At 65.7% G+C, this 56210-nt stretch carries 49 protein-coding genes (1 of these 49 only partly in view); 28 read left to right on the forward strand and 21 right to left on the reverse strand.

What is annotated here, in order from left to right:
- Positions 1–9082: the 5' portion of a non-ribosomal peptide synthetase gene (locus PSEEN_RS14945; RefSeq protein WP_011534379.1), read on the reverse strand. The gene continues 185 nt to the left of window position 1, outside the view; 9082 of the gene's 9267 nt are visible here — the first part of the coding sequence; it begins with the start codon at positions 9080–9082; its stop codon lies beyond the left edge, outside the window.
- 224 nt (positions 9083–9306) lie between these two features.
- Between PSEEN_RS14945 and PSEEN_RS14950 the strand changes: the two genes are divergently transcribed.
- Genes PSEEN_RS14950 through PSEEN_RS14985 form a run of 8 tightly spaced genes read left to right on the forward strand, consistent with a single transcriptional unit; the run spans position 9307 to position 15346 of the window.
- Positions 9307–10497 (forward strand): PepSY-associated TM helix domain-containing protein, encoded by a 1191-nt coding sequence (locus tag PSEEN_RS14950; RefSeq protein WP_011534380.1) that lies wholly within the window; start codon positions 9307–9309, stop codon positions 10495–10497.
- Positions 10494–11033: a hypothetical protein gene (locus tag PSEEN_RS14955; RefSeq protein WP_011534381.1), complete on the forward strand. Its 540-nt coding sequence runs from the start codon at positions 10494–10496 to the stop codon at positions 11031–11033. Before PSEEN_RS14950 ends, PSEEN_RS14955 begins: the two co-directional genes overlap by 4 nt.
- A complete protein-coding gene (locus PSEEN_RS14960) occupies positions 11030–11347 on the forward strand; it encodes a hypothetical protein (RefSeq protein ID WP_011534382.1) in 318 nt (105 codons plus the stop codon). The genes PSEEN_RS14955 and PSEEN_RS14960 overlap by 4 nt, the downstream gene beginning before the upstream one ends.
- A complete protein-coding gene (locus PSEEN_RS14965) occupies positions 11344–11913 on the forward strand; it encodes a DUF6162 family protein (protein WP_011534383.1) in 570 nt (189 codons plus the stop codon). The genes PSEEN_RS14960 and PSEEN_RS14965 overlap by 4 nt, the downstream gene beginning before the upstream one ends.
- A 16-nt stretch (positions 11914–11929) precedes the next feature.
- Positions 11930–12838 carry a metal ABC transporter substrate-binding protein gene (locus PSEEN_RS14970; protein ID WP_011534384.1) on the forward strand — a complete coding sequence of 303 codons (909 nt, stop codon included), beginning with the start codon at positions 11930–11932 and terminating at the stop codon, positions 12836–12838.
- The gene (locus tag PSEEN_RS14975; protein WP_011534385.1) at positions 12835–13584 is read left to right on the forward strand and encodes a metal ABC transporter ATP-binding protein; all 750 of its coding nucleotides are present in this window, start codon (positions 12835–12837) and stop codon (positions 13582–13584) included. The genes PSEEN_RS14970 and PSEEN_RS14975 overlap by 4 nt, the downstream gene beginning before the upstream one ends.
- Positions 13581–14480, forward strand: coding sequence for a metal ABC transporter permease (locus PSEEN_RS14980; RefSeq protein WP_011534386.1), 900 nt, complete (start codon positions 13581–13583; stop codon positions 14478–14480). Before PSEEN_RS14975 ends, PSEEN_RS14980 begins: the two co-directional genes overlap by 4 nt.
- On the forward strand, positions 14477–15346 hold the full coding sequence (locus PSEEN_RS14985) for a metal ABC transporter substrate-binding protein (protein ID WP_011534387.1): 870 nt from the start codon (positions 14477–14479) through the stop codon (positions 15344–15346). The genes PSEEN_RS14980 and PSEEN_RS14985 overlap by 4 nt, the downstream gene beginning before the upstream one ends.
- Positions 15347–15420: 74 nt before the next feature.
- Here the strand turns inward: PSEEN_RS14985 and PSEEN_RS14990 are convergent, their stop codons facing one another.
- Both PSEEN_RS14990 and PSEEN_RS14995 read right to left on the reverse strand, forming a co-directional pair.
- Positions 15421–16041, reverse strand: coding sequence for a LysE family translocator (locus PSEEN_RS14990; protein ID WP_011534388.1), 621 nt, complete (start codon positions 16039–16041; stop codon positions 15421–15423).
- A 225-nt stretch (positions 16042–16266) separates the two neighbouring features.
- Positions 16267–17184 (reverse strand): LysR family transcriptional regulator, encoded by a 918-nt coding sequence (locus PSEEN_RS14995; RefSeq protein WP_044488823.1) that lies wholly within the window; start codon positions 17182–17184, stop codon positions 16267–16269.
- Between the two features lie 87 nt (positions 17185–17271).
- Here PSEEN_RS14995 and PSEEN_RS15000 point away from each other — a divergent pair, with 87 nt between their 5' ends.
- Both PSEEN_RS15000 and PSEEN_RS15005 read left to right on the forward strand, forming a co-directional pair.
- A complete protein-coding gene (locus PSEEN_RS15000; RefSeq protein ID WP_011534390.1) occupies positions 17272–18051 on the forward strand; it encodes an NAD(P)H-dependent oxidoreductase in 780 nt (259 codons plus the stop codon).
- 35 nt (positions 18052–18086) lie between these two features.
- On the forward strand, positions 18087–18707 hold the full coding sequence (locus tag PSEEN_RS15005; RefSeq protein WP_011534391.1) for a TetR/AcrR family transcriptional regulator: 621 nt from the start codon (positions 18087–18089) through the stop codon (positions 18705–18707).
- Positions 18708–18716: 9 nt separating this feature from the next.
- Here the strand turns inward: PSEEN_RS15005 and PSEEN_RS15010 are convergent, their stop codons facing one another.
- Positions 18717–19619, reverse strand: a complete 903-nt coding sequence (locus PSEEN_RS15010; RefSeq protein WP_011534392.1) for a LysR family transcriptional regulator — start codon at positions 19617–19619, stop codon at positions 18717–18719.
- Positions 19620–19710: 91 nt separating this feature from the next.
- Here PSEEN_RS15010 and PSEEN_RS15015 point away from each other — a divergent pair, with 91 nt between their 5' ends.
- Positions 19711–21057 (forward strand): MFS transporter, encoded by a 1347-nt coding sequence (locus PSEEN_RS15015; RefSeq protein ID WP_011534393.1) that lies wholly within the window; start codon positions 19711–19713, stop codon positions 21055–21057.
- On the forward strand, positions 21047–21451 hold the full coding sequence (locus tag PSEEN_RS15020; protein ID WP_011534394.1) for a DUF4440 domain-containing protein: 405 nt from the start codon (positions 21047–21049) through the stop codon (positions 21449–21451). The genes PSEEN_RS15015 and PSEEN_RS15020 overlap by 11 nt, the downstream gene beginning before the upstream one ends.
- Positions 21452–21569: 118 nt before the next feature.
- On the opposite strand, the gene PSEEN_RS15025 is transcribed toward PSEEN_RS15020, so the two are convergent.
- From PSEEN_RS15025 to hydA, 4 genes are all read right to left on the reverse strand, one after another.
- Entirely contained in the window at positions 21570–21848 is a 279-nt protein-coding gene (locus tag PSEEN_RS15025) for an acyl-CoA-binding protein (RefSeq protein ID WP_011534395.1), read from the reverse strand.
- 154 nt (positions 21849–22002) lie between these two features.
- Entirely contained in the window at positions 22003–23277 is a 1275-nt protein-coding gene (gene preA / locus PSEEN_RS15030) for an NAD-dependent dihydropyrimidine dehydrogenase subunit PreA (RefSeq protein ID WP_011534396.1), read from the reverse strand.
- Entirely contained in the window at positions 23278–24645 is a 1368-nt protein-coding gene (locus tag PSEEN_RS15035) for an NAD(P)-dependent oxidoreductase (RefSeq protein WP_011534397.1), read from the reverse strand. It abuts the gene before it with no gap.
- Positions 24646–24853: 208 nt separating this feature from the next.
- Positions 24854–26293 (reverse strand): dihydropyrimidinase, encoded by a 1440-nt coding sequence (hydA, locus tag PSEEN_RS15040; protein WP_011534398.1) that lies wholly within the window; start codon positions 26291–26293, stop codon positions 24854–24856.
- A gap of 604 nt (positions 26294–26897) precedes the next feature.
- Between hydA and PSEEN_RS15045 the strand changes: the two genes are divergently transcribed.
- Both PSEEN_RS15045 and PSEEN_RS15050 read left to right on the forward strand, forming a co-directional pair.
- Complete coding sequence (locus PSEEN_RS15045) at positions 26898–28391, forward strand: NCS1 family nucleobase:cation symporter-1 (RefSeq protein WP_011534399.1); 1494 nt, start codon at positions 26898–26900, stop codon at positions 28389–28391.
- A gap of 126 nt (positions 28392–28517) precedes the next feature.
- The gene (locus PSEEN_RS15050) at positions 28518–29804 is read left to right on the forward strand and encodes a Zn-dependent hydrolase (RefSeq protein ID WP_011534400.1); all 1287 of its coding nucleotides are present in this window, start codon (positions 28518–28520) and stop codon (positions 29802–29804) included.
- Positions 29805–29921: 117 nt separating this feature from the next.
- Here PSEEN_RS15050 and PSEEN_RS15055 read toward each other — a convergent pair whose 3' ends face one another.
- The gene (locus PSEEN_RS15055; RefSeq protein WP_011534401.1) at positions 29922–30152 is read right to left on the reverse strand and encodes a hypothetical protein; all 231 of its coding nucleotides are present in this window, start codon (positions 30150–30152) and stop codon (positions 29922–29924) included.
- Between the two features lie 635 nt (positions 30153–30787).
- Here PSEEN_RS15055 and PSEEN_RS15060 point away from each other — a divergent pair.
- Positions 30788–35140, forward strand: coding sequence for an NACHT domain-containing protein (locus PSEEN_RS15060; protein ID WP_011534402.1), 4353 nt, complete (start codon positions 30788–30790; stop codon positions 35138–35140).
- Between the two features lie 18 nt (positions 35141–35158).
- Here PSEEN_RS15060 and PSEEN_RS15065 read toward each other — a convergent pair whose 3' ends face one another.
- Positions 35159–35716 carry a P-loop NTPase family protein gene (locus PSEEN_RS15065; protein ID WP_011534403.1) on the reverse strand — a complete coding sequence of 186 codons (558 nt, stop codon included), beginning with the start codon at positions 35714–35716 and terminating at the stop codon, positions 35159–35161.
- Between the two features lie 112 nt (positions 35717–35828).
- Between PSEEN_RS15065 and PSEEN_RS15070 the strand changes: the two genes are divergently transcribed.
- Positions 35829–36302: an isochorismatase family protein gene (locus PSEEN_RS15070; protein WP_011534404.1), complete on the forward strand. Its 474-nt coding sequence runs from the start codon at positions 35829–35831 to the stop codon at positions 36300–36302.
- 7 nt (positions 36303–36309) lie between these two features.
- On the opposite strand, the gene PSEEN_RS15075 is transcribed toward PSEEN_RS15070, so the two are convergent.
- The 3 genes from PSEEN_RS15075 to PSEEN_RS15085 form a co-directional block, all read right to left on the reverse strand.
- Positions 36310–37629, reverse strand: a complete 1320-nt coding sequence (locus tag PSEEN_RS15075) for an MFS transporter (RefSeq protein WP_011534405.1) — start codon at positions 37627–37629, stop codon at positions 36310–36312.
- A 54-nt stretch (positions 37630–37683) separates the two neighbouring features.
- Positions 37684–38754: a C45 family autoproteolytic acyltransferase/hydrolase gene (locus tag PSEEN_RS15080; RefSeq protein WP_011534406.1), complete on the reverse strand. Its 1071-nt coding sequence runs from the start codon at positions 38752–38754 to the stop codon at positions 37684–37686.
- A gap of 99 nt (positions 38755–38853) precedes the next feature.
- Complete coding sequence (locus PSEEN_RS15085; RefSeq protein WP_011534407.1) at positions 38854–39771, reverse strand: LysR family transcriptional regulator; 918 nt, start codon at positions 39769–39771, stop codon at positions 38854–38856.
- 358 nt (positions 39772–40129) lie between these two features.
- Here PSEEN_RS15085 and PSEEN_RS15090 point away from each other — a divergent pair, with 358 nt between their 5' ends.
- Positions 40130–41851, forward strand: a complete 1722-nt coding sequence (locus PSEEN_RS15090; RefSeq protein ID WP_011534408.1) for an amidohydrolase — start codon at positions 40130–40132, stop codon at positions 41849–41851.
- 38 nt (positions 41852–41889) lie between these two features.
- Here PSEEN_RS15090 and PSEEN_RS15095 read toward each other — a convergent pair whose 3' ends face one another.
- The 4 genes from PSEEN_RS15095 to PSEEN_RS15110 form a co-directional block, all read right to left on the reverse strand.
- Entirely contained in the window at positions 41890–42120 is a 231-nt protein-coding gene (locus PSEEN_RS15095) for a hypothetical protein (protein WP_044488206.1), read from the reverse strand.
- Between the two features lie 124 nt (positions 42121–42244).
- Positions 42245–43012, reverse strand: a complete 768-nt coding sequence (locus tag PSEEN_RS15100) for a hypothetical protein (protein WP_048815106.1) — start codon at positions 43010–43012, stop codon at positions 42245–42247.
- Positions 43013–43103: 91 nt separating this feature from the next.
- Entirely contained in the window at positions 43104–43832 is a 729-nt protein-coding gene (locus PSEEN_RS15105; RefSeq protein WP_044488208.1) for a hypothetical protein, read from the reverse strand.
- A 180-nt stretch (positions 43833–44012) separates the two neighbouring features.
- Positions 44013–44681: a hypothetical protein gene (locus PSEEN_RS15110; RefSeq protein WP_231845273.1), complete on the reverse strand. Its 669-nt coding sequence runs from the start codon at positions 44679–44681 to the stop codon at positions 44013–44015.
- A gap of 519 nt (positions 44682–45200) precedes the next feature.
- Here PSEEN_RS15110 and PSEEN_RS15115 point away from each other — a divergent pair.
- A complete protein-coding gene (locus PSEEN_RS15115) occupies positions 45201–46064 on the forward strand; it encodes a sensor domain-containing diguanylate cyclase (protein ID WP_011534413.1) in 864 nt (287 codons plus the stop codon).
- A 10-nt stretch (positions 46065–46074) separates the two neighbouring features.
- On the opposite strand, the gene PSEEN_RS15120 is transcribed toward PSEEN_RS15115, so the two are convergent.
- Both PSEEN_RS15120 and PSEEN_RS15125 read right to left on the reverse strand, forming a co-directional pair.
- Positions 46075–46716: a DUF1109 domain-containing protein gene (locus PSEEN_RS15120; RefSeq protein WP_044488828.1), complete on the reverse strand. Its 642-nt coding sequence runs from the start codon at positions 46714–46716 to the stop codon at positions 46075–46077.
- Positions 46703–47290, reverse strand: coding sequence for a sigma-70 family RNA polymerase sigma factor (locus PSEEN_RS15125; protein ID WP_011534415.1), 588 nt, complete (start codon positions 47288–47290; stop codon positions 46703–46705). Before PSEEN_RS15125 ends, PSEEN_RS15120 begins: the two co-directional genes overlap by 14 nt.
- Positions 47291–47662: 372 nt before the next feature.
- On the opposite strand from PSEEN_RS15125, the gene PSEEN_RS15130 reads away from it, so the two are divergent.
- The 4 genes from PSEEN_RS15130 to PSEEN_RS15145 are packed head-to-tail and all read left to right on the forward strand — an operon-like array spanning position 47663 to position 50027.
- Complete coding sequence (locus PSEEN_RS15130; protein WP_011534416.1) at positions 47663–47947, forward strand: BufA1 family periplasmic bufferin-type metallophore; 285 nt, start codon at positions 47663–47665, stop codon at positions 47945–47947.
- Positions 47948–47963: 16 nt separating this feature from the next.
- Positions 47964–48797: an MNIO family bufferin maturase gene (gene bufB / locus PSEEN_RS15135; protein WP_011534417.1), complete on the forward strand. Its 834-nt coding sequence runs from the start codon at positions 47964–47966 to the stop codon at positions 48795–48797.
- The gene (locus PSEEN_RS15140; RefSeq protein ID WP_011534418.1) at positions 48794–49549 is read left to right on the forward strand and encodes an HvfC/BufC N-terminal domain-containing protein; all 756 of its coding nucleotides are present in this window, start codon (positions 48794–48796) and stop codon (positions 49547–49549) included. The genes bufB and PSEEN_RS15140 overlap by 4 nt, the downstream gene beginning before the upstream one ends.
- A 10-nt stretch (positions 49550–49559) precedes the next feature.
- Positions 49560–50027 carry a DoxX family protein gene (locus PSEEN_RS15145; protein WP_011534419.1) on the forward strand — a complete coding sequence of 156 codons (468 nt, stop codon included), beginning with the start codon at positions 49560–49562 and terminating at the stop codon, positions 50025–50027.
- Positions 50028–50048: 21 nt separating this feature from the next.
- On the opposite strand, the gene PSEEN_RS15150 is transcribed toward PSEEN_RS15145, so the two are convergent.
- Positions 50049–50411: a type II toxin-antitoxin system RelE/ParE family toxin gene (locus PSEEN_RS15150; RefSeq protein ID WP_231845274.1), complete on the reverse strand. Its 363-nt coding sequence runs from the start codon at positions 50409–50411 to the stop codon at positions 50049–50051.
- Positions 50408–50686 (reverse strand): type II toxin-antitoxin system ParD family antitoxin, encoded by a 279-nt coding sequence (locus tag PSEEN_RS15155; protein ID WP_011534421.1) that lies wholly within the window; start codon positions 50684–50686, stop codon positions 50408–50410. The genes PSEEN_RS15150 and PSEEN_RS15155 overlap by 4 nt, the downstream gene beginning before the upstream one ends.
- 264 nt (positions 50687–50950) lie before the next feature.
- Between PSEEN_RS15155 and PSEEN_RS15160 the strand changes: the two genes are divergently transcribed.
- The 6 genes from PSEEN_RS15160 to PSEEN_RS15185 all read left to right on the forward strand — a co-directional run bounded on the left by PSEEN_RS15160 (position 50951) and on the right by PSEEN_RS15185 (position 56044).
- Entirely contained in the window at positions 50951–51727 is a 777-nt protein-coding gene (locus PSEEN_RS15160) for an ABC transporter substrate-binding protein (protein WP_011534422.1), read from the forward strand.
- 24 nt (positions 51728–51751) lie between these two features.
- Positions 51752–52441 carry an ABC transporter permease gene (locus tag PSEEN_RS15165; RefSeq protein WP_011534423.1) on the forward strand — a complete coding sequence of 230 codons (690 nt, stop codon included), beginning with the start codon at positions 51752–51754 and terminating at the stop codon, positions 52439–52441.
- Positions 52442–52454: 13 nt separating this feature from the next.
- Entirely contained in the window at positions 52455–53153 is a 699-nt protein-coding gene (locus PSEEN_RS15170; RefSeq protein ID WP_011534424.1) for an ABC transporter permease, read from the forward strand.
- A gap of 10 nt (positions 53154–53163) precedes the next feature.
- Positions 53164–54276 (forward strand): succinylglutamate desuccinylase/aspartoacylase family protein, encoded by a 1113-nt coding sequence (locus PSEEN_RS15175; RefSeq protein WP_011534425.1) that lies wholly within the window; start codon positions 53164–53166, stop codon positions 54274–54276.
- 19 nt (positions 54277–54295) lie between these two features.
- The gene (locus PSEEN_RS15180) at positions 54296–55060 is read left to right on the forward strand and encodes an ABC transporter ATP-binding protein (protein WP_011534426.1); all 765 of its coding nucleotides are present in this window, start codon (positions 54296–54298) and stop codon (positions 55058–55060) included.
- 78 nt (positions 55061–55138) lie between these two features.
- Positions 55139–56044 (forward strand): MurR/RpiR family transcriptional regulator, encoded by a 906-nt coding sequence (locus tag PSEEN_RS15185; RefSeq protein WP_011534427.1) that lies wholly within the window; start codon positions 55139–55141, stop codon positions 56042–56044.
- Positions 56045–56210: the final 166 nt, after the last annotated feature.

Here is a 56210-nt window from a genome sequence, read left to right on the forward strand (position 1 = left end):
ACAGGTCGGCCATGTCGCTGGCGGCGAACAGGCTGGCATCGCACTTGAAGGCTGCGGTGAGGCGGTCGGCGCCGTTGACGAACTCGGCGATCAGGTCCAGCTCCGTGGCGCCCTGCCCGGCTTCGCGGCTGGTCACCTCCAAGCCTTGCGGCGCCTGCATCGGCAGGCTGCCTTCCTGGTAGATGAACTTGATCGCGAACAACGGCGAACGCCCGGCCTGGCGTGGCAAACGCAGGGCCTCGACCAAACGGTCGAAGGGCAGGTCCTGGTGGTCGGACGCGCCGATCACCACGTCGCGGCAGCGTTCCAGCCACTGCGCGCCACTGGCCTGCTCGTCCAGCTCGAGCTGCAGTACCAGTTGGTTAACGAAGAAGCCGACCATTTCTTCAACCCCGGCGTGGTTGCGGTTGGCCACGTCGGTGCCCAGGCGCAGGCGGCGGCTGTCGCAGCGCTGCGCCAGCACCAGCGAGAAGCCCGCCAGCAACAGCATGTACAGGGTCAGGCCACGGGCCTTGGCGCAGGCGCGCAGGGCCTCGGCCAGGGGCGCGGGGAAGTCGAAGGCGTGCACCTGGCAGGTGCCGCCGGCAACACCAGGCTGAGCCGTGCCCGGCAGGCGCGTGAGGCGATGGTCATCGCCCAGGGTGCGCTGCCAGTAGTCCAGCTGGCGGCGCAGCTGCCCGGCCTCCAGCCATTGCCGCTGCCACACGGCGAAGTCGAGATAAGCCAGGCCCGGCGCCGGCAGGCTTGCCGGCGTGGCGGCAACGGCGGCGTCGTAGAGGGCGACGAACTCGCGCAGCAGGATGCCGAACGACCAGTGGTCGGCGACGATATGGTGCAAGGTCACCAGCAGCAGGTGCTGGCGGTCGGCCTGGCGCAGCAGGGCCACGCGCAGCAGCGGCCCATTGATCAGGTCGAACGGCGCACGCGCCTCATGCTCCAGAGCCTCGGCCACCGCCGCCTCGCGCTTCGCCTCAGGCAATTCACGCAAGTCATGCAGGGTGAACGGCAGCGCCATGTCCGGTTGCACTTGTTGCCAGCTGTCACCGCCGTCCTGGGCGTAGGTGGTACGCAACACCGAGTGGCGCGCCAGCAGGGCCTGGAAGGCCTGGCGTACAGCCTCGACATCCAGCTCGCCATCGAGCTGCAAGGCCCGCGGAATGTTGTACATCGAGCTCTGCGGCTCCAGTTGCCATAGGAACCACAGGCGTTGCTGGGCGAACGACAACGGCTGGCGCTGACGCGGATCGAGCGCTTGCAGCACTGGGGCCGGCGCACCCTGCCCCGGCGCCTCGGCGCGCTCGACGGCGGCGGCGAACTGCGCCAGATCCCGGGCTTCGAACAGTACCCGCAGCGGCAGGTCGAGTCCCAGGGTGTGGCGCACCCGGCTGATCACCTGGGTGGCCAGCAACGAATGGCCGCCCAGGTCAAAGAAGTTGTCCTGCAAGCCGACTTCCGGCAGTTCCAGCACTTCGCACCAGAGGCGCGCCAACAGGCACTCCAGCTCGCTGCGCGGGGCCACGTGGGCCTGTTGCAGCAGGCGCGTGTCGGGCTGCGGCAGGGCCTTGCGGTCGAGCTTGCCGTTGGGCGTCAGCGGCAACGCCGCCAGCACCTGCCAATGGGCCGGCTGCATGTAGTCGGGCAGGTCGTCGGCCAGCGCCGCACGCAGCCCTTCGCACAGCTGGGCCTGGGCCTCACGCTCGGCCAGCGGGCCCTGGCATGGCACCACGTAGGCCACCAGTTGTTGCCCGGATGGCCCCGGCACGGCGACCACCGCCGCCTCGGCGACCTCGTCGCGAGCCAGCAGGCGCGCTTCGATCTCGCCGGTCTCGACCCGGAAACCACGGATCTTGACCTGGTGATCGACCCGGCCGATGTATTCCATCTGGCCGTCAGCCAGGCGCCGCACCAGGTCGCCACTGCGGTAAAGGCGCGCCCCCGGCGTGCTGGCGAACGGATCCGGCACGAAGCGTTCGGCGGTCATCGAGGGTCGAGCGTGGTAGCCACGGGCCAGGGCGCAACCGCCGATATAGAGCTCGCCCACCAGGCCATCGCCTTGCAGCGCCAGGCCTTCGGCCAGCAGGTAGGCGCTGCGCCCGGCCACTGGTCGGCCGATGGGCGCGTAGGCCGAGGTGAAGCGAGTATCGCCTTCGGCCTCCCACAGGAACGGTGTGATCACCGTCTCGGTAGGGCCGTAGCCGTTGACGATGTAGCGCGGCTGCAACACCGCCTGGATTTGCTCGAAACCTTCACGCGGGAAGGCCTCGCCCGCCACGTTGAACGAGCGCACCGACGGCGCCCGCCCCTGGCCTGCGGCCAGCGCGGCCATCTGGCAGGCGTACTGGGTGGGGAAGTAGACCAGGCTGGCCTGCTCGCGCTCGATGACTTCCAGCGCCTGCTCGGTGCTCCACAGCCCCTCGCCGCGCAGGATGCAGCGGGCGCCGCTGATCAGCGGCAACAGCCATTGCTCGGTGCCCCAGTCGAAGTTCAGCGAGGCGAAATGCAGGAAGCGGTCGGCGCTGTCGATGCGGTAGAAGCGCTGCATGGTCAGCAGGTGGCGCAACAGCGCGCCGTGTTCGAGCGCCACGCCCTTGGGCCGCCCGGTCGAACCGGAGGTATACAGCAGGCACAGCAGGTTGTGGCCATCGAGCGCCACTTGCGGCGCGCCTTGGTCATCGCCTGCGAAGGCCAACTGGTCGACCCGCAGCAACCGTGCGTGACGCCCGGCGAGCAGCGCCTCGCCACGGGCATCGCCGAGCACCAGGTCCACGCCGCTGTCGTCGAGCATGTAGCCCAGCCGCTCGGCGGGGTATTCAGGGTCCAGCGGCACATAGGCGCCGCCGGCCTTGAGGATCGCCAGCAGGCCGACGATCAGGTCGGCGCCCCGTGGCAGGGCGATACCGACCAGCACGTCGGGGGCGACGCCTTCGGCCACCAGCCGGTGCGCCAGCTGGTTGGCCCGGCCGTTCAGCCAGGCATAGCTCAGCGACTGCCCGTCGGCGACCAAGGCAATGGCATCCGGCGTGCGCAGGGCCTGCGCCTCGATCAGCTGGTGCAGCCAAAGCGACTGTTCAATACCCAGAACCGCTGGTGGCATCGCCAACAAAGTCTGGCGTGCATCACTCGGCACTGTTTCAAACGCTGCCAGCACCTGCGCGTCGCCTTCGATGAACTGCGCCAGCAGGCATTCGAGCTGGGCCGCCAAGGCTTCCACGGCCTGGCGGGTGAAAGCTGCACGCAGGTAGCTGTAGTGCACCTCCAGGCGCTCGCCCAGGGTCACCGCCAGGGTCAGCGGGTAGTTGGTGCGCTCAAGGTTGCCGACATTGCCGAAGCGCACGCCAGCCTGGGCGGACTCGGCCAGCGCGGCGGACAGCGGGTAGTTCTCGAACACCAGCAGGGTGTCGAACAGTGTATCGCTGCCCTGCCCCGACCAGCGCTGGACCTCGTACAGCGGCGTGTGCTCGTGCTCGCGCAGGGCCAGGTTGATGCCCTGCACCTGCTGCAGCCAGTCGCCCAGGCGCTGGGCCAGGCCAGGCCGGGCGATCACCGGCAGGGTGTTGATGAACAGGCCGATCTGCTGCTCGATGCCCGGCAACTGCGCCGGGCGCCCCGCCACGGTGGCGCCGAACGCCACGCAATCCTGGCCGGTGCAGCGTTGCAACAACAGCAGCCAGGCCGCCTGCACCAGGGTGTTGACCGTGACCTTCTGCTGCCTGGCGAAGGCGCCCAGGCGTTCGCTGAAGGCCGGGGTGAAACGCTGGTAATGGTCGCCATGGCCGGCTTCGGCCTGTGGCGCGGGCAAGGCGTGGGCGAGCCGGGTCGGGGTTTCCAGCGGCGCCAGCTGATCGCGCCAGAACGCCTCGCTGAGCGCCAGGTCCTGGCCTTGCAGCCACTGGATGTAGTCGCGGTAGCGCCCTTGGGCCGGCGCTGGCGTTTGTCCCGCGTAGCGCTGCAGCACCTCGCCCAGCAGGCGCGAATTGCTCCAGCCGTCGAGCAGCAGGTGGTGGCAGGTCTGGATCAGGTGGTGGCGGGCCGGGCCGGTGCGCACCAGGGTCAGGCGCAACAGCGGCGGGCAATGCAGGTCGAAGCCTGCGGCGCGGTCGTCCCGGGCCAGCTGCGCCAGGGCCTGGTCGAGGTCATCGCGGCCACTCCAGTCCAGCTCGCGCCAGGGCAGTTCGGCCTGACGCACCACCATCTGCAATGGGCGCGGCAGCTCGCCCTGCCAGGCGAAACCGGTGCGCAGGATGGCGTGAGCGTCCACCGCCTGTTGCCAGGCCTGGCGCAGGCGCTGTGGTTGCAGGCCGTCGACGTCCACGCGCATCTGGTTGATGTAGTCGCCACCGGTGGACTCGTAGAGCCCGTGGAACAGCATGCCCTGCTGCATCGGCGACAACGGGTAGAGATCTTCCAGCTGGGTGACCGGCAGCGGCAGCCCGGCCAGGCCTGCGCTGTCGAGGCCGGCCAGGGGGAAGTCCGAGGCACTGGCCTGGCCCGGCTCCTGGGCGCAGCAATGCGCTACCAGGGCGCGCAGTTCGGCGCTGAAATCATCGGCCAGGGCCTGGATACGCGCCGGCGCGAACATCTCGCGGCTGAAGCCCCAGCGCAGGGCCAGCTCGCCGCCGTACACCTGCCCTTCGACCGTCATCCAGTTGGCCAGCGGCGCCCGTGGGTCCTGGGCCTGGCCGCCACTGCTGGTGGCAGGGCGCAACAGCGCCTGCGCGTCGAACTGGCGGTCGAACTGGCCCAGGTAGTTGAAGGTGACCCGTGGCTGCGGCAGCGCCGCCAGGGCCTGGCGCGTCGCGGCATCGCCCAGGCGGCGCAGCAGGCCGTGGCCGAGGCCTTTGTCCGGCACCGCGCGCAACTGCTCCTTGACCGCAATGATTGCCGCGCCTGGCTCGTCGCCCGGCACCAGCAGCAAGGGGTGCAGGCTGGTGAACCAACCGATGCTGCGCGACAGGTCGAGGCCATCGAACAGGTCCTCGCGGCCATGGCCCTCCAGCTCGATCAGCGCGCCGGGTGCCGCCGTCCAGCGGCACAGCACCCGGGCCAGGGCGGTCAGCAGCAGGTCGTTGACCTGGGTCCGGTAGGCGGCCGGGGCCACCTGCAGCAGCTCACGGGTGAGCTGTGCGTCGAAACGGCTTTCGATCTTCTGTTCGTAGCGGTTTTCCAGGGCGCCGGCATGGTTGTCGCAGGGCAGCTCGGCCACCGACGCGGCCTGCAACTGCGCCTGCCACCACGGCAGTTGGTCGCTGAAGCGCGGCAACGCGTCGTGCAACTGGCGGGCCCAGGCCTGGTAGCTGCTGCCGCGCAGCGGCAGGCGCGCGGGCTGGCCGGCCAGCAGCTGGCGATAGAGCTGCTGCAGGTCATCGAGCAGCACGCGCCAGGACACCCCATCGACCACTAGGTGGTGCAGCACCAGCAGCAACTGCTGGCGGCCCTCGGGCAGGGTCAGCAGCATCACCCGCAACAACGGGCCGGCAGCAAGATCCAGGCTGCGCTGGGCCGCTTCGCAGTGGGCCAGGGCTTCGGCATCGTCCTGCGCCTGGCGCAACCAGAGCACCTCGCCAGCCTGCTCGGCATAGTGCTGGCGCCAGCCGTCTTCCTGTTCGACAAAGCGCAGGCGCAGGCTGTCATGGTGCTCCAGCAGGTGCGCCAGGGCCTTGCCCAGCAGGTTGGCGTCCAGCGGTGCCTGGGCGTCGAGCAACAGCGATTGGTTCCAATGCCCACGGGCCGGAATCGCCTGGTCGAAGAACCAGTGCTGGATCGGCGTCAACGGCACCTCGCCACTGGCCGGCCCCTGCTCCACCTGCGCCTGGGCCTGGCCGGCGACCTGGGCAAGGCCACGAATGGTCTGGAACTGGAAGATATCCTTGGGGGTCAGCGCCAGGCCCGCCTCGCGGGCGCGGCTGACCACCTGCATGGAGACGATCGAGTCGCCGCCCAGCTCGAAGAAGTTGTCCAGCGCGCCCACTTGCTCCAGCCCCAGCAACGCCTGCCAGATCTGCGCCAGGGCCTGCTCGCGCGCGCCACTGGGCGGCACGTGCTCACGTTGTGCCTGCATAGCGTCCGGCGCTGGCAGGGCCTTGCGGTCGAGCTTGCCGTTGGGGGTCAGCGGCAGTCGCGCGAGGAACAGCATCGCGGCCGGCACCATGTAGTCGGGCAAGTGCTCGCCCAGGGCTGCGCGCAGGGTGCCACGCAGGGCGTCCTGCGCGCCGGCATCCTCGACCAGCTGGGCATCGACCGGCACCACATAGGCCACCAGCTGGCGACCACTGGGCCCATCCGGCGCCAGCACCGCCACCTCATGAACACTTGCCTGCGCCTGCAAGCGCGCCTCGATCTCGCCCAGCTCGATACGGAAACCCCGCACCTTGACCTGGTGGTCGATGCGGCCGATGTACTCCAGCTCGCCGCCCTCGCGGTAGCGCACCAGGTCGCCCGTGCGGTACAGGCGGCCACCGTCGCCGGCGAACGGGTCGGGCACAAAGCGCTCGGCGGTCAGCGCCGGGCGCCCCAGGTAGCCACGGGTGATGCCGGCGCCGGCCAGGTACAGCTCGGCGCCGCAGCCCTGGGGCAGTGGCTGTAGCTGGCTGTCCAGCAGGTAGGCCGCGGTATGCGGCAGTGGCCGGCCGATGCTGGCGCGGCCCCCGGCCTGGCGGCGGGTCCAGGTCGAATAGGTGGTGTCCTCGGAGGGGCCGTACAGGTCGTAGACGTGCTCAAGCCCCGGCAGCGCGTACAGCTCATCGACCAGGCGCTGCTTGAGCGGTTCGCCGGCCAGGTTGACGATGCGCACGCCGGCAGGCAGTTGCCCGCCACGCAGCAGCGCGGCGATTGCCGACGGCACGGTGTTGACCAGCCGCACCAGGTCGCGCGCCGGCAACTCAGGCAGCTCCAGCGCGTTACGCGCCAGGACGATGTAGCCACCCGCCGCCAGGGTGACGAACAGCTCCCACACCGACAGGTCGAAACAGATCGAGGTGGACGCCAGCACGCCCTGGATATCCTCGTCGCGGTACACCTGGCGCGACCAGTGCAGCAGGGCCAGGACGTTGCGGTGGGCGATGGCCACGCCTTTCGGGCGGCCGGTGGAGCCGGAGGTGTAGATCACGTAGGCCAGGTTCTGCGCCGAAGCACGGTTGACCGGTGGCTCGGCCGGCCAGGCTTCGAGGGACTGCTCGTCGCCGTCCACCAACAAGACTTCGCAGCAGGCCTGCAACCCCAGACGCTCGGCGACTTCGCCATCACTGAGCACCAGGCGCGCGGCACTGTCCTCGAGCATGTAGGCGACCCGCTCGGCCGGGTAGTCCGGGTCCAACGGCACATAGGCGCCACCGGCCTTGAACACCGCCAGCAGCGCCACCACCAGTTGCGGTGTGCGCGGCAGCGCCACCCCGACCCGTACCTCCGGCCCCACGCCCGCGGCGACCAGGCGCTGGGCCAGGCGGTTGGCCCAGCGGTCGAGTTCGGCATGGCTGTAGCGGCGCTCGCCGTGCACCAGCGCCAGGGCCTCGGGCCGTGCCTGGGCCTGTTGGACGATGCACTGGTCGATGCGCGACAGGCTGTCGTAGCCATCGCCTGCCGGGTTCCACGCGTGCATCTGACGCTCAAGTTCCGCCTGCCCCAGCATCGGCAGCCGCGAGACGGCCTGGCTCGGGTCGGCGACCATCGCCCGCAGCAGGTTGAGCCAGTGTTCGGCCATGCGCGCGATGGTCTCGGGAGCGAACAGTTCGTCGGCGTAGGTCAACGCCGCATGCAGCCGGCCGCCCTTCTCCCAGGTGTCCAGGCTCAGGTCGAACTGGGTGGTGCGCCCTTCCCACTCGATCACCCCGAAGCGGATGCCGGACTCGGTCTGCAGGGCCGTCAGGTCGGTGACCAGCGGCTGGTGGTTGTACATCACCTGGAACAGCGGGTTGTGCGCCAGGCTGCGCTCAAGCTTCAGCGCCTCGACCAGGCGCTCGAACGGCAGCTCCTGGTGCGCCTGGGCGCCCAGGGCGGTGTCGCGCACCTGGGCAATCAGTTGCGCGACGGTGGTGTCCGCGTCCAGCTGGCAGCGCAGCACCTGGGTGTTGACGAAGAAGCCGATCAGCCCCTCGACCTCGGCGCGGTTGCGGTTGGCGATGGGCACGCCGACGCGCAGGTCGGCCTGGCCGCTGTAGCGGTGGAGCAAGGCGTCGAACGCCGCCAGCAAGACCATGAACAGGCTGGCCTGGTGCTGCTGGGCGAAGCTGCGCAGTTGCTCGGCCAACGCCGCGTCGATGGCGAAGCCGTGGCGCGTGCCGCGATGGCTGGGGGTGGCCGGGCGCGGGAAGTCGATGGGCAGTTCCAGCACCGGGTGCTCGTCACCCAGGGCTGCCTGCCAGTATTCCAGCTGGCGCTCCTGCTCGCCGGCCTCGAGCCAGGCGCGCTGCCATAGCGCGTAGTCGGCGTACTGCAACGGCAGCGGCGCCAGCGGCATGGCCTGGCCACGGGCGAAGGCGTCGTAGCAGCGGATGAACTCGTCGATCAGCACATTCATCGACCAGCCATCGGAGACGATGTGGTGCAAGGTCAGCAGCAGCACATGGCGTTGCGCCTCCAACTGCAACAGGCGCACCCGCCACAGCGGTCCCTGCTGCAGGTCGAACGGCTCGCGCGCCTGAACTTCAGCGCGCTCGCGGACGGTAGCCTCGCGGGCTTGCGGGTCGAGTTCGCGCAGGTCCTCGAACACCACCCGCATCGGCTGCGCCGCCGGCACCTGCTGCAGCCCGCGCTCGCCATCCAGCTGGAAAGCGCTGGCCAAGGTCTGGTGACGCTCGCCCAGGCAGGCCAGGGCCTGCTCCATCGCCGCGCGGTCCAACGGCCCGTCCAGCGCCACGGCGCCCGGCAGGTTGTAGGCCGCGCCCTCGGGCTCCAGCTGCCAGAGGAACCACATGCGTTGCTGGGCATAGGACGGCAGGCCGCGCTCGGGCGCCTGCACGTCGGCTACCAGGGGGAACTGGGCGAAATCGACCTGCTCCCGGGCCAGTGCCTGCAAGAAGATCCTGCGCTTTTGCGGCGGCAATTCAAGGAATCGGCGGGCAAGGTTGCGGGCGTCTTGTGCATTCATCGGCGGTCATCCGTAAAAAGGGGCAACGAGCGGGACAGCTCGGTCGTCCATGGGAAACGGATGGCACGGAGGGAAAATTAACCCGCGCCGGCGCGGCCCGCCGGTCGCCTTGAAACATTTTCTTTCATTTAAATAGACGGGTTTCTCATTCTCATCCGTCCTATCTAATGCAGCCTTCCTGGTTGAGCCGTGACTCGACCCCAATATTCCCAGCAGAACGACCGATGGCCCGACAACCGAAAAAATCCAAGTCCAAACTGTGGTTCCTGGTGCACAGCTGGCTTGCCCTGCCGATCTGGTTCTTCGTCCTGATCGTCTGTTTCACCGGCATGCTCGCGGTGGTCAGCCAGGAGATCGTCTGGCTCGCCAACCCCGACGTGCGCGCCAGCAAGCCCGACGACGCGGCCCAGCGCCTGAGCTTCCAGCAGGTGCTCGACGCCCTGCACAAGGCCGAGCCGGACATGGCCGTGCGCTTTCTCAACCAGCCCGACGGCTCGCACTTCGCCCTCAACGCCGGGGTAACCTTCCCCGACGGCAGCTCGCCGACGCTGTACGTCAACCCCTACACCGGCGCCATCCAGGGCAAGAGCCCGAACTTCAACTTCGAGGCCTTCACCCGCGCCCTGCACGGTTGGTGGCTGGTGCCCTTCACCAACGGCTACAGCTGGGGCTGGTACCTGGTCTCGCTGCTGGGCCTGCCGATGCTGGCCTCGCTGGTGACCGGGCTGGTGGTGTACAAGAAGTTCTGGAAGGGCTTCTTCAAGCTGCCCCGGCGCAGCCATGGCCCACGTATCTTCTGGGGCGACCTGCACCGCCTGGTGGGCGTGTGGTCGATCTGGTTCGTCGCCACCATCTCGATCACCGGCACCTGGTTCCTGATCCAGGCGGTGCTGGGGGACAACCACATCAGCATTACCACCGAGCCCGTGGTGCCGGTCATCGCCCGTGAACAGGTGCCGCTCACCGCGGACGGCTCGCCGGCCCCGCGCATCGACCTGGACGAGGCCACGCGTATCGCCCAAAGCAGCATCCCGGGCCTGGACGTGAGCTTCATCTCGGTGCCGGCCACCGCCTACAGCCACGTCAGCCTCGGTGGGCGCAGCTGGTACCCGCTGATGATCCAGACCGCCGCGGTCAACCCCTATACCCGCGCCGTCGACAGCCAGTTCCTGCTCGGCGACCGTTCGGCCCTGGAGTTCGTCACCGAATCCATGCGCCCGCTGCACACCGGCGACTTCGGCGGCCTGCCGATCAAGCTGATCTGGGCGTTCTTCGGTTTGCTGCTGTCGCTGATGGTGTTCAGCGGCCTGCTGATCTGGACCAAACGCACCGCCCAGGCCACCGCGGCGGCGCTCAAGCGTGAGGAGCGCCCGCGCAAGGCGCGTGCGGCCAACGTATTGGAGGTCAAGCCATGAACCAGGCCCAGGCACTGCCGCACGGCCCATTCAAGCGCTTCTGGCTGAAGTGGCGCTTCCACCTGAACATCCTGCTGCTGCTCATCCCGCTGGGGTTCATGCCCAAGTACTTCGCCGACGCCAGGCTGATACGCGGCGACAGCGGCCTGGGCGCAAATCAGGTCAATGCCATCCAGGTCGGCCCCTACAGCCTGGACCTGGCCGAGCTACGCGACGAAGCCCCGCGCGCCGATGGCCCGGCCGGCTACTTCAAGGTCTTCAACGCGGCGCTGTGCAAGACCTGCATCGGCCCGGTCAAGGCGGTCTACCTGCGCATCGGCAAGCCGCGCAGCCTGCGCGCCGCCGGCACCCTGTTCTTCGGCGCGCCGTACCGCATGGGCACCTCGCTGCCGATTCCGCCGCGCACCCCGGCCAACGCGCAGATCTGGATCACCATCGAAGGCTGGGACGGCAGCATGCACCAAGGCTCGGTGGCCTTGGCCAAGGCATCGCCGGCCACCGCGGCCTGGCTCGAGAAACAAGGAGGCAAACCATGAAACACCTGATGCGCAGGCTCGCCCTGCCGCTGCTGCTGGGCACCGCGCTGCCGGCCCTGGCGCACAACCCGATGTGCGAGTGCACCGAAGCCGGCGAACAGATCACCTGCAAGGGCGGTTTCTCCGATGGCAGCGGCGCGCCCGGGGTGACCCTGGACGTGATCGGCTACGACGAGCAGGTGCTGGTGGCCAGCAAGCTGGGCGACGACTCCACCCTGACCTTCAAGCGCCCCGACGGCGAGTTCTACGTGCTGTTCGACGCCGGCCCCGGCCACGTGGTGGAAGTCGACCATGCCGACATCGGTGCGCCATGAGCCGCGCCCAGGTCGTACGCCCGGCCGGCGCCGGGCATGAAACCCTGTATGTACTGCTGGCTGCCGCGCTGATCCTGATCGTCGCCGCCACCGTGGTGACGCTGCGCGGCGAGCGCGAGGACGAAGTGGCCATCGCCGCCCACCAGCTCGACGCCCGGCGCGACCTCAACGCCGCCGAACAGGGTATCCACACCGACCTGTGGGTGGCCGTCGAGGAGATCCGCCTTTTAAGCGAGGAAACCGGCGCCGCGCCCGCCGTCGAAGCGCTGGCCGAGGAAAGCCTGCCGCCCTTCGTCGCCGACGCCAGCCAGCAGAGCCGCGGCAGCCACCAGTGGTCAAAGCTCGACAGCGGCGCCTACCTCGGCCGCAGCCAGGATGCCCAGGTGGCCGGCAGCTTCCTGCTGATTCCGGCCCAGGCCGAAGGCGCCCAGCCCGATATCTGGCTGCGCCGCGACAGCAGCGCCCTGGCCCCCGACGACCTGGGCCGCGACGCTCTGATCGCCGCCGGCTGGCAACAGGTGGTCACCCACTACGACGCCGGGGTCACCCGCCAACACCGTCACTGAACCGAAGGACTCGCCCATGCTCCGCTCCGCCCTCCGCGCCCTGGCGCTGCTAGCTTGCGCCCTGCCGGCCCTGGCCCTTGCCGACAGCGGCAAGCCCCTGCGCATCGGCATCACCCTGCACCCCTACTACAGCTACGTGAGCAATATCGTTGGTGACAAGGCCGAGGTGGTGCCGCTGATCCCCGCCGGTTTCAACCCCCACGCCTACGAGCCGCGCGCCGAGGACATCAAGCGCATCGGCAGCCTGGACGTGATCGTGCTCAACGGTGTCGGCCACGACGACTTCGCCGACCGCATGATCGCCGCCAGCGAAAAGCCCGACATCAAGACCATCGAGTCCAACGCCAACGTGCCGCTGCTGGCCGCCACCGGCATCGCCGCCCGTGGCGCCGGCAAGGTGGTCAACCCGCACACCTTCCTGTCGATCAGTGCCACCATCGCCCAGGTCAACAACATCGCCCGCGAACTGGGCAAGCTCGACCCGGACAACGCCAAGTTCTATACGCAAAACGCCCGTGCCTACGCCAAGCGCCTGCGCGCCCTGCGTGCCGAGGCCCTGGCCAAGGTCACCCAGGCGCCGGACGCGACCTTCCGCGTCGCCACCATCCACGCCGCCTATGACTACCTGGTGCGCGATTTCGGCCTGGAGGTGACCGCGGTGGTGGAGCCGGCCCACGGCATCGAACCCAGCCCGGCGCAGTTGAAGAAGACCATCGACCAGCTCAAGGCGCTGGACGTGAAGGTGATCTTCTCGGAGATGGACTTCCCGTCCGCCTACGTCGACACCATCCACCGTGAATCCGGCGTGCGCATCTACCCGCTCACCCACATCTCCTACGGCGAGTACACCAAGGAGAAATACGAAGTGGAAATGAAGCGCAACCTCGACACCGTGGTCCAGGCCATCCAGGAGAACCGCGCGTGACCGCCGCCGCCAACCTCACGGCCGCCAGCGGGCCGCGCATCGAGTTCGACGGCATCGACCTCACCCTCGGCCGCACGCGCATCCTCGAACAGGTGCGTTTCAGCGTCGCCCCCGGCAGCGTGCACGCCATCGTCGGCCCCAACGGCGGCGGCAAGAGCTCGCTGATCAAGACCCTGCTCGGGCAGATGCCGCATCAGGGTGCGTTGACCCTGCACTGGCCGGGCGAGCGCGAGGTGATCGGCTACGTGCCCCAGGCGCTGGAGTTCGACCGAGGCCTGCCGATGACCGTCGATGACTTCATGGCCGCCATGTGCCAGCGGCGCCCGGCGTTCCTCGGCCTGTCCCGGCGCACCCGGCCGGCCATCGACGCGGCGTTGGCGCGGGTGGGCATGCTCGACAAGCGCAAGCGGCGCATGGGCGCCCTGTCCGGCGGCGAGCGCCAGCGGGTGCTGCTGGCCCAGGGGCTGATCCCAGAGCCGCAGCTGCTGGTGCTGGACGAACCGATGTCGGCCCTCGACGAAGCCGGCATCCAGGTGTTCGAGCAGCTGCTGAACGGCTGGCGCCAGGCCGGCACCACCGTGCTGTGGATCGAGCACGACCTGGAAGCGGTGCTGCGCCTGGCCGACCGGGTGACCGGGCTGAACCGCCAGGTGCTGTTCGACGCCCCACCGGCCCAGGCCCTGACACCCGAGCGCCTGCTCGGGCTGTTCTCCGTCCACCCGCGCAGCGAGGGCCTGGCCCGATGAGTTTCGACACCTTCCGCGAAACGGTCCAGGCGTGGGCCACCGCAGGCTACCTGCCGGAGGCACTGGCCTACGGCTTCGTGGTCAACGCCCTGCTCGCCGGCCTGATGATCGGCCCGGTGCTGGGCGGCCTGGGCACCCTGGTGGTGGTCAAGCGCTTCGCCTTCTTCTCCGAGGCGGTGGGCCATGCCGCGCTCACGGGCGTGGCCATCGGCATCCTACTGGGTGAGCCCTACACTGGCCCTTACGGCAGCCTGTTCGGCTACTGCCTGCTGTTCGGCATCCTGCTCAACTTCCTGCGCAACCGCACCGGGCTGTCGCCGGACACGCTGATCGGCGTGTTCCTCTCGGTGTCTTTGGCCCTGGGCGCCAGCCTGCTGCTGATGCTGGCCGGCAAGATCAACGTGCACATCCTCGAGAACGTGCTGTTCGGCTCGGTGCTCACCGTCAGCGGCCACGACCTCCTGGTGCTGGGCATCGTCGCGGTACTGGTGCTGGCCCTGGCCCTGCCGCTGTACAACCGCATCATGCTGGCCAGCTTCAACCCGCAGCTGGCGGCGGTGCGCGGGGTGGCGGTGAAGACCCTGGACTACCTGTTCGTGGTGCTGGTGACCCTGGTGACCGTGGCCTCGGTGAAGGTGATCGGGGCGATCCTGGTCGGCGCCCTGCTGGTAATCCCGGCCGCCGCGGCGCGACTGGTCAGCCAGTCGCTGAAGGGGTTCTTCTTCGTCTCGGTGATCATTGCCACCCTGAGCACGCTGCTGGGCATCCTGCTGCCGATCGTGTTTGACCTGCCGGTGCCCTCGGGCGCGGCGATCATCCTGGTCGCCGGGATCTGCTTCGCCCTCGCCGCCCTGGCCCGCGCCCTCGTTCCCCGCCTGCAAGGAAACCCGGCATGACCCTCAAGCACCTGACCCTGGCCGCCCTCCTGGCCGGCCTGCCTTCCCTGTCCAGCGCCACCCAGGTGCTGACCACCCTGCCGGTGACCCACAGCCTGGCGCAGAGCCTGCTCGACGGCACCGCGGTGAAGCTCGAAAGCGCTGCCCCGGCCAACCTGCCCGCCAGCCGCCAGCCGTCGTACTTCAGCGGCCGTGGCGGCGCCAGCCTGCACAAGGCCGCGCAGCAGGCCGACGCGGTGATCGGCGTACGCTCGATCTGGCGCGACGACCCGCTCTACCCCATGGCCCGGCGCAGCAATATCCGCATCGTCGAGATCGACGCGGCGCGGCCGGTGGACGGCGCCTTGCCGGGCATCGCGGTCAAGGGCGAGGAGGCTTTCGGCGCCTACCCCTGGCTCAACCCGACCAACCTCGGGCGCATGGCCGACGTGGTGGCCAATGACCTGGAGCGCCTGGCGCCCGCCGACAAGGCGAAGATCCAGGCCAACCTGGCTGGCCTCAAGCGGCAGATGCTGGAACTGACCGCCAGCAGCCAGACGCGCCTGGCCGAGGTGGACAACCTCAGCGTGGTGAGCCTGTCCGATCGGCTGGGCTACCTGGCCAGTGGGTTGAACCTCGATGTGGTCGAGCAGCCGTTGCCGGCCGATGACCGCTGGGACGATGCGGCGCTCAAGGCGTTGGGTGACAATCTGAAGGCCCAGGATGTGGCGCTGGTGCTGCATCACCGCCAGCCGGAGGCCAAGGTGGCCGAGGCGATCCAGGCGTCCGGAGCGAAGCTGGTGGTGGTCGAGAGCGATCCGGAAGATACCGTTGCGGGGCTCAAGGCCAGCGTCGAGCAGGTGATCCAGGCGCTGGTGCAGGGTTGATTGCACCGGCCCATTCGCCGGCAAGCCGGCTCCTACCGCGATCCCGGTAGGAGCCGGCTTGCCGGCGAACCGACCTACCGCCGACTAAAGGCCAGGCGCACCGCAAACAACACGAACACCCCCCCAGTCACCCGATCCATCCACTTCACCACCCGCCCTTGGCGCAGCACTGCGGCCAAGGGCTGGGTCGCGGCGATCAGCGCCACCGCCCAGAGCAACCCGAGCAGCACATGGATGCCGACCAGGCCAAAGGTCCACGGCACCAGCGCCTGCCCCTGGGGGATGAACTGCGGCAGGAACGACACATAGAAGATCCCCACCTTGGGGTTGAGCAGGTTGCCCAGCAAACCTTTGACGAACCAGTTGGCGCCCGGCTTGCCCTGGGCATCGGCGCTGGTCACCGACTGGCGTGGGCGCAACAGCATGTTCAGGCCCAGGTACGCCAGGTAGGCGGCGCCGCAGTACTTGAGTACGTCATAAGCCAGCGTTGACACCGCGATCAGCGCCCCCAGCCCGAACGCCACCGCCGCGCCCCACAGCAGGCAGCCGGCATTGATGCCCAGCGCCGCGCGCATGGCCTGTTGGCGGCTCTCCACGGCGGCGGTGCGCAGGATCAGCGCGGTGTCCAGGCCGGGGGTGATGGTGAGCAGGGTCGCGGCCAGGGTGAAGGCAATCAGGTTGTCGGCGAAGGGCATGGCGGGGTGGTCTCGGTGGGGAATGGTGAACGTTAGCAGGTTCGCCGGGGGAGTTGCAGCGTCTATCAGATCGAGCGCCGCACGCGAGGCACATCGCGGATGAATCCGCTCCTACAGGTTTGTTTCGGGCCAGTCATGCCTGGATGTGTTGGTAAGACGCGATTGATTTGTAGGAGCGGATTCATCCGCGATGCGCCGCGGGAGCGGCGCTCGATCTCAAAGGCGCTATAACTTCCCAGCGAACACCAGGCCACACCGCCCAATCAACTCACGCAACCAACGATGCCCCGGATCACGATGCACCCGCTCCGGCCACAGCATCAGCATCTCGAACCCCGCCACCGCCAGCGGCGCCTCGACCACCTTGAGCCGGGCGTCACCGGCCACCAGCCGCTCGGGCACCATCGCCACCAGGTCGCTGCCAGCCAGTACCGAAGCCAGCAACATGAAATGCGGCACCGACAACACCACCTTGCGCGCCAGCCCCTGGTCAGCCAGCGCCGCATCGGTCGGCCCGGCGAAGCCACCGCCATCGGGCGAGACGATTACGTGTTCCAGCGCGCAGAACTGCGCCAGGCTCGGCCGCCGCTTCAAGCGCGGATGGTCGACACGCCCGGCCAGCACATAACGCTCATGGAACAGCGAACGCTGACGCAACCCGGCCGGCGCCTGCTCGGCGATATGAAAGGCCAGGTCGATCTCGCCCTGTTCGGCCTGGCGCAACAAGGTGCCGGGCACCAGGTCGAGCACCGCCAAGCGTGTGCCCGGCGCCTCGCTGCGTAAAGTGGCCAATGCCGGTTGCAACAGCGTCGAGGCACTGTAGTCGGTGGCAGCCACGCGCCAGGTCTGGCGGGCCTGGGCCGGGTCGAACGGCGTGGCTGGCGCAATGGCCTGGTGCAGCGCCTCCAGCGCCTGGCGCAGCGGCGCGCGCAGGGCTTCGGCGCGGGCCGTGGGCCGCATGCCACGGGGGCCAGGCAGCAATAACGGGTCATCGAGCAATTCGCGCAGGCGCGCCAGCTGCACGCTCACCGTCGGCTGCGCCAGGTGCAGACGCTCGGCGGCGCGGGTCACATTGTGTTCGGTGAGCAAGGCGTCGAGGGTGACCAACAGGTTGAGATCAAGGCGCCGCAGATCATTGTGCATGGCAATACCTGGCATATCAGACATTCATTTCAACTATACCTCGGTGCAGCCCATGATGCGGCTATCCCCCTTCACCGGAGCCCCACCATGAATGTGCTGATCGTCCACGCCCACCCCGAACCCCGCTCCCTCAACGGCGCCCTCAAGGACCATGCCGTGCGTTATTTGCAAAGTCAGGGCCACAGCGTCCAGGTCTCCGACCTGCACGCCATGGGCTTCAAGGCCGTGCTCGACGCAGCCGACAACACCGCCATGCCAGCGGGCGAGGCGTTCCAGCCTTCGGAGCATTCGCGCCAGGCCTTCGCCAATGGCACACAGCGCGCCGACATCACCCTCGAACAGGAAAAACTGCGTTGGGCCGACGCGCTGATCCTGCAGTTCCCGCTGTGGTGGTTCGGCCTGCCGGCGATCCTCAAGGGCTGGGTCGAGCGGGTATACGCCTACGGTTTCGCCTATGGCGTGGGCGAGCACTCCGACCAGCACTGGGGCGACCGCTACGGCGAAGGCAGCTTCGCCGGCAAGCGCGCCATGCTGATGGTCACCACCGGCGGCTGGGCCTCGCACTATGCACCAAGAGGCATCAACGGCCCGCTGGACGACATCCTCTTCCCCATCCAGCACGGCATCCTGTTCTACCCCGGTTTCGAGGTGCTGCCGCCCTTCGTCATCCACCGCGCCGGCCGCGTCGATGCCACGGCCTTCGCCGCCGCGTGCACGGCATTGGAGCAGCGCCTGGACGGCTTGTGGCACGACGCCCCGATCCCCTTCCGCCGGCAGAACGGCGGCGACTACCTGATCCCGGCGCTGACCCTGCGCGACGACCTCGCCCCCGGCGAGCAAGGGCTCGGTATCCACCTGCAAAGCTGATAGCCTTGGGCGGTCCCTGCCGCTTCGGACCGCCCATGGCCAACCACAAGATCGAGATCCGCCGCCGCAACATCGAGAAGATCCTGCTCGCCGCCGAGCAGGTGTTCGCCGACAAAGGCTACGGCGGCACGTCCATGGGCGATATCGCGGAGCTGGCACAACTGCCGCGCTCCAACCTGCACTACTACTTCAGCACCAAGGACGAGCTGTACCGCGCGGTGCTGCAAGACCTGCTGGACGTGTGGAAACAGGACGCGCTGTGCTTCGAGCGCTTCGACGACCCGCGCGTGGTGCTGACCAGCTACATCCGCGCCAAGATGGGCCACTCGCGCTCGCGGCCGCTGGGCTCGAAGATCTGGGCCGAGGAGATGCTGCACGGCGCGCCGCTGCTGGGAGCAAGCCTGGATGAGTCGCTGGTGCCCTGGGCCAAGCTCAAGGAATCGAAGATCCGTGCCTGGGTTGAAGACCAGCGCATCCTGCCGATCGAGCCTTCGGCGTTGCTCTACATGATCTGGGCCTCGACCCAGCACTATGCCGACTTCGGCTACCAGGTGACGTTGCTCAACGGCGGCGAAGCGCTGTCGGACGTGGCGTTCGAAAGCGCGGTGCAGACGGTGACCGGTGTCATCCTGCGCGGGATCGGGCTGGAGCCCTGAACCGCCCGCTCAGCGGCCCAGGTGCTCGCAGAGAAAATCGATGAACACCCGCGTGCGCTGCGGCACATGGCTGCCGTTCGGGTACACCACGCTGATCGGCTGCTTCGCCAGGCTGTAGTCGGGCAGCACCCGCTGCAAGCTGCCATTGGCCAGGTCCTGCTCGATCAACCAGGCCGGCAGCACGGCGACACCCAGGGAGGCCAGGGCCATTGCCCGGACGCCCTGCGCGGCGTTGGACTGGTAGGCCGCAACGCCCCCCACACTCACGTTTTCGCCGTCGGCCGCCAGCAGCGTCCAGCGCGTCGGGTTGTGCAGGTTGCTGTTGGCAATCCAGGGCACGCCCGCCAGGTCATCGGGTTTGCCGAGCGCGTGCCTGCCGAGAAAGTCCGGCGAGGCGACCAGCTCGATGGCGTAGTCACCCAGCGTGCGACTGCGCAGGTTCGAGTCCGGCAGCGTGCCGAGGCGCACCACCAGGTCGAGGCGTTCGGCGATCAGGTCGCTGAGGGAAGAGTCGGTTTCATAGCTGAGCGACAGCGCCGGGTAGCGCGCGGCGAATGCCGGCAGCAGCGGCAGGATGAAGCGCTCGCCATATTCGGCCGTGGTGCTGATGCGCAGGCGCCCCGCCACGCCGTTGTGCCGTTGCATAACATTGTCGAAGGCGCTTTCGACATCGCTGACGATCACCTTGAAGTCGTCGTAGAACGACTGACCGGCTTCGGTCAGGGCGATGGCGCGGGTGCTGCGCAGCAGCAGGGTCACCGCCAGCGCTTCTTCCAATGCCTTGATGTGCTGGCTGACCATGGCCTTGCTGATGCCCAGGGTGTCGGCGGCCTTGGTGAACGAGCCGGCATCGACCACGGCGAGGAAGGTCTGCACCCGGTTGAGCTGGGTGTGAAGGGCCGTGCGCGGCATTGTTCAGTTCCATCAAACAGAGTTTCAAGGGTAGCGACATCGACACGGAGCGTCCATGCCACCTAGGCTGCGCGCCGAACAAGGAGTGCCGATGACCTACCGATACCGCGTGGCGACAGTTTTCTTGATGGGCTTCTTCATCGATTGCATCAATATCTTCATGCCCGCCGTGGCCCTGCCACGGATCACCGCCGAATTCGCCATCGCCAGTGCCAACAGTGCCTGGGTGGGCAACGCCTATATCCTCGGGCTGACCCTGGTGATGCCGGTCAGCACCTGGCTGGCGAGCCGCTGGGGTGCGCGGCGCTTGTTGGCGCTGTCGATGCTGGCGTTCGCCGTGGCCGCCTGGGGCTGTGGCCAGGCCGATTCGTTCTCGGCCCTGGTCGCCTGGCGCTTTGCCCAAGGCCTGGCGGGCGGCCTGCTGATCCCGGTGGGCCAGGCGCTGACCTTCAACCTGTTCCAGGGCCCGCAGCGCGCCCGCGTTTCGACGCTGGTGATGGCGGTGGCGCTGATCGCTCCGGCGCTGTCGCCCACCTTGGGTGGGCTGATCGTCGATGGCGGCAACTGGCCCTGGGTGTTCCAGGCGAACATTCCCCTCGCGCTGCTGACGGCCGGGCTGGCCTGGTGGTGGATTCGCGAGGCGCCCGACACCGCGGTACCACGCCCCGACTTCAACGGGCTGCTGCTGGTCAGCGGCGCCCTCGCCTGCCTGCTGCTGGGCCTGTCGCTGTACGGTGCCGGTCATCCGGCCTGGGTGGCGCTGGCGTGCCTGGCAATGGGGTTGTCATGCGCGCTGCTGTACCAACGTCACTACCAGCGCTCGCGGCACGGCATCGTCGAACTGAAGCTGCTGGCCAATGCACGGTTGCAGGTGTCGATGCTGGTCTACCACGCGATCCCGGGCGTGTTCACCGGGGTGAACCTGCTGAACATCTTCTATTTGCAGGACGTGTTGAGCCTGAGTGCCCGGGCCACCGGGATGTTCATGATCGTCTACGCCGTTGGCGCCTTCGTCGCCATGCTGCTGGTCGGTCGGGCCTACAACCAGGTCGGGGCGCGGCGATTGTTGCTGCTTGGGATGCTCCTGCACAGCCTGGGTATCGCCCTGCTGGTGCTGGTCGACAGCAATGCCGACACCCCAACGCTGATCGCGGCCTATGGCCTGATGGGTATGGGTGGAGGCCTTGGCGCCAACGCCGCGCAGGCCACCGCGCTGCTGGATTTCACCGGCGAGCGGACCCACCAGGCGAGCGTGCTGTGGAACCTCAACCGGCAGATGGCGTTCAGCCTCGGCGCGGCGCTGTTGCTGATGATCTTCAACCTGCTGCCGCCTGCAGATGCCTATCACCTGACGTTCGCCCTGGCGGCGCTGCTCGGGCTGCTACCCCTCACACGCCTACGCACACTACCCCAGGAGAACATCCACGATGCTCGATAACACCCTTTTCCACGCAGCACACAGCATCCATCACGTTCATGTACTGATCCAGGAGGTCTTCACCCGCCCGGCTGCCGAGACCCAGGCAACGCTTGAAGCGTTGATGGCAGTGTTTGCCGATGACTTCAGCATGGTCGGCACGGCCGGCAACGTGTTTGATCGTCAGCAGGTGGAGCAGTTGTTCCACCGCGCGGCCGGAGCCCGCCCCGGGCTTGAGATCGTCGTCGGCGATGTGCGGGTGGTATGGCAAGCGGGGGAAAATGTGGCCGTGCGCTACAAGGAGACACATCGGTTGCCGGGTGGCGAACAGGCGCGTTGGTCGTTGGCGATTCTCGAGTGCAGTGATCGTGGGGTGATGTGGCGGTGCCTGCACGAAACAGCGACAGCCCAGTAATTCGACAACACGCCCCCGCCCGAGCCCACCGCACATCTGTAGGAGCCAGCCTTGCTGGCGAACACCGGCAAAGCCGGTGCCAGGACCAAACCCGGATCGCGCTACCTCGTCAAAAAGGTCAACCTCGAATCGTGTCAGCCAAACGCAGGTACAGATGCTTGGCCGCGTCCCTGGGCACCCCCTTCAACTCCCGCCACCCAGCGGCCCAGGATTCCACTTCGTGACGACTGCGATCCTTGATCACCTGACTGTCGACTTTTTCATCGCTGTAGTCGCCACAGGTTGCCTGCGAGCAGAGCATCCAGAGCAATATCCGCTTCTCGACCGGAGGGCCCGTGCGCAGCTGGCTCAGCCTGTTCTGGGTTTCCAGGAATCTTGCCTCCAGATCGTCGCGCATCATGACGCTCCTCGCTTGTCGCCGGTTGCCGACGGAGCGCGCCACCATCATCCCCTGGACTCACAAGACAGCGCTCCACGGCGCCAGACTGCTTGCATTGCCGTGGAGCGTCTACTGACAGAATTGCCAGGTACCCATCACCACCCCGCCGTACTCAACCCACCTCGCGATAGGGATTGCGCGGATCCTGGGTCCAGTTCAGGTACGGCTTGCCAGTGTCCTGCGCGACCATCTCGATGCAGCTTTCCACCGGGCAGGTGATCTGGCACAGGTTGCAGCCCACGCACTCCTCCTCGACCACGCTGTAGGAGTGGGTGCCGTCATCCTTGAGGGTACTGGCGATAGCCTGGTGCGAAGTGTCCTCGCAGGCGATGTGGCACCGCCCGCAACCGATGCACGCCGCCTGGTCGATCTGCGCCACCGACTTGTAGTTCATGTCCAGGTACTTCCAGTCGGTGGTATGGCCCACGGCCTGCCCCCGGAAGGCATCGAGGTTGGCGTGCCCGTGCTGGTCCATCCAGCGCGCCAGGCCGTCCTTCATATCGTCGACGATACGGAAGCCATGCAGCATCGCCGCCGTGCACACCTGCACCGCGCCACTGCCCAGGGCGATGAACTCCGCCGCGTCGCGCCAGGTGCCGATGCCGCCGATACCGCAGATAGGCAGGCCGCGGGTCTCGGGGTCGCGGGCGATCTCGGCGACCATGTTCAGGGCGATAGGCTTGACCGCCGAACCACAGTAGCCGCCATGGGTGCTCTGGTCACCGACGATAGGGTGGGCGACCATGCGGTCCAGGTCGACACTGGTGATCGAGTTGATGGTGTTGATCAGCGATACCGCGTCGGCCCCACCACGATGGGCGGCGCGTGCCGACTGGCGGATGTCGGTGATGTTGGGGGTGAGCTTGACGATCACCGGCAGCGAACAGTGGGTCTTGCACCAGCGGGTGACCATCTCCACGTACTCCGGCACCTGGCCGACCGCGGCGCCCATGCCGCGCTCGGGCATGCCGTGGGGGCAGCCGAAGTTGAGCTCGATGCCGTCGGCGCCGGTGGCCTCCACCAGCGGCAGGATGAATTTCCAGGATTCCTCCACGCACGGCACCATCAACGACACGATCAGCGCGCGGTCGGGCCAGTCCTTCTTCACCTGGGTGATCTCGCGCAGGTTGATCTCCAGCGAACGGTCGGTGATCAGCTCGATGTTGTTGATGCCCTGCACCTGGCGGTTGGCGCCGAAGTGCGCCGAGTAGCGCGACGACACGTTGACCGCCGCCGGGTCCTCGCCCAGGGTCTTCCACACCACCCCGCCCCACCCGGCCTCGAAGGCGCGGACCACGTTGTAGGCCTTGTCGGTGGGCGGCGCGGAGGCCAGCCAGAACGGGTTGGGCGCCTTGATGCCGGCAAACACGATGGACAGGTCGGCCATTTACGCAGCCTCCACGTTGAGCATGAGTTGGGCATGGATGGCTTCGGCGGCCAGCTTGCCATGTTGCACGGCCTGGACGGTAAGGTCCTGGCCCAGGGCGGTGCAGTCGCCACCGGCGTAGATGCCCGGCAGGCTGGTGCGCATGTGATCGTCGACGCGGATGCGTTCGCCGTCGCGGGCCAGTTGTGCGGCCAGCGGGTCGCCGAGGCTTGCGTCGTCAAAGCGTTGGCCGATGGCCTTGAAGATCGCGTCAGCGGCCAACTCGAAAGCCTCGTCCGTATCCGTCAGGCGGCCATCGACCAGTTGGGTGCGCACGAAACGCATGCCGCGCACGCGGCCCTGGTCATCGAGCAGCACGGCATCGGGGCGCGCCCAGGTGTGCAGGCGCACCTGGTTCTGCTTGGCAATTTCCTGCTCATGGCCGGTGGCGCCCATGTCGGCCTCGCCACGGCGGTACACCAGGTTGACGTCGCGGGCGCCCAGGCGGCTCATCTGCACGGCCATGTCGATGGCGGTGTTGCCGGCGCCGATCACCAGGCTGTGGTCGGCCAATGGCAGCTGGCTCAGGTCGTCGGCCTGGCGCAGTTCACGGATGTATTCGGTAGCGGCCAGCAGGCCGGGGGCCTCCTCGTCCGGCACCCCCAGTTGCCGCACAGCGTTCAGGCCTAGGCCGAGGAACACGGCGTCGTACTGGCTGTGCAGCTCGCCCAGCGCGAGGTTGTCGCCCAGGCGCTGGCCGTGGCGGATCTCGATGCCGCCGATGCCCAGCAGGAACTCGACTTCGCGCTGGGCGTAGTCGTCCACCAGCTTGTAGCGGGCGATGCCGTATTCGTTGAGGCCACCCGCCTTCTCCCGCGCCTCGAACACCACCACGTCATGGCCATGCATGGCCAGGCGGTGGGCGCAGGACAGCCCCGCAGGCCCGGCGCCGACCACGGCGATGCGCTTGCCGGTGGCGGGCGCGCGCTTGAAGGGGTGTTCGCTGAACTGGGCGTTGTCCAGGGCATAGCGTTGCAGTTGGCCGATCAGCACCGGCGCGCACTCCTGGGCATTGTTGCGCACGCAGGCCTGCTGGCAGAGGATTTCGGTCGGGCACACCCGGGCGCAACTGCCGCCGAGGATGTTGGCCGAGAGGATGCGCTCGGCGGCGCCTTGCAGGTTCTCATCGCTGATGCGGTGGATGAACGAGGGGATGTCGATGTCGCTGGGGCAAGCGTTGACGCAGGGCGCGTCGTAGCAGTACAGGCAACGCGCGCTTTCGAGGGCGGCCTGGCGGGCGGTGAGCGGGGGCGCGAGGTCGGTGAAGCGCTCGGCCAGCTGGTCGGCGCCGGCCCGGGGGCGCGGCAAATGGTTCAGGGCGTCGATCACGGTTGTAGCCTCTCGTTTTTTTATTGAACTCGATGCTGGTCAGGCATCGGTCCGTTCTGGGGATGGCAGTCAACAGGTGCATGTGTGTTGTTATCAGGGGGCGCTTTGCGCCCCTTTCGCGACACAAGGCCGCTCCCACAGCCACAGCGCCGATTCCTGTGGGAGCGGCCTTGCGTCGCGATGGGCTGCAAAGCAGCCCCAAAAGTCCTCAGCGCTGAACCGGCGTCGGCCTTGATTGCTCGGCGCGGCGCTCCAGCACCTCGTACACCGAGGGATACGCCGGCCGCTCCACATAGCGCCCCGCCCCAGGCTCCGCGCGCAGGTCGCCGTCGGCCCAGAGCACCTTGCCCTGGCTGATGGTGTGGCTGGGGATGCCGCGCACGGTGCGGCCTTCGAAGATATTGAAGTCGACCCGCTGGTGGTGGGTCTGGGCCGAGATGGTCCGCGTGCCCTGCGGGTCCCATAGCACCAGGTCGGCGTCGGCACCGACACGGATGGCGCCCTTGCGCGGGAACAGGTTGAAGATCTTCGCGGTGTTGGTGGAGGTCAGTGCGACGAATTCGTGCATAGACAACCGCCCGCTGTTCACCCCGGCGTCCCACAGCACCGCCATGCGGTCCTCGATGCCGGCGGTGCCGTTGGGGATGCGGCTGAAGTCATCGCGGCCCATGGCTTTCTGCTCGGCGCAGAAGCAGCAGTGGTCGGTGGCGGTGGTGTGCAGGTTGCCCGACTGCAAGCCGCGCCACAGCGCCTCCTGGTGCTCGCGCGGGCGGAACGGCGGGCTCATCACGTAGCCGGCGGCGGTGGCCCAGTCCGGGTCGCGATAGACATTGTCGTCGAGCAGCAGATGGCCGGGCAGCACCTCGCCATACACCGGCTGGCCCTTGGCCCGGGCGTAAGTGATCTCGTCGAGCGCTTCGCGGCTGGATACATGCACCAGGTACAGCGGCGTGCCCAGCGTCTCGGCGATGCGGATGGCGCGGCTGGCGGCCTCGCCTTCGACCTGCGAGGGGCGCGACAGCGGGTGCGCCTCGGGCCCGGTCAGCCCCTGGGCCAGCAGCTTGCGCTGCAGGTGGTAGACCAGCTCGCCGTTCTCGGCGTGCACGGTGGGCACCGCGCCCAGTTGCAGGCAACGCTCGAAACTGGCGACCAGGGTGTCGTCGGCGGCCATGATCGCGTTCTTGTAGGCCATGAAGTGCTTGAAGCTGTTCACCCCATGCTTGGCCACCAGCTCGCCCATCTCTTCGGCGACCTGCTCGCTCCACCAGGTGATGGCGACGTGGAAGCCGTAGTCGCTGGCGCTCTTCTGCGCCCAGCCGCGCCAGGTGTGGAAGGCGTCGAGCAGCGATTGCTGCGGGTTGGGGATGACGAAGTCGATGATCGAGGTGGTGCCCCCGGCCAGGCCCGCGGCGGTGCCGCTGAAAAAGTCCTCGCTGGCCACGGTGCCCATGAACGGCAGCTGCATATGGGTGTGCGGGTCGATGCCGCCGGGCATCAGGTACTGGCCGCTGCCGTCGAGGATCTCGCAGTCGGTGGGGGCTTCGAGGTTTTGCCCGATGGCGCGGATCAGGCCATCGGCACACAGGACATCGGCGGGGTAATGCTCTTCGTGGGTGACCACGGTGGCGCCACGGATCAACAGGGACATGCCGTTTTCCTCGCAGGCTGACCGGTCTTCTGGCCGGTTCTTGGAATTTTTTTGGGCCAGTGCCTGCGGGCTCGGATCAATCCTGTCAGGCCTGACAAGAATCGAGGCTAGTTGCTGATCGAATATTCATCAAGAAAAAATATATCCAAATTACCAAACTAATAACTTATTGATTTTTATATTTATTTAATTGGAATCACCAAAACGGAACACCCCTTCCCCATTTTGACGCACTTGACAGGAAGCCAAATTGGTCAAGATTTTTTATGCAAATTCAGCTGCTTGAAACCGGGTGGGAAGGCGCAGGCCGCGCCAGCGAATTTCCAGGCTGCACCGCGTTGAATCACGGTGCCTGTGGACCCACCAAGGCTCAGCCCGGCGAGCGATCGCCCAAAGCGCTGCTGAATGCTGTTGCAACTCAGTGAGTTACCTCCGGTCGGCGGCGGCCCGCCGGGAAGGCACTGGCCGACCCGGCACGTTTGTTGAAAACGCAGGCCACAACCGCCTGGCCGGGCCGCAGGTGCGGTAATGAATATGTGCGTGTACTCCGGCCATCGCCTTAGCCCGATGAGCGAACAACGACAAGAAGAACCTGGAGAGCCCCATGCAACAGAGCAGATCGCAAGTGGTCGAGCAGCACGGCCTGTTCGAGCTCGACGCCGGCAGCGACGTCCTCGACAGCCCCCGCTACAACCACGACATCGCCCCCACCAAGGTGCACCAGCGCACCTGGAACAAGTGGCACATCACCGCGCTGTGGGTGGGCATGTCCATCTGCGTGCCCACCTACACCCTGGGCGGCGTGCTCACCGCCTACTTCGGCCTGAGCGTGGGCGAGGCGCTGCTGGCGATCCTGCTGGCCAACCTGATCGTACTGATCCCGCTGACCCTCAACGCCTTCCCCGGCACCAAGTACGGCATCCCCTTCCCGGTGCTGCTGCGCTCATCGTTCGGCATTTTCGGCTCCAACGTGCCGTGCCTGATCCGCGCCGTGGTGGCTTGCGGCTGGTTCGGTATCCAGACGATGTTCGGCGGCCTGGCCATCCACCTGTTCCTCGGCTCGCTGTTCCCCGAGTGGAAGGCCCTGGGCGGCACCGGCGAGGTGATCGGCTTCATGCTGTTCTGGTCGCTGAACCTGTGGGTGGTGCTGCGCGGCGCGGAGTCGATCAAGTGGCTGGAGACGCTGTCGGCGCCGTTGCTGGTGGCGGTCGGGGTCGGCCTGCTGTTCTGGGCGCTGCCGCACATGTCGATGACCGAACTGCTGGCGCAACCACCGAAACGCCCCGAGGGGGCCAGCGTGGTCAGCTACTTCTGCGCCGGGCTCACGGCCATGGTCGGGTTCTGGGCGACGTTGTCGCTGAACATCCCCGACTTCAGCCGCTATGCGAAAAGCCAGAAGGACCAGATCCTCGGGCAGATCTTCGGCCTGCCGCTGACCATGTTCCTGTTCGCCGCGCTGGGGGTGATCATGACCGCCGCCTCGGCCTCGCTGGTGGGCCAGACGGTGTCCGACCCGGTGAGCCTGATCGGCCATATCCAGAGCCCGGGCTGGGTGGCCCTGGCCATGGCGCTGATCATCATCGCCACCCTGTCGACCAACACCGCGGCGAACATCGTCTCGCCCACCAACGACTTCCAGAACATCGCCCCACGCCTGATCGGCCGTAGCCGCGCGGTATGGCTGACCGGGTTCATCGGTTTGGCGCTGATGGGCCACGAGCTGCTCAAGAAGCTTGGCTGGATCGTCTCCGACCTGAGCCTGGAGAGTGTCTATTCCAACTGGCTGCTGGGCTACTCCAGCCTGCTAGGGCCGATCGCCGGGATCATGGTGGTGGACTACTTCCTGGTGCGTCGCCAGCAACTGGACTTGGCCGGGCTGTACCGCGACGACGTGTACCCGGCGTGGAACTGGGCCGGCTTCGCCGCCTTCGCCGTGCCGGTGGCGCTGACCGTGATGGCCATCGGCAACAGCAGCTTCAGCTGGTTCTACGACTACGGCTGGTTCACCGGGTCGCTGCTTGGTGGCGGGCTCTACTACGCCCTGGGCGGCCTGGCGTTGCGCGGTCCGGCGCGCCTGGACCAGAACCTGAGCCATTGACCTCACACGACGTCTGTAGGAGCGGCTTCAGCCGCGATTACCCGCGCAGCGGGTGCCGGATACCGCGGTGCCTGCATCGCGGCTGAAGCCGCTCCTACAGAACAACAAAGCCCTGAGGAGACACCCATGACCACCCTCGCCAAGGAAGTCCTGCAATCCACCGAACACCACATCGACAGCGCCCGCCTGTGGCAATCGCTGATGGACCTCGCACGCCTCGGCGCCACCCAGAAAGGCGGCGTCTGCCGCCTGGCCCTGACCGACCTCGACCGCCAGGCCCGCGACCTGTTCGTGCAATGGACCCAGGCCGCCGGCTGCACTGTCAGCATCGACGCCGTCGGCAATATCTTCGCCCGCCGCCCCGGGCGCAACGCCAAACTGCCCCCGGTGATGACCGGCAGCCATATCGACACCCAGCCCACCGGCGGCAAGTTCGATGGCTGCTTCGGGGTCATGGCGGGCCTGGAAGTGATCCGCACCCTCAACGACCTCGGCGTGGAAACCGAAGCACCACTGGAAGTGGTGGTGTGGACCAACGAGGAAGGTTCGCGCTTCGCCCCGTGCATGATGGGTTCGGGGGTGTTCGCCGGCAAATTCACCCTCGAAGAGACCCTGGCCAAGCGCGACGCCCAGGGCGTAAGCGTCGGCGAGGCACTGAACGCCATCGGCTACGCCGGCCCGCGCGCGGTGCTCGGCCACCCGGTGGGCGCCTACTTCGAGGCGCACATCGAGCAAGGCCCGATCCTCGAGGACCAGCGCAAGACCATCGGCGTGGTGCTCGGGGCCCTCGGCCAGAAGTGGTTCGACCTCACCCTGCGCGGCGTCGAGGCCCACGCCGGCCCCACCCCCATGCACCTGCGCAAGGACGCCCTGGTTGGCGCCGCCGCCGTGGTCGAGGCGGTCAACCGCACCGCCCTCGCCCACCAGCCCCATGCCTGCGGCACGGTCGGCTGCCTGCAGGCCTACCCGGGCTCGCGCAACGTGATCCCCGGCGAAGTGCGCATGACCCTGGATTTCCGTCACCTCGAAGGCGAGCAGTTGAATGCGATGATCAACGAGGTGCGCGCGGTGATCGACGCCACCTGCGCCAAGCACGGCCTGAGTTTCGAGCTGACCCCGACCGCCGACTTCCCGGCGCTGTACTTCGACCGTGGCTGCGTCGATGCCGTGCGCGACTCGGCGCGCAGCCTCGGTTTGCCGCACATGGACATCGTCAGCGGCGCCGGGCATGACGCGATCTTCCTCGCCGAGCTGGGACCGGCGGGGATGATCTTCGTGCCGTGTGAAGGTGGGATCAGCCACAACGAGATCGAGAACGCCACGCCGCAGGACCTGGCGGCGGGTTGCGCGGTGTTGCTGCGGGCGATGCTGGCGGCGTCGGAGGCCATTGCCAGCGGGCGGTTGGCGGCTTGAGGGCTGCTTCGCAGCCCTTTCGCGGCACAAGGCCGCTCCTACGGAAGTTCGCGATCCCCTGTAGGAACGGCCTTGTGCCGCGAAAGGGCCGCAAAGCGGCCCCAATGATGCGCAGTATCAGTCTCCAGGAACACGCCCGTCTTCCATCGCCTCCAGCTTGCCGAACTGCTCACTGGCCAACCGGCTGATGATCCGGATCGCCTGGTGAATCCCCGCCGTATTGCGGAAGCTCAGCTGCGGGTTGTGCTCGCATTCCAGCATCTCGTCATGCTGGACCAGCGCCTCGCCGAGCAATTCGAGGGTCCAGACGTAGCTCTGGATGGAAGACAGCCGTTCGTGGTCAGTCATGGGACACCTCCCGATTGGCGCGGGTGGCAAGGGAATGGCTATCGATCGGGTAGAAGGTTGGGGATGGGGTAGCCGCAGGGGTTGGGCGGCGGAGAGCGGATGCGAGGATCCTGCTCAGAATGCGCATAAGCATGCATGAGACTCCAAGTTTTGGATTGGAGCTACCACGATCCTTCCTACGGGATTGGGTGGCAGCTGTGCGTGGGGTAGGAATACCGGGAAACTTGGAACCCGGCCAGGCCGAAGCCTGCCCACACACAGCCGCCATGACATCGCAGCAAGCGCAAAAAAGGCGCCAGCCGTGGTGATGGGGCGCCTAGTGCGTGCGCCAAGTTTACCAGCAGGTTCCTACACCTGGCCGCAGGTTTTGCTGCGGCTTGGAGAATTTATCGTTAGGGCGGACTGGTTCGCAATGGTTACGTAAGAAGGAAATTTCCGAAAATTACGAGGGGATCTATTAGGAAAAATGATCTTTATATTAGGCAAAGGCACGCCTAAGCCTGCAGAGCCTCGTCCACACTACTTCCAAGACTCAAGGGTCGTTGATCGAGTCAATTGGCAGGGGATATGAGGTAGGATGGCAGAGCCGCCGCAGCCCACGCCGGGACTGCACCTGACCTGCTTTGAGGCTCGCTATGACTAGGCATTCGGACGCCTTCATTGATCTTGATCGAACCTTCTCCAAAATCCTCATTGAAGACGATGTTTCCGATGATGTCGACCTAAGCGGCAGACGTAGCACAAGCGGAGAGCTTCACTGGCCAGACTTGCTTAGCCATTCCAGAGTGGTACTGCTATCGGAGGCGGGGTCAGGAAAAACTGCTGAAATCCGAAATGTTACCCGTCAGTTACGGAGCGAAGGAAAAATCGCTTTCTTCCTACGAATCGAAAACGTCATTTCTGAATTGGAGGACTCGTTCGAGGAGGGGACATTCGAGGAGTTTGAAAGCTGGCTCACTTCGGACACCGAAGGGTGGCTGCTCTTAGACTCGGTGGACGAGGCCCGGCTGAGTGATCCGAGAGATTTTGAGAAGGCAATCCGAAAGCTTGGCAAGCTGATCACACCAATTGTAGCCAAGGCGAATATTTTGATCACAGGACGGAGCAACGCCTGGCGGGCAAGCACGGATTTAGCGATCTGCGAAAGGGCTTTTGAGTTTGACGCTAACGCTCGTCAAGCACTACCACCGACAGGGAGTGGTGTAGAAGGCACCGTGCAAACTACGGCAAGCGAAGCCAAGCGAGATGCATCGTTTTTCGTGGTGACGTTGGACGATATCCATGACGAGCAGATCGACTGCTTCCTCGGGGCAGCAGGCGTCCAAGACGTAAAAGCCTTCCGCGCTGCCGTAGAACGAAGGGAGGCGGAGTCTCTAACTACTCGCCCACTGGATCTCCTGGAGCTCGTCGACTTCTGGCATGAGCACCATCGCATAGGCACAAGGTTGGAGCTGATGAAGAGCAGCATCAATCGCCGGCTTGTGGAGCGCGATCAGAATCGTGCCGAATTCAGGCCAATTGCGCCGGAGAGATTGCGTGAGGGGGCACGCCTTCTTGCTGCCGCAACGACTCTGGGTCAAATGGCAGCAATCTGCGTTCCAGATGGTGACGCCAATAAAAAAGGAATTCTAATTCGCTCAGTACTGACGGGATGGAATGACGCAGACGCTGGAGCTTTGCTGAGTCGCCCCATTTTCGAGCCAGGCATCTATGGAACCGTTCGCTTTCACCATCGTACAGTCCGGGAATATCTAGCAGCAGAGTGGCTGCATGAGCTTATCCGTGGTGCTGCCTCGCGCGTCAAAATCGAGAATTTGTTCTTCCGTACTCAGTATGGCCTGCAGGTGATCAATCCCTCAATGCGTTCTGTGTTGCCATGGTTGGCTCTTTTGGATGAGCGAATTTGTACGCGGCTGGAAGAGCTCGCTCCCGAGGTCTTTTTTGAAGGAGGCGATCCTGGTCAGCTCCCGCTGAATACCCGTCGGAATATTCTACGCAAGGCTTGCGAGCAACTGGCTCAGCCAGCCCACAGTTTGACGATCACAGACTATTCGGCTGTCCAGCGATTTGCACACCACGACCTCACAGAGGACATCAATGAGCTATTGGTCCTTTATCGTTCCAATGACGACATCGTCTGGTTCTTGTTGAGAATGGTATGGCACGGAGAGGTGGTGGGTGCGCTTGCGGAGGTCAAACAGTTTGCCCTCAATGCCCAGCACAAATACACTCGTTTGGCCGCAATGAAGGCCATTCTCGACCTTGGAACACAGCAAGATATCGTGGATGTACGCCTGGCGCTTTTGGCAGGGGATTCCGAGGTTAATCGGGAGTGGTTAGCTCAGCTGGTTGATGGTCTTCAGCTCGACAGCGAGTGGCTGCCGTGGCTTCTGCAAGCGATTGAGAGAACTGCAAAAAAAGAGCGCTTCAGTGGTGGGGATACGCTGGCGGTGAAGCTGTCCTCATTGGCAGCTGATTGTCCTCTGGATAACCTCCCAGCCTTCATTCACGGTCTTAGTGTGCTCTTGGAAAAGCCTCCGCTCAAAGAGCAAGGCTTCAGCGCTATCTCTAAAAGATTCCGTTGGCTTGCCGAGGTCGCTGGCTTAGCGGCGCTCCGATTGCTTCAAGCGCGTGCTCCATATGCGCTTAACGAATCGGTGCTCGCGGTGCTGAGTAAGCTGGCCCAGGTACATTTCTACGATGAGCGAGATACTCGAGAGCTTGGAGAAAAGCTACGAGAGATTGTCCCCACTTGGCCTGAACTCGATTACAAACTGTTCTGGTATGACGTTGCGGTAGCCCGTCAAGGGCGGGTGCATCGTGAACCCATTACTCAAGTCTGGCAGTTGCTGGGGTTCCAACCATTCTGGTCGTTGAACAGAGAAAACTTCAGCATAGCCTGCAGCGAAATCGTGAGCCTCACGGATATGCAAGACCGCCTCATGGCGCTCAGCATGGCGTTCAACATCTACACACAGAATGACAAACCATCGTCATGGGTAATCCGGCTCAGGCAGGCAACTGAGTGCAACCCTGAGCTTCGCACGCACCTCGAAGCTCTCTTGAATCCACCCGCGCGCGAAGTGCAAGAGTGGGAGATCAAAAAAGCTGAATGGGAAGAAAAGGCTGTTCAGCGCAAAGCTGAAGAGGCAGAGCGCCGTCGCTCTTGGCAAGAAGGTCTCGCTGCTGAAGTAGCCCTGATTAACAACCCTGAGGCCGGTGTGATGACCCGCAGCCAGGCTTACCTGCTGGAACAAATGCGTGATAGCTCCTCGTCTTCGAATACATGGAGCAGCAGCAATTGGTCTTCGCTCATCACAGAATTCGGTTTATCTGTTGCTCAAGCGTTCCGCGACGGCGCAATTAGCTTCTGGCGCGGCTATCGCCCAACATTGCCTTCAGAGGGCGCTGCACCCAACTCGACTCCTTATCAGGTGATTTTTGGTCTGACAGGTCTTGCCATTGAGGCCAAAGAAGAACCAACTCTGTTTGCGCAGATGTCCGCTGAAGATGCTCGAAATGCAGCTCGCTATGGGTTGCTTGAGCTGAATGGCTTCCCTGAGTGGCTTCCCAGGCTGTTCGCACTTCACCCGAAATTTGTCCAAGAAGTCGTGATTCACGAAATCCTATATGAACTAGACGCCCCTCATTCGGAGTCTGGCGGAAATCGCGTGCTGCAAAGGTTTCGCTGGGGTGGAGACTGGATGTATGAGGAACTTGCTGCTCCGCTACTCGCTCGGTTGGAGCAACCCGTTAGTCGCCTTGAATCTCTTCAACTCGCGCTCACCATTGTTCAAGAGTCATCGGTCGATGATGACCTACTCGGCGCGCTTGCTAGCAGGCGTGCCTTGGAAAAGGACAATGAGGAGATCGCGCCGACCTGGTATGCAGTTTGGGTTGGTGCACAACCCAGTGTTGCCATACCAGCATTGGCAGCACATATAGACTCACTGGCATCTGATGAAGAGAAGGCGAAATTCGCAATGCTCTCCCTCATTGCTCTTGTAGGGAGCCGCACGGCCAGTCGTTGTAGGCAAAACTACAAAACTGTTGAGGATGCCAAGACGCTGTATCTGCTGATACACAGATACGTTCGCATCGCAGACGACATTGATCGTACAGGTGGAGGAGTATATTCACCTGGTCTTCGTGATGATGCCCAGTATGCTCGTGAAGGGCTTCTCGCCATCATTCGAGAGACACCTGGTAAAGCATCATTCCTAGCCCTTCAACAAATTGCAGAGTCTCACCCCGCTGAGAGCCTCCGACCGTGGAGCGCGTTCTATGCGAAGCAGAAAGCCACTGCTGACTCGCAAACACCACCCTGGAAGCCTGAAAAGGTCATCGAATTCCATAAAAATCTGGAAAGCACACCCTCTACACACCGTGAGCTGTGGAACCTAGCGGTTGATCGGCTTCTGGACTTGAAGCACGACCTAGAGGACGGCGACTCGAGCTATGCTGAGATACTCCTGAAGGCGAACCAAGAGACCTCGATCCGTAAATTCATCGGAAACTGGCTGAGAGACCATGCGGCAGGGCGTTACGTCGTTCCTCAGGAGGAGCAGCTAGCCGATGACAAGCGTCCTGATTACAGGATCCAGACCAGCGACTTATACGAGCCGGTACCTGTCGAACTGAAGCTTTCGCAAAACTGGAGTGGCCCTGAGCATTTCGAACGGCTCGAGAACCAGCTATGTGGTGATTACCTTCGAGACATCAATTCGAGCTGCGGCATTTTTTTACTGGTCAACCATGGCGGTCAAATCACTTGGGAGTCGCCGAAAAATGGCCAGGTAAAATTCAATGATCTGGTCGTCGCCTTGCAGGAATACTGGTTGTCTATCTCTCCAAAGTTTCCTAACGTTGAGGACATTGAGATAATCGGCATCGACCTTACTAAGCGAGGAGGACAGGTTGCCATTAAAGCTATTGAAGCTAATCAAACGTTGACCAACTGCCCAGATGAGAAGTTAAACCGTGGCTGATCTGATGGCAGGGGAGCATTAGAATGCGCCGCTCGACCCCACCGCATCGCGCCCCGCCACCACCCCAGGCAACCCAGCAACAAAAACCGCCACTTGCCGGGCACCACTCAGATGCACCACCGGTACCTGCCCCCCAATGGCCAACCGCAACGCCTCGATCCCCAACCGGCTGACCCGGTCGAAATGCCAGACGAACTTGAGAAATTCGAGAAAATCCTTGTTCGGCTTCTCATTGCACCCCTGCGGCAGATCAGGCCGCGCAGGCTTGAGCAACGAACGCTGGATGACCCGCCTCAGGCAAGTCAGCCGCGGCGTGTCCAGCCAGATCACCAGGTCGGCGTGAGGCAGACGCAGGTCAAAGGTACGCCGCGAATAATTGCCATCGGTGACCCAACTGCCACCCGCAAGCGCCTGCACCACCCGCTCGCGAAACACCTCATCGTCCGCCTCCTCCCAGCCGGGCTCCCAGAACAACCGGTCCAGGTGCACCACCGGCAACCCCAGCCGCGCACCAATCGCCCTGGCCAAGGTCGACTTGCCGCTGCCCGCGTTGCCCAGAATCACGATCCGTTGCATGAGCGCCCCTTCGCTGCGGCGTATCCACCACGTTCAAACCCAGGACGAACGCCCCCCACGAGGCGCTCGGCGCTATACTCGGCGCCCTTCGTACCTGGATCGGGAAAAATCAATGCGGCAAGTACTGCTCATCGTAGACGTGCAATCCACCTTCAGCCCGTCCGAGCGACTGGTGGACGGCATTCGCCGGCTGTCGGCGACCATCCCCACCGTCGCCTCCGTCGAGCTGCACGACGAGCAGGTCACCCCGTTCCAGCGCCAGCTCGGCTGGCACCCGGCCGCCGAGGACGTGGCCCTGGTCGAGGCGGACAAGGTGTTCGTCAAGCACGGCTACGGGCAGACCGCCGAAACCCTCGCCTATATCAAGAGTTTGAACGTCGAGCGCGTGCTGGTGTGCGGCCTGCAGACCGAAACCTGCGTGCTGGCGGCCGGCTTCGCCCTGTTCGATGCCGGGCTCAACCCGACCCTGGTGACCGACCTCACCTCGGGCTCCTCGCTGGACCGCTCCGGGCAGCTGGGGATCGACCTGTGGAAGCACCACTTCGGCCAGGTGACCACCGCCGCCGAAGTGCTCGCCGAGCTCTGACCCCGCGCTACAGCTCGGTCGCCACTACGCGGCCCGTGCAAGCCGGCCCGGGCTCATCAATCTGCGCCATGCTCAAGCGCGCCGTCTCCTTGAGCATCAGCGAGCACACGGCGACAAGCAGCAGCGCCGCAGCGCCATAGAGGGCCACCCCCAACGGGTTGTGGTCGGTGAGGATCAGGATCGCGGTGGCAATGCTCGACGCCGTGCCGCCGCCCAGCGCCGCGCCGACCTGGTAACTCGCCGAGATTCCCGAGTAACGCATGCTGCGCGGGAACTGCTCGCCGAGGAACGCCGGGATCGGCCCCTGGGTCGCCCCCATCAGCGCGCCGGTCAGGCCATAGGCGAACAGCGCGATGCCGAAGCTGTGCAGGTCGACCAGGGCGAAGAAGGCGAACAGCCCCAGCGCCATCACCAAGGCGCCGAACACCATCACCGTACGCCGCCCCAGGCGGTCGGACAGGTGCCCGAACAGCGGCGCCGACAGCACAATGGCCACCGACAGGGTCAGGTCGAACATCAACGCTTCGGTACTGCCGAAGCCGGCCTGGGTGGCATAGGTGAGGAAGAACGTGCTGCCGATGTAGGCGATGGTGCAGTAGCCGAAGGCGATCCCGGTGCACAGCAGCAACTGCCGTGGGCGCTGGCGCAGCGCCTCGGCCAGCGGCGCCCGTGCCGGTGCTTGCGCGGGTGTGGCGGCCGGCGCCTTGAGCCGGGCGTACAGGCCGATCAGCACCAGGGTGCCGCCCAGCCAGAACGGGATGCGCCAGGCGAAGTCCACCAGGTTGCCATCGGCCGCTGCGCTGACCAGGGCGAACACTGCCGCGCCGAGGATGCCGCCGACACCGATGCCCATGCTCGTGAAGCTGCCCCACAAGCCGCGCCGCCCCGGGGGCGCCGACTCGATGCCGAACAGCGCCGCCCCACCCCACTCGCCGCCAGCGGCGAAGCCCTGGACCAGGCGCAGCAGCACCAGCAGCACCGGGGCCGCCGCGCCGATGCTGGCATGGCTAGGCAGGCAGCCGATCAGGAAGGTGCTCAAGCCCATCAACAGCAGCGTGGCGACCAGCACCTTCTGCCGGCCGACGCGGTCACCGAAATGGCCGAACACCAAGCCCCCCAAGGGCCGGGCGAAGAACCCGGCACCGAAGGCACTGAACGCCACCAATGTAGCGGTCAGGTGATCGAGCCCGGGGAAGAACACCTGGGGGAAGACCAGCGCGGCGGCGGTGCCGTAGATGATGAAGTCGTAGAACTCCAGCGCGGTGCCGAGGCCGGAGACACAGAAGGTCCGCAAGGCGGAGCGGGAAGACGCAGGGTGCGCATGCATTGTTATTGTTCTCATCGTGCTGGGCCGTGCCGGTAGGCACGGCACCGGAAGGTCTCAGAAGCGCTGGAAGCCGGCCTTGGCCAGTTGCAGCGGCGTGCCGGCCACATAGTCGAGCGCGCACTGTTCGGTATCGATGCCCACGCTGAGCAAGGTTTCCCAGCGCTCGGTGTCAGGCAGTGCCAGGTCCGGGTGGAAGCAGATCGGCGCGGCGTCGCCGGCCGCGCCGCACATTGCTTCGGCCCGGGCGCGCAAGTCGGCGCTGCCCATCTGGCCAATCACCTGGCGCAGGTGGGCCAGGCGGCCTTCGGTGTCGGCACGGTCGGCAACCTGCTCGCCTTCGCTCAGTTGCGGGTCGAGGAAATGGTTGGTGTGCAGCAGCCAGCCATCCTCGCGCGGCAGCACCAGCGCGGTGCGCTCGGGGCTGAGTTCGATGCTCACGGCGCGGGGGCTTTTGTCCTCGCGGGAAAACACGGTGAGCACGGTGGACGCGCTGACCCGTGCCGAGCGCGCCAGCTCGATGGCCTCGTCGACGCTAGTGGCCTCTTCCAGCAGGCGCCGGGCGATGGCATGCACCGGCACGCCGCCGTGGGCGTTGTCGCTGGCGTGGTGGAGGATATTGAAATGCAGGCCCAGGCCCGCACTGTTGACCCCGAGCTTGGCCAGCATGCCGAACTCGCAGAACAGCTTGACCCGCAGGCCGCGCTCGGTATCCAGCGCCAGCATCAGGCCGTGGGGGCAGAGGCTGTCGTGCCAGTCCCAGGTCTGCAGGGTCTGCGGCGCACGCGGACCGCGTGGGGCGTGCACGGTGGTCGAGCATTCGCTGTGGCGGGTACGTGCCGCCAATACCTCGGTGCGCGCGTTCAGGCTCGCCAACTGCCACAGGGGCAGTCCGGCACCGGTGGCCATGCCGGCGATTTCAGCGGCCAGCGCCGGGCTCCAGGCCTCCAATGCGGCCTGGCTGTTCTCACCGATGCGCTGGGCCTCCTGTGGCGCTATGCCGACACGCGGGAAGAACTCCAGGTACAGCTGGGTGGTGTGGCGGATCTGCTCGGCGAAGGCTTCGCCGATCTGGCGACCGCGTGCCGAAGGGTCACGGATATCGCTGACGAACGTGTGGATCTTCACGACGGGGAAACTCCTGTGGGAACAGCGCCAGCCTAGCGGCGTGCCCCCTCCCCGATCATCGCCCCGCCCCGCACAACTTTTGTGCCTGGGTGGAAAAAATCAGCCGCGCAATCCCTGCGTCTTCAAGTGCGCGTGCAACAGGGCGATGAAGGCCTGCACCTTGCGCGTGTTGCGCCGATGCGGCAGGTACAGCACATGCACCCAGGGGCCGAAGGCGCTGAGGGAGCGCCAGTAGTCGGGCATCACCTCCACCAGCTCGCCACGCGCCAGGTATGGCGCCGCGCTCCAGGTAGGCACGAACTGCAGGCCCTGGCCGTCGAGCAGGCAGGCCAGCAGGAAATCGAAGCTGTCGCTCACCAGCTTCGGCGTGGGCTGTCGTACCCGCAGTGTCTGGCCTTCGTGCTCGATCCACCAGAAGCTGCGGTTGAGCAGCGGGTGACGCAGCAACAGCCAGTCGTGCTGGGCGTAGTTTTCCAGGGTGATGGCGCTGCCCCGGCGGGCCAGGTAGCCGGGGCTGGCGCAGAGGATCACGCGGTTCTCGATCAGCGGCTGGGCGATCAGTTCGGGCTGGTCGGTGGGGCCGTCGCGCAGCGACAGGTCGTAGCCGCCGTCGATCAGGTCGTCGTTGGCGTCGTTGAGGTTCACCTCCAGGCGCACCTGCGGGTGTTCGTTCATGAACCGGCAGCACACCTGGTTGAGGAATGCCGGGCCGAACGACGGTGGCGCGGTGATGCGCAGGGTGCCGCGCAGTTCGTGTTGCAGTTGCTCCACTTCCTCGGTGACCCGCTGCAGGTGCATCAGCGCCTGGCGCGCGCCTTCGAGGTACAGCGTGCCGGCCTCGGTCAGGGCCATGCGCCGGGTGGTGCGCTCGAACAGGCGCACGCCGAGCTCGCTTTCCAGGTGGGCGACGGCCTTGGTGATGGCCGAGGGGGTCTTGCCCAGTTGCTCGGCGGCGCGGCTGAAGCTGCGGTGTTCGGCGGCGGCGACGAAGAGGGTCAGGGCCGTCATTTTGTCCATGGTTGTTTCCTGTTCTGCACGCGTGGGGCGCGGGGCAGTATCCATGGGGAGATGGATGGACGGCAATTTTTGGATTTGGCGTGATTCCTGTGGCAACAGCTGTCTTGCAAGAGGCTCAGGATTTAAACCGCCCCTTGTGGGAGCGGCCTTGTGTCGCGAAAGGGCTGCATGGCAGCCCCAGGATTTGAGCCTTGGCGCAAAGAATGCCGGGGCCGCTTTGCGGCCCTTTCGCGACACAAGGCCGCTCCCACAGGGATTGTTTCCCGTACGGGAAAAAAGTTGTGCCTGTTCACTCGTTTAACGCCTGCACCCACCTGGCTAGCCTGCCCCTTCATCACAAGTAAGCACGAGGCAGCCAATGAAGCAGCTCCTGAAGATAGCCCTCGGCGCCGGCCTGGCCTGCACCGCCTTGCCCGGCCTGGCGGCGGTGGACCTGATCCTGCACAACGCCAAGGTCTACACCGCCGAGCCCGGCCAGCCGCTGCAGCAGGCAGTGGCGGTGGACGGCGAGACGATCGTCGCGGTGGGCAGCGACACGGCCGTGCTGCGCCTGAAGACCACGGGCACCCAGGTCATAGACCTCGGCGGCAAGGTGCTGATGCCTGGCCTGCTCGACTCCCATTCCCACGCCATCAAGGGCGGCCTGCAACTGGCACTGGCCGACCTGGCCGGCGTGCAGGTACCGCTCGACGAACTGGAACAGCGCCTGCGCCAATGGCGCGACGACGGCAAGGCCCGGCGTGGCGAGTTCCTCAGCATCGGCGGCCTGCCCCCCACCTACTGGGACGACATCGCCGCCCTGGAGCAACGCTTCAACCACGGCGAGTGGGCCAACCAACCGATCCTGTTCGCCGCCAACGACATGCACACCGGCTGGGCCAACCGGGCCATGCTCGCCCGCGCCGGGATCGACGCCAGCACCCTCGCCGCGCTGCCGGCCGAAGCCCGCAACACCATCGGCCGGCACCCGGACGGCAGCCCCAACGGTTTCCTGGTCGATGCCAGCCTGTACCCGGTCACCGACCTGCTGCCGGCCCTCACCCACGACACCCTGATGTCGGCCGGGCGCCTGGCCCTGGACCGCTACAAGCAGCTCGGCGTCACCGGCTGGATGGACCCGCTGGCCAACGAACTGCCGGGCGCCGACGTGCACAACGACTCCCTGGGCGTACTGCCGGTGTACAAGGCGCTTGCGGATAATGGCGAGCTGACCGCCCATGTCGCGGCTTTGCTGATGGCCGATTCCAAGGCCGGCCCGGCCGACCTCGACCAGCTGGACAAGGTGCGCCAGCAGTTCATCGGGGTACGCAACCTCACCCTGCCTGGTATCAAGGTGTTCGCCGACGGCGTCGCGGAGATGCCGGCACAAAGCGCGGCCATGCTCGAGCCTTACAAGAACTCCGGGCAACGCGGCGAGTTGCTGCTCGACCCCGCACGCTTCGGCGCACTGGTCAGCGCCGCCGACGCCCGAGGCTGGCTGGTGCATGTGCATGCCATCGGCGACCGCGCCGTGCGCGTGGCCCTCGACGGCGTGGCCCAGGCCCGCCGCGAGCGCAGCAGCGGCATCCCCCACTCCATCACCCACCTGCAGATGGTCAACCCCAAGGAGTACCCACGCTTCAGGCAGCTCGACGTGATCGCCTCGATGCAGCTGTACTGGGCCAGCGCCGACGCGGCCAACCTCGAACTGGTCAAGCCGTATGTGAACGCCATGGCCTTCCTGCACACCTTCCCGGCCCGTTCGCTGCTCAAGCAAGGCGCCACCATCGCCGGCGCCAGCGACTGGCCGATCAGCACCCCCGACCCGTGGCAGGCGATCTACCAGGCCATCAGCCGCAAGGGCCCGAAGGGTGTGCTCAATGCCGACGAAGCCCTCGACCGCCAGGCCATGTTCCAGGCCTACACCCTCAATGCCGCCCGGGCCATGCGCCTGGAACGGCTGGTCGGCTCGCTCGCGGCGGGCAAGCAGGCCGACATGATCGTGCTCGACCGCGATGTGCTGACGGTCGAGCCCGAAGTGTTGCGCGACACCCAGGTGCTGCAAACCTGGTTCGCCGGAAAACGGATCTACGCGCGTTGAGTGCAGGCGCCGCCCGCGAGGGCGGCGCCTGCACAGGGTCACACTTCCTTGAAGGTGGCAGCCGCGCCACCCACACCGCCACCCAAGGTGAGGCACTCGACGGAAATCTGCGGGCGATTACCGTCTCGCAAGGTGTAGCGGTCGCCGACGACGAGGGTCTGCCCTGGCGAATTCACACAGTTGGGTACCGCATAGTTCTGGTTACCGCCCGTGTAGGCACCACCAGTTGCAACCACTTTGTTCAGCGAGGCGCTATAGACATCGGTCATGTTGGTTTCCTTCCCTGTTTCATTGATGAATGCGGGTAGCGGTGCAGCCTGTACCGCTACCCACGCCCTGACAGTAATGGGCCCGCCCCACCGGGATAAGTATCGATACCGTAACCTCGGCCACTCACGGTTGCGTGGGGTAGTTGCCCGGTACGAAGGCATTGATCGACACATCGAAATAAACGCTTTGCGGGCTCGATGCGCTCAAGGTCACCGCGGTGTAGCGGCCCATCTGCAATGTCGCGTTGGCCGACGCCTGCGCCGACTTGCTCATCGTCTGGGGCGCCACCGGCCGCAGCACGCTCAGGGGCAACACACTGCCAACGGGTACATTGCTGGCGACGAACACCCAGACCGTCGGCGCGGTTACCTGGGTGTACCGCGTCTGGTAAGGGTTGAGGCTGTTGTAATTGACGGGCGTCGGGTTGTCCGGTTTTCCATCGTCGCTCTGGTAGATGAAACTTGCCACGCCCGTGGCCACCGGCTGGGCATACTGCGGCGCGTCGTAATACATGCCGACGTACCCCGCCAGGCCACTGCCATCGCCGTTCACCTGCGTGCCATCGAAGCTGTAGGTATTGCCCGCCTGCGCCTCGGAGCAAGCCTGCATGGTCACTGTGCCCGGGTACGCCACCGGGACGTAAGACACATAGACCGCGAGGCTGGTGTCGAACACCAGCGTGGTCTGATCGGCAATCGGCTGCAGGATGTAGGCCACCACGACATTGTCGCCCTCGGAAACCGGGTCAGGCAGTACCACGATGATGTACTGGTTATTGGCAACCAGGAACTGCCTGGCCTGAAGGTCGACATTGAGGTTCAGCAGCAGTGTCCCTGCGCTGCAAGGCAGTGCCGCCAGCATGCCCAGCAGCCAAGCGACGGTCAGACACATCAATCCGGATCGATTCATTGGCTTCTCCCAAGAAAAACACCCGTATCCACCAAGGGCGGATACGGGTGTCATGGCATCAACCGATGCGCTTTCAGCTGCCGGAGTTGACGATGGTACCGATCGTCGAGCCCGAGCTTACCGGCTGTACGGCGGGAGTGCCGGGCAGGTTGGTGATGGCGAAGGTGCTGGCCAGCACCTGCAGGTCGTATTCAATGGTGCTGGCATTGAAGGAGAAGGTGCAGCCCGGCGCCGACACGCTGGCCTGCACGTTACCCGACTGCAGGCTCTGTTGCGCCGCCACCATCAGGATGGTGTCCAGTGGTTTCATCATGATCGAACCTTGTGGGTTCAGGGTGAAAGCGCAGAAAGGCAGGTACTGGGTACCGTTCGGTGTGGTGACCAGCCCGGCAAGGCCCACGGTCAACGGTGGCGTCCCGGCCGGCCGGTTGTTGAACAGGCCCAGGCTGTCGGCCGGCACACCCGACACACCGCCCGACACGAAGCTGCCGTCAGGGTTGAAGGTCTGCGCGCTGCCCAGCGACAGCTCCGTGGAAATGGACTGCATCTGGATCGTGGTATTGGCCGCGATGTTGCCCTGGGTGGTGACATAGATCTTGTATTGCGGGTTGTACTCGATGTCGACCAGCCCGAACATCGAACCAAACGGCACGGAGAACCAGGTGGGCACACCGGCGGTGAGCTGGTTTGGCCCCACCGCGCCTTTGTAGGCCATCAGGCTGTAGCCCTGGGCTTGCAAGGCACTGAGCACCGCCTTCTGGTCGGCCGTAGTGAAATCAAAATCCATGGAGAACGTGGTCATCTTTTCACCTGTCATTCCTTAACGCCTTGATATATGTCGGCCGCGTGTTTGGCGGCCAACGACCTGAGTCACCGAATAGCAACTTTCAATCCTTGGCTTTTCCTTGTGACTCGGGAGAAGCGTAAACATCCAGCCGCTGCCCAATAAGTAGCGTTACCGTAACTAACGGCGAACTTTCAGTTACCCCCGCAAGCATGCCCGCTCCTGTTGCGGTGTATTCAGAAACGCCTGCAATGCCTGGCAAATGGAGGACGCCAAGGCTTCCTGGTGGGTGATCTGCGGGTAGGCTTCGCCGTTGAACTGCTCCGACCAGGTCACGCAACCGGTGGCCGTTTCGATCAGGCGAACGCTGGTGCGGATGCGCTGCGCATCGACATGCACGCTGCCCTCCAGGCGGTGCCCACCGGCCATGGGTTGCGGTGCCCTGCCAACGGGCTCGACGATGATTCGCCGGCCCAGGTTCTTGTACAGCAGGTGCGTCAGTTCCTCGTGCAACCCCTGGGCGAAACACTCCCACTCGGCGGCTTGCGCCACGCACCTGAAGGGGCAGATGGAGAAAGCGTTGCCCTGCTGAAACCCGCAGGTGGCCGGGCGCAGGCGCCGGAACTCGGGCATGTAGCACCCCAGCGGCACGACGATTTCAAGCGAGGCGGTGTTGTCGCCGACGGCATAATAGTGCTTGAGCTTGGCCCGCAAGCGCCCGACCTGGACACGGACCACCGGGTCCTCTCCCGGGCTGTAGTACCGCGGGTCGCGGTCGAACACCCCGATACCGATCGCATATTCGCTGGTGTCCCGGACGCACTCCCTGAGCGCCTGCTCCACCAGGTAATCCAGCAGTCGGCTCATGCGTGGCGATTTCCTGAAAGCCGCGCTGGCCAACAGCGCGTCCTTCGCGGACCTGACCTCCTCCACCGCCACCAGATCCTGGCCCACTCGTTTGCCCTGCGCTTCAGCCATGGCATGAATTTCCTCTGCATCCTTACATGGAAAATATGCATGTATGCCGAGCGGCTTGGTTCGATACATCCTTGGGCAGCACTGCACTCGCCACACCGCACTGTCTGGAAACGCCGCCCCTGTTTCTTAGTTCGACAAGTTCTGGCGGCCCCGCAAGTTTCACAACTTCCAGCGGTGCCTGACAGCCTAACGACGCGCGCAGTAGCCTATAAGTATCGTTACCGTAGCGCGGAAGTTTCCTGGCCGTGCCGCGCATTTTTATCCGGGCCGCAGTGGTGGCCCGGCCACCACCCTGTGTATGCTGTCCCCCGCGCGGCGAACGGAATCCCGGGCTGGCCTGCAGGAGCGCTCAAGCCACCCCACGCGATCGGGCCAAGATCGAGCACTATGTGACGGACGCCCCGCCCTATGCCCGTTGACTTGCAGGCGCTCTACCCCAAGCTGATCCACCTGATGCTCGACACCGTGTTCGTGGTCGACCGGGACGACACCATCGTGTTCGTGAGCAACGCCTGCGAAGCCCTGCTCGGCTACCGCGCCGAGGAGCTGACCGGCACCCCGATCACCCGCTACATGCACCCCGACGACCTGGAGGCCACCCGCGCCTCGATCGTCAAGGTCATGGGCGGCACGCCCCACTTCGATTTTCGCAACCGCTACCTGCGCAAGGATGGCGGTGTGGTGCATATTCTCTGGGCGGCGTTCTGGTCCGACGAGGTGGGCGCACGCATCGGTGTCGCGCGCAACATTACCGCCCTCGCCCAGGCCGAGCACGAACTGCGCTTCCTCGCCCACCACGACCCGTTGACCCACTTGACCAACCGCTCGCTGTTCAACGACCGGCTGGCCTCGGCCTTGCGCTCGGCACAACGTCACCAACGCCGGCTGGCGCTGCTGTTCCTGGATATCAACGACTTCAAGGGCATCAATGACGGCCACGGCCATGCGGTGGGCGACCGTGTGCTGTGCGCCATCGCGCAACGCTTGCAGGCCTGCGTGCGCGAGGCCGACACGGTGGCGCGCATCGGCGGAGACGAATTCATCGTGCTGTTGACCGATATCCCGTCGGATACCGCCGTGTACGAGAAGGTGGAGCAAATCGCCGCGGCCATGGCCGAGCCGCTGAGCGCGGAATTCGGTGAAGTGCGGATGCCGTCCTGCAGTATCGGCCTGGCCTTCTACCCTGAGGATGGCCAGGATGCCGATACCCTGCTCAGCCACGCGGACGGCGACATGTACCGCAACAAGCGGCGCCGCGCCCGGGTGGGGTGAGCCTCGCGCATCACCAGCGCAGCAGGCGCGGCCCGAGCACGGCGCCGAGCAGCGTGGGCACGAGCATGCCCAACAGGTACCAGAGCCCCCAGAACGGCACGCCCATCTCCGGGCAATGCAGGCAGTACACCAGTGTCGCGGTGGAGCCGGCGAGCAGCCCGCCTGCGGCGCCGGCCTGGCGCAGGCGGGTCGGCGCCAGGCCACGCAACGCCCAGAACACGGCGATGAATACCGGTGTCGAGAGCAGGGTGATGTTCAATGCGCAGGTGCGCCAGGTGCGGCCAAAGATCAGGTCGGCCCGCGCCTCCGGCGGGGCACCGAACAGGCTGATGGCGGCGCCCAACCATACCAGCAGCAACGGCACCCCCAGCAGCCCCCACAACGCACCGCCTCTTACACCCGGCCGGGCCAGCCGCTGGGTCAACCACAGGCCCAGCAACGCCAGGCTGGTGGGCAACGCCACCTTGGCCCAGAACAATGGCGTGCGCGCCACCTCGGCCAGGTCGCTCCGTACACCGTAGAGCGCCACGGTCAGCAACAGCGCGCCCAGCAGGCCGGCGAGCAGCGCCAGCCCCAGGCGCCGCGCCAGCGCGTGGCGGTCCACCGGCCCTTCCGCGGTGGCCAGCAGGCTGATCAGTTCATCGGTCTTCATCATGGCCTTTACCTCGAATCAACTTGCCCAGGGCCTTGAGGCCTCGGTGTATCCCCACCTTCACCGCCGAACTGGATAGCCCGGTGATTTGCGCGGTTTCCTCCACCGACAAGCCCTCCAGCTTGACGTGCACGATGGGCAGGCGCTGACGGTCCGGCAACTGCCCGAGCAGTTTGCCCAGGTCCCGACTGGCCTGGGCGGGTTGCTCATCACTGGCGGCGAACAGTTCGCTGTCGTCGTCCAACAGATCGTGCCGCGCCTCGCGACGGGCGTGGCTGCGCAGGTGGTCGGCCAGCTTGTAGCGGGCGATCGCCTGCACCCAGGCGGTGAGCGGCTGCCGCGCCTGGTAGGTGTGGCGCGCATTGTGCACCGCCAGCAGCACCTCCTGCAGCAGGTCCTCGACCTCGGCCGGGTGCTGGGGCAGGCGCCGCCGCAGAAAGCCGCGGATATGGGCTGCCAATGCCGTGAGGAACTGGCGATAGGCGAAGGTGTCGCCTGCCAGCCCTTGCAGCAACAGGGCCTGCAACTGCGATTCGCGGGTGCTGAGCACGTCCTGTGAGTTAGTTCGTTGCATCGGCCGCCAGGGTTACACCGTCGGTGGGTTTCTTTTCATCCAAGCATTGCCTGCGTGCCGGGCGCAAGTGGCGGATGAACGGTAAAGGCTTCCGGGACCCGTCCCTGGTCATGGGGTGGTGCGCATATCGCGGATGAATCCGCTCCTACAGCGGTTGCACATGCCGCACCTGGGGCGCCGCAAGGCGAACGATCATGGCCAAGGTAGGAGCGGATTCATCCGCGATGCGCCGCGCGCGGCGCTCGATCTCATAGGCGCAGACAATCCCGAGAAAAAAATTTCCCGAGCCTGTAACCCGATCCGCCCCCACCACGAACTACTCCATGAGCCGCCGGTAAACCGCCTCGGCCACTTCCCCTGGAGAGCACCACCATGAAAACCCTCGCCCTCGCCTCCGCCGCCCTGGCCCTCGCCGCCCTGGCCGGCACCGCCATGGCCGACGACACCAAGCCAGCCGGCACCGGCGCCACCATGGAAAAATGTTACGGCGTCGCCATGGCCGGCAAGAACGACTGCAAGGCCGGTGCCGGCACCACCTGCGCCGGCAGTGCCAAGAAGGACTACGACGGCATGCACTGGAAGAACGTCCCCACCGGCACCTGCACGTCGATCCAGACCCCCAACGGCATGGGCTCGCTCACCCCGATCAAGTCCTGAACAGAGGCCGCCGACCATGAACGGGATCACCACAATCGGTGCCGGGCTCGGGCTCAAGGCCGAGCACTATGCCCAAGCCTGGGCCTGCCGCGCAGACGGAATGTGGTTCGAAGTCCACCCGGAGAACTACATGGTCGGTGGCCCACGCCTTGCCTGGCTGCAGCGGATGGCCGAGCGTCATCCACTGTCGCTGCACGGCGTCGCGCTGTCACTGGCGGCGGACGCCGAACCGGATATCGAGCACCTGCGCCGCTTGCGCCTGCTGATCGAACAGGTGCGCCCGGCACTGGTGTCGGAACACCTGGCCTGGTCGACCTGGCGTGGCCAGTACCACCCCGACCTGCTGCCCTTCCCTCGCTGCCACGAAGCGCTGGTGCGCATCAGCGCGAACATCCAGCGCACCCAGGAGGCACTGGGGCGCCCCATTTCCATCGAGAACCCCAGCCACTACCTGCACCTGGACGGCCATGACTGGGACGAAATCGATTTTCTCGGCGAACTGGTCCGCCGCACCGGCTGCGGCCTGCTGCTGGACGTCAACAACGTGCATGTCAGTGCCCACAATCTCGGTTTCAGCGCCCAGGACTACCTCGCCCGCTTCCCGGCCCAGGCCATCACCGAAGTCCACCTGGCCGGCCACAGCCATGACGACCAGGGCACACTGCTGATCGACTCCCATGACGCCCGCATCGCCGAACCGGTGTGGATGTTGTACCGGCAACTGATCCAGCGAATCGGCCCACGGCCAACCCTGATCGAACGCGACGGCAACATTCCCACCTTCGACGATTTGCTGGCCGAGCGCGCCATTGCCCAGGCGACCCTCGACCGAACCGGAGACCTGCCATGAACCTCAGCCTTGGCCAGTTCCAGGCCGCATTCGTCGACGCCCTGTACCTGCGCCCCGCCCCGCAGCTGGCGGCACTTACCGAACAGGCGGCGTTCGCGGTGTACCGCAACACCGTTCTGGCAGGCTGTGTCGACGCGCTCCGGGCCAACTTCCCCAGCGTCGAAACGCTGGTCGGGCCCGAATGGATGCACGATGCCGCCGCAGCCTACGCCCAGCAGTCGCCGCCCTGCGACCCACGGCTGATCCACTACGGCGCGGCGTTCCCGGCCTTTCTCGAAGATCTGCAGGCCTTTCACGGCCTGGTCTACTTGGCGGACGTCGCGCGCCTGGACTTCGCCTGGGGCGAAGCGTTCAGCGCACCCGACGATCCCTGCCTGCAACTGGCCGACCTGGCGGGCATGACGGCCAGTGACCTTGCCCGTAGCCACCTGCGCCCGCGTGCCAGCGTGCGCTGGCAGTGGTTCGATGCGCACCCGGCCTACAGCCTCTGGCGCCACAGCCGCGAACACCTGCCCTGGCCACCGGATCACGCCTGGATCGGCGAAGGCGCGCTGTTCAGCGGTGACTGCGCAGGCGTCACCCACCAGGCCCTCAGCCTCGGCGGTTGCGCCTTCCTCGATGCCTGTGCCGCCGGGCAGCCGCTGGAACAGGCTTCGCTGCACGCCGAACAGTCCCAACCCAATCTGGACTTCAACGACCTGCTCGGCCGGTTGCTGCAAGCCCAGGTCTTTCGCCCACTCACCTTCGCTTGAGGGAGCCGTCATGGACATCACCCACGCCAGCGCGTCACCCCACGGTCTGCGCCAACTCTGGAATCGCCTTGCCGACCACCTGCAACGGCTGTTGAGCGACAGCCTGCTGTGCCTGGTCGCCCGCCTGGGCATCGCCTCGATCTTCTTTCTGTCCGGGCGCACCAAGGTCGAAGGGCTGCTGACCATTACCCCCGGCACCTATGAGTTGTTCCAGAGCGACTATGCCTTGCCGCTGGTCTCCCCCTGGCTGGCGGCGCACCTGGCGACCTATGCCGAGCACCTGTTCCCGCTGCTGCTGGTGCTGGGCCTATTCACCCGCCTGTCGGCGCTGGCCTTGCTGGGGATGACCACGGTGATCGAGATCTTCGTCTACCCGGATGCCTGGCCCACCCACCTGTCCTGGGCTGGCCTGCTCCTGCTGCTGGTCGCCCGGGGTGGCGGGAGATGGTCGCTGGATCGGGTGTTGCGCTTGCGCTGACGCGCCGGCTTCGTGCCGCAGCTACTGATGGAGGTGCTCCAGATGCGAAGAGACCTCCATCACATCGTGAAGGATACGGACGATCTCGATGACCTCGCCCGCTGCGGCGCGATAGAAAACGATATGCCGCGGCCTGACAACTCTCTGCGATGTGACCTCCAGCCTGCAGAAGAACAGGTGCAGGCTCCTGAGCCCTGGCGACAGCTCATCGCGCGCCGCGCTGCCAACACGGCCAGGCTCACACGCTATGGCGCGAAACGCTGCCTGAAGGAGGTCCTGGTAGCGACCCCTGGCAGCCGCGCCGAATTTCACTTCCGTATAGCGCAGGATATCCACAATATCGGTGCGGGCGTGATACGAGATGCGTACCACCGGCCGCTTCACGCCTTCGCGCTCGCCAGGCGGCCCAGGTCGTCGAGGTAGGCCTCGAGGTCTGCCGGATCGACCTCGTCATACTCACCGGATTCAAGTTGCATGATCCCGGCGGAAGTGGCCGTGCGCAGTGCTTCAAGCCTGGCCGACTCTGCAGCCTCATGGGCAAGCAGCATGCGCAGGCCGGCACGCACGACTTCGCTGAAGTTCTGATATCGACCCGCCTTCACGAGATCATCGATGGACTGCTCGAGCGGGCTGGGGACGATCACGTTGTGGGTAGCCATGGGGAATCCTCAGGCGTGGGCCGATATGGCGCTTTATGCCATACCCCCGGACAAAATACCAAGCCTGCGGCCTCCCGCAAGACCAGCGGGAAAGCGCTGATTCATGTGTCCTGAGTACATCAGGATGGCCGTCAGTCGCCTGACCGACACAAATATTTTCACTATGTTGATTTATGAAATTATTCATGTCATTTTCTGACTCACCTGCTCCATCGCCCGCAACGGGCCATGGCAGGCACCGCCCTACCCACCGGAGTCAAGAATATGAACAAGACCGGACTTCTAGGCGCATTGGCACTCTGTGCCTGCAGCGCACTCACCCAAGCCGACGAAGGCAGCCTGCGCATCGGCATCGAAGCCGCCTACCCGCCGTTCTCCTACCGTACCCCCGCAGGCGAACTGGCCGGCTTCGACTACGACATCGGCAACGCCCTGTGCGCGCAGATGCAGGTGAAATGCCAGTGGGTCATCCAGGAGTTCGACGGGATGATTCCGTCTTTGAAGGTGCGCAAGATCGACGCCGTGCTGTCGTCCATGTCGATCACCGAGGACCGCCTGAAATCGGTCGATTTCACCGACAAGTACTACCACACCCCCGGCAAGTTCGCGATGAAGGCCGGCAGCACCCTCAACGACCCGGTCGCCGACCTCAAGGGCCACAAGCTCGGTGTGCAACGCGCCTCCACCTACGACCGCTACGCCACCGAGCAACTGGAACCCGCCGGCGTCGAAGTGGTGCGCTACGCCTCGCAGAACGAAGCCTTCCTCGACCTGGTGGCCGGCCGTCTGGACGCCACCCTCGCCGACATCGTCAACACCGAGGAAAGCTTCATCAAGACCCCCGCAGGCCAAGGCTTCGCCCTGGTCGGCCCGGACGTCAGCGACCCGCAGTACTTCGGCCGCGGCGCTGGCATCGCCGTGCGCAAGGGCGACAGCGCCAACCTGGCCCGGCTCAACGCCGCCATCGCCGCGATCCGCGCCAACGGCACCTACCAGCAGGTGCAGAGCAAGTACTTCCCGTTCGACATCTACGGCCAGTAATCCCGGCCGACGAGGACTCTCATCATGCTTTACGGCTACGGCTCGAGCATTCTCGAGGGCGCCTGGCTGAGCGTCAGCCTGGCCCTGCTGGCGATGGCCCTGGCCATTACCCTGGGCCTGATCGGCGCGGCCTGCCGCCTGTCACCGCTGAAATGGCTGGCGGCCGTGGGTGATGTCTACACCACGGTGGTGCGCGGCATTCCCGACCTGGTGCTGATCCTGCTGGTGTTCTACGGCGGCCAGGACCTGGTCAACCGGCTGGCCCTGGCGCTGGGCTACGAGCAGTACATCGACATAAACCCGTTCATCGCCGGGGTCTGCACCATGGGCTTCATTTTCGGGGCGTACCTGTCGGAGACCTTTCGCGGCGCCTTCCTGGCCATCCCCCGCGGCCAGGCCGAAGCGGGCGCGGCCTATGGCATGAGCGGCCTGCAGGTGTTCTGGCGGATCAGCGTGCCACAGATGGTGCGCCTGGCCCTGCCGGGCTTCACCAACAACTGGCTGGTGCTGACCAAGTCCACCGCCCTGATTTCGGTGATCGGCCTGCAGGACATGATGTTCAAGGCCAAGAACGCCGCCGACGCCACCCACCAACCCTTCACCTTCTTCCTCGCCGTGGCCGGGCTGTACCTGCTGCTGACCAGCGTGTCGCTGGTGCTGTTGCGCGGCGTGGAGAAGCGCTATTCGGTCGGTGTCAAAGCCGCCGAGCTGTGAGAGGACGCCTTCGATGATGCTCGACTATTCACTGATCTGGCAGAACCTGCCGCTGTACCTGGGTGGCATCGCGCTGACCCTGAAAGTACTGCTGATCTCCCTGGCCTGCGGCCTGGTGCTGGCGATCCCGCTGGCACTGATGCGCGTCTCGCGGTCCTGCCTGCTGCGCGTGCCGGCCTGGCTCTACACCTATGTGATCCGCGGCACGCCGATGCTGGTGCAGCTGTTCCTGATCTACTACGGCCTGGCGCAGTTCGAGGCGGTGCGGCAGAGCCCGCTGTGGCCATACCTGTCCAGCGCCACCTTTTGCACCTGCCTGGCGTTCGCCATCAATACCAGCGCCTACAGCGCCGAGCTGCTGGCCGGCAGCCTCAGGGCCACGCCCCGGGGCGAACTGGAAGCCGCCCGCGCCATGGGCATGTCGCGCCTGACCCTGTACCGCCGCATCCTGCTGCCGTCGGCCCTGCGCCGGGCCCTGCCGCAATACAGCAACGAGGTGCTGATGATGCTGCAGACCACCAGCCTGGCCTCGATCGTCACCCTGGTCGACATCACCGGCGCGGCCAAGACCTTCAACGCCCGCTACTACCTGCCCTTCGAGGCGTTCATCACCGCAGGGCTGATCTACCTGGTCCTGACGTTCATTTTGGTGCGCCTGTTCAAGCTGGCCGAGCGCCGCTGGCTGGCCTACCTGGCCCCGCGCAAGCACTAAGGAGCTTCCCATGCAGCACATTGACCATACCCTGCCCTGGAGCGCCTGCGGCACCCAGCGCAGCCTGCGCGTGTTGCGCTTCGGCAGTGGCTCGCGCAAAGCCTACATCCAGGCCTCGCTGCACGCCGACGAGCTGCCAGGCATGCGCGTGGCCGTGGAGCTCAAGCGCCGGCTGCTCGAACTCGAAGCACAGGGCCGGCTGAGCGGCGTGATCGAACTGGTGCCGCTGGCCAACCCGATCGGCATCGGCCAGATGTTCCAGGCCACTCACCAAGGCCGTTTCGAATTCGACAGCGGCAAGAACTTCAACCGCGATTTCCCGGCACTCACCGAGGCGCTGGCCGCGCACCTGCAAGGCCAACTGGGCAGCGATGGCGACGCCAACGTGGCAATCATCCGCCAGGCCATGCGCGACCTGCTCGCCGACCTGCCACCGGCCAGGTCCGAGCTGGACGGCCTGCGCCGTCTGCTCATGCAACACGCCTGCGACGCCGACCTGGTGCTGGACCTGCACTGCGACTTCGAGTCGGTAATGCTGCTCTACGCCATGCCCCAGCACTGGCCGCAGCTGCACTCGCTGGCCGCGCGCCTGGGCGCCGAAACGGCGCTGCTGGCCGAAGGCGCCGGTGGCGATGCCTTCGATGAAGCCTGTGCGGCGCCCTGGCTGCGCCTGCGCGAGTACTTCCCCGAGGCCGACATCCCCCTGGCCTGCGTGGCCACCACCATCGAGCTGCGCGGCATGGCCGACACCGGGCGCGAACAGTGCCAGGCCAGCGCCGAGCAGATTCTCGGCTACCTCGCCGACCAGGGCCTGATCAACGGTCCCTGGCCTGCCGCGCCCGATCACCACTGCCCGGCAACGCCGTTCGCCGGCGCCCAGTACGCCTACGCCGAGCACCCCGGCGTGGTCAGTTTCCTGCAACCGCTGGGGGCCAAGGTGCGGGTCGGTGATCCGCTGTTCGAAGTGATCGACCCACTCAGCGACCGCCACAGTGTGGTCCGCGCCAGCACCGACGGCGTCCTCTATGCCCGCGAACGCCTGCGTTTCGCCCAACCCGGCCTGTGGCTGGCCAAGGTCGCCGGCAGCACACCCATCCGCCAGGGTCGCCTGCTCAGCGACTGACACCACGGGGAATCGACTCATGAACAAACTGGACATCCAGCAACTGCACAAAAGCTACGGCGACCACCAGGTGCTGCGCGGCGTCTCCCTGCAGGCCAACGCGGGCGATGTGATCAGCATCATCGGCTCCAGCGGCTCGGGCAAGAGCACCTTCCTGCGCTGCATCAACCTGCTCGAACAACCCAACGCCGGGCAGATCCTGGTCAACGGCGAGCAGCTGAAACTGCGCAATTGCCCGCGTGGCGGCCTGCGCGCCGCCGACCCGCGCCAGCTGCAACGGCTGCGTTCGCGGTTGAGCATGGTCTTCCAGCATTTCAACCTGTGGTCGCACATGAGCGCCCTGGAGAACGTCATGGAAGCACCAGTACAGGTGCTGGGCGTGGCCCGCAAGGAGGCGCGTGAGAAGGCCGAGCACTACCTGCACAAGGTCGGCGTCAGCCACCGGCGCGACGCCTACCCGGCGCACATGTCCGGCGGCGAGCAGCAACGGGTGGCCATCGCCCGGGCGCTGGCCATGGAGCCTGAGGTGATGCTGTTCGACGAGCCCACCTCGGCGCTCGACCCGGAACTGGTGGGCGAGGTGCTGAAGGTCATGCAGGACCTGGCCCAGGAAGGCCGGACCATGGTCGTGGTCACCCACGAGATGGGCTTCGCCCGCGAAGTGTCCAACCAGCTGCTGTTCCTGCACAAGGGCCAGGCCGAGGAATGTGGCGACCCGCGCGAGGTGCTGGCGCGGCCGCAATCCGAGCGCCTGCGCCAGTTCCTTGCCGGCAGCCTCAAGTAACCCCTCACGCTTCCCGGCTCCGCGCCGGGAAGTGCCTTGGGATACACTACGGCCACGCTTACAGGAGCCTCGCCGCGGATGACCAGCCATTCGAAGAACACCACCGTCTATGCCTCGCCGGTCCTGCGCAAGCTGTCGCAGGGCCTGGCCGAGCTGCCGCCCTCGCTGCGCAAGGTCGCCGACTACATCCTGCGCCACCCGCTCAAGGCCGCGACCCTGACCATCGAGGAGATGGCCCAGGCCACCGCCACCTCGCCGGCGGCGGTCAACCGCCTGGCCAAGGCCCTCGACCTGGGCGGCTACAGCGGCATGAAGAGCGAGCTGGTCACGACCCTGCAGCAGATGGTCTCGCCGGTGGACAAGCTGCGCAACGAGTTGGCCCAGCGCCCAGGCGGCGACTTCGGCCTGCATGAGCAGATCCAGAGCGCCACCAGCAACCTGGCGACCACTGCCAGCAACAACCAGGCCGAGGCCTTCGAAGCCTTCATCAGCAGCCTGGTTGGTGCGCGCAAGGTGTATGTGCTGGGGTTTGGCAACAGCGTGTACCTGGCCGGGCTGGCGGCTTCGACCCTGGTGCCGTTCTGCCAGGATGCCTGCGCCATCAGCATGGAGGGCGGCAACGAAAACGCCGCCTACCGCCTGGCCGCGATCACCGAGCAGGACGTGCTGCTGGCGATCGCCCTGCCCCGCTATTCCCAGGACACCCTGCAGCTGGCGCGGTTCGCCCACGAACGCAACGCCACGGTGCTGGCGATCACCGACTCGCCCGCCTCGCCCCTGGCGCCGATCGCTCGCCATGTGCTGTACGCACCCGCCGATCACCCGGTGCTGACCAGCTCCAACATTGCCGTGCTGGCGCTGATCGAAGGGTTGGTGGCCGGGGTCATGGCACGTAACAAGGAAGCGGTGAAGCTGGCGACCGAGCTGACCGAGAGCGTGATGTCCTACCTGCATGTGCCAGGCGGCAAGGCGACCAGGAAGTAAAGGGGGCTCATGCAGCCCGATAGCCCCTCCCTGTGGGAGCGGCCTTGTGTCGCGAAAGGGCCGCAAAGCGGCCCCGGCGATCTGCGACAACTCCGAAATCCTGGGGCTGCTACGCAGCCCTTTCGCGACACAAGGCCGCTCCCACATGGACCGCGCCAAACCTGAG

The organism is Pseudomonas entomophila L48 (genome assembly GCF_000026105.1).
GTDB classification, from domain to species: Bacteria; Pseudomonadota; Gammaproteobacteria; order Pseudomonadales; family Pseudomonadaceae; genus Aquipseudomonas; species Aquipseudomonas entomophila.

What these genes read in the sequence shown, in the direction of transcription:
- PSEEN_RS15015 (WP_011534393.1), top strand. Translation starts at nt 19,711, where the DNA reads ATGACCTACCGATACCGCGTGGCGACAGTTTTCTTGATGGGCTTCTTC.
- PSEEN_RS15005 (WP_011534391.1), top strand. Translation starts at nt 18,087, where the DNA reads ATGGCCAACCACAAGATCGAGATCCGCCGCCGCAACATCGAGAAGATC.
- PSEEN_RS15125 (WP_011534415.1), bottom strand. Translation starts at nt 47,290, where the DNA reads ATGCAACGAACTAACTCACAGGACGTGCTCAGCACCCGCGAATCGCAG.
- PSEEN_RS14985 (WP_011534387.1), top strand. Translation starts at nt 14,477, where the DNA reads ATGACCCTCAAGCACCTGACCCTGGCCGCCCTCCTGGCCGGCCTGCCT.
- PSEEN_RS15175 (WP_011534425.1), top strand. Translation starts at nt 53,164, where the DNA reads ATGCAGCACATTGACCATACCCTGCCCTGGAGCGCCTGCGGCACCCAG.
- PSEEN_RS15060 (WP_011534402.1), top strand. Translation starts at nt 30,788, where the DNA reads ATGACTAGGCATTCGGACGCCTTCATTGATCTTGATCGAACCTTCTCC.
- PSEEN_RS15050 (WP_011534400.1), top strand. Translation starts at nt 28,518, where the DNA reads ATGACCACCCTCGCCAAGGAAGTCCTGCAATCCACCGAACACCACATC.
- PSEEN_RS14955 (WP_011534381.1), top strand. Translation starts at nt 10,494, where the DNA reads ATGAACCAGGCCCAGGCACTGCCGCACGGCCCATTCAAGCGCTTCTGG.
- preA (WP_011534396.1), bottom strand. Translation starts at nt 23,277, where the DNA reads ATGGCCGACCTGTCCATCGTGTTTGCCGGCATCAAGGCGCCCAACCCG.
- PSEEN_RS15105 (WP_044488208.1), bottom strand. Translation starts at nt 43,832, where the DNA reads ATGACCACGTTCTCCATGGATTTTGATTTCACTACGGCCGACCAGAAG.
- PSEEN_RS15025 (WP_011534395.1), bottom strand. Translation starts at nt 21,848, where the DNA reads ATGCGCGACGATCTGGAGGCAAGATTCCTGGAAACCCAGAACAGGCTG.
- PSEEN_RS15120 (WP_044488828.1), bottom strand. Translation starts at nt 46,716, where the DNA reads ATGAAGACCGATGAACTGATCAGCCTGCTGGCCACCGCGGAAGGGCCG.
- PSEEN_RS15075 (WP_011534405.1), bottom strand. Translation starts at nt 37,629, where the DNA reads ATGCATGCGCACCCTGCGTCTTCCCGCTCCGCCTTGCGGACCTTCTGT.
- PSEEN_RS15020 (WP_011534394.1), top strand. Translation starts at nt 21,047, where the DNA reads ATGCTCGATAACACCCTTTTCCACGCAGCACACAGCATCCATCACGTT.
- PSEEN_RS15010 (WP_011534392.1), bottom strand. Translation starts at nt 19,619, where the DNA reads ATGCCGCGCACGGCCCTTCACACCCAGCTCAACCGGGTGCAGACCTTC.
- PSEEN_RS14960 (WP_011534382.1), top strand. Translation starts at nt 11,030, where the DNA reads ATGAAACACCTGATGCGCAGGCTCGCCCTGCCGCTGCTGCTGGGCACC.
- PSEEN_RS15000 (WP_011534390.1), top strand. Translation starts at nt 17,272, where the DNA reads ATGAATGTGCTGATCGTCCACGCCCACCCCGAACCCCGCTCCCTCAAC.
- PSEEN_RS15070 (WP_011534404.1), top strand. Translation starts at nt 35,829, where the DNA reads ATGCGGCAAGTACTGCTCATCGTAGACGTGCAATCCACCTTCAGCCCG.
- PSEEN_RS15110 (WP_231845273.1), bottom strand. Translation starts at nt 44,681, where the DNA reads ATGAGCCGACTGCTGGATTACCTGGTGGAGCAGGCGCTCAGGGAGTGC.
- PSEEN_RS15140 (WP_011534418.1), top strand. Translation starts at nt 48,794, where the DNA reads ATGAACCTCAGCCTTGGCCAGTTCCAGGCCGCATTCGTCGACGCCCTG.
- PSEEN_RS15145 (WP_011534419.1), top strand. Translation starts at nt 49,560, where the DNA reads ATGGACATCACCCACGCCAGCGCGTCACCCCACGGTCTGCGCCAACTC.
- PSEEN_RS15165 (WP_011534423.1), top strand. Translation starts at nt 51,752, where the DNA reads ATGCTTTACGGCTACGGCTCGAGCATTCTCGAGGGCGCCTGGCTGAGC.
- PSEEN_RS14980 (WP_011534386.1), top strand. Translation starts at nt 13,581, where the DNA reads ATGAGTTTCGACACCTTCCGCGAAACGGTCCAGGCGTGGGCCACCGCA.
- PSEEN_RS15100 (WP_048815106.1), bottom strand. Translation starts at nt 43,012, where the DNA reads ATGTGTCTGACCGTCGCTTGGCTGCTGGGCATGCTGGCGGCACTGCCT.
- bufB (WP_011534417.1), top strand. Translation starts at nt 47,964, where the DNA reads ATGAACGGGATCACCACAATCGGTGCCGGGCTCGGGCTCAAGGCCGAG.
- PSEEN_RS14965 (WP_011534383.1), top strand. Translation starts at nt 11,344, where the DNA reads ATGAGCCGCGCCCAGGTCGTACGCCCGGCCGGCGCCGGGCATGAAACC.
- PSEEN_RS14995 (WP_044488823.1), bottom strand. Translation starts at nt 17,184, where the DNA reads ATGCACAATGATCTGCGGCGCCTTGATCTCAACCTGTTGGTCACCCTC.
- PSEEN_RS15130 (WP_011534416.1), top strand. Translation starts at nt 47,663, where the DNA reads ATGAAAACCCTCGCCCTCGCCTCCGCCGCCCTGGCCCTCGCCGCCCTG.
- PSEEN_RS14970 (WP_011534384.1), top strand. Translation starts at nt 11,930, where the DNA reads ATGCTCCGCTCCGCCCTCCGCGCCCTGGCGCTGCTAGCTTGCGCCCTG.
- PSEEN_RS15160 (WP_011534422.1), top strand. Translation starts at nt 50,951, where the DNA reads ATGAACAAGACCGGACTTCTAGGCGCATTGGCACTCTGTGCCTGCAGC.
- PSEEN_RS15155 (WP_011534421.1), bottom strand. Translation starts at nt 50,686, where the DNA reads ATGGCTACCCACAACGTGATCGTCCCCAGCCCGCTCGAGCAGTCCATC.
- PSEEN_RS15170 (WP_011534424.1), top strand. Translation starts at nt 52,455, where the DNA reads ATGATGCTCGACTATTCACTGATCTGGCAGAACCTGCCGCTGTACCTG.
- PSEEN_RS15185 (WP_011534427.1), top strand. Translation starts at nt 55,139, where the DNA reads ATGACCAGCCATTCGAAGAACACCACCGTCTATGCCTCGCCGGTCCTG.
- PSEEN_RS15115 (WP_011534413.1), top strand. Translation starts at nt 45,201, where the DNA reads ATGCCCGTTGACTTGCAGGCGCTCTACCCCAAGCTGATCCACCTGATG.
- PSEEN_RS15045 (WP_011534399.1), top strand. Translation starts at nt 26,898, where the DNA reads ATGCAACAGAGCAGATCGCAAGTGGTCGAGCAGCACGGCCTGTTCGAG.
- hydA (WP_011534398.1), bottom strand. Translation starts at nt 26,293, where the DNA reads ATGTCCCTGTTGATCCGTGGCGCCACCGTGGTCACCCACGAAGAGCAT.
- PSEEN_RS14990 (WP_011534388.1), bottom strand. Translation starts at nt 16,041, where the DNA reads ATGCCCTTCGCCGACAACCTGATTGCCTTCACCCTGGCCGCGACCCTG.
- PSEEN_RS15055 (WP_011534401.1), bottom strand. Translation starts at nt 30,152, where the DNA reads ATGACTGACCACGAACGGCTGTCTTCCATCCAGAGCTACGTCTGGACC.
- PSEEN_RS15180 (WP_011534426.1), top strand. Translation starts at nt 54,296, where the DNA reads ATGAACAAACTGGACATCCAGCAACTGCACAAAAGCTACGGCGACCAC.
- PSEEN_RS15095 (WP_044488206.1), bottom strand. Translation starts at nt 42,120, where the DNA reads ATGACCGATGTCTATAGCGCCTCGCTGAACAAAGTGGTTGCAACTGGT.
- PSEEN_RS15085 (WP_011534407.1), bottom strand. Translation starts at nt 39,771, where the DNA reads ATGGACAAAATGACGGCCCTGACCCTCTTCGTCGCCGCCGCCGAACAC.
- PSEEN_RS15065 (WP_011534403.1), bottom strand. Translation starts at nt 35,716, where the DNA reads ATGCAACGGATCGTGATTCTGGGCAACGCGGGCAGCGGCAAGTCGACC.
- PSEEN_RS15090 (WP_011534408.1), top strand. Translation starts at nt 40,130, where the DNA reads ATGAAGCAGCTCCTGAAGATAGCCCTCGGCGCCGGCCTGGCCTGCACC.
- PSEEN_RS14950 (WP_011534380.1), top strand. Translation starts at nt 9,307, where the DNA reads ATGGCCCGACAACCGAAAAAATCCAAGTCCAAACTGTGGTTCCTGGTG.